62 protein-coding genes, 1 pseudogene and 1 riboswitch (2 of these 64 running past the window's edge) are annotated in these 56,543 nt (G+C 49.4%); of the genes and pseudogenes, 8 read left to right on the top strand and 55 right to left on the bottom strand.

Annotation, left to right across the window (positions count from 1 at the left end):
* From V8F51_RS18200 to V8F51_RS18190, 3 genes are all read right to left on the bottom strand, one after another.
* A protein-coding gene (locus V8F51_RS18200) for a Glu/Leu/Phe/Val family dehydrogenase (protein ID WP_337101763.1) crosses the window boundary here: on the bottom strand, nt 1-1,094 show its 5' portion. Its footprint begins 157 nt before the window's first position; only the first 1,094 of its 1,251 coding nucleotides appear in the window; it begins with the start codon at nt 1,092-1,094; the stop codon falls past the left edge of the window.
* 156 nt (nt 1,095-1,250) lie between these two features.
* Nucleotides 1,251-1,871, bottom strand: coding sequence for a genetic competence negative regulator (locus V8F51_RS18195; protein WP_337101761.1), 621 nt, complete (start codon nt 1,869-1,871; stop codon nt 1,251-1,253).
* Nucleotides 1,872-2,080: 209 nt separating this feature from the next.
* Nucleotides 2,081-2,404, bottom strand: coding sequence for a hypothetical protein (locus tag V8F51_RS18190; RefSeq protein WP_337101759.1), 324 nt, complete (start codon nt 2,402-2,404; stop codon nt 2,081-2,083).
* Nucleotides 2,405-2,586: 182 nt separating this feature from the next.
* On the opposite strand from V8F51_RS18190, the gene V8F51_RS18185 reads away from it, so the two are divergent.
* Nucleotides 2,587-3,456, top strand: a complete 870-nt coding sequence (locus V8F51_RS18185; protein WP_337101757.1) for a polysaccharide deacetylase family protein — start codon at nt 2,587-2,589, stop codon at nt 3,454-3,456.
* Here V8F51_RS18185 and V8F51_RS18180 read toward each other — a convergent pair.
* Together V8F51_RS18180 and V8F51_RS18175 are read right to left on the bottom strand one after the other, a co-directional pair.
* Nucleotides 3,440-3,679 (bottom strand): hypothetical protein, encoded by a 240-nt coding sequence (locus tag V8F51_RS18180; protein ID WP_337101755.1) that lies wholly within the window; start codon nt 3,677-3,679, stop codon nt 3,440-3,442. The two genes, V8F51_RS18185 and V8F51_RS18180, sit on opposite strands and share 17 nt — an antisense overlap.
* Nucleotides 3,676-4,269 (bottom strand): CPBP family intramembrane glutamic endopeptidase, encoded by a 594-nt coding sequence (locus V8F51_RS18175; RefSeq protein ID WP_337101754.1) that lies wholly within the window; start codon nt 4,267-4,269, stop codon nt 3,676-3,678. The genes V8F51_RS18180 and V8F51_RS18175 overlap by 4 nt, the downstream gene beginning before the upstream one ends.
* 112 nt (nt 4,270-4,381) lie before the next feature.
* Between V8F51_RS18175 and V8F51_RS18170 the strand changes: the two genes are divergently transcribed.
* Complete coding sequence (locus V8F51_RS18170; RefSeq protein ID WP_337101752.1) at nt 4,382-5,299, top strand: hypothetical protein; 918 nt, start codon at nt 4,382-4,384, stop codon at nt 5,297-5,299.
* 6 nt (nt 5,300-5,305) lie between these two features.
* On the opposite strand, the gene V8F51_RS18165 is transcribed toward V8F51_RS18170, so the two are convergent.
* Nucleotides 5,306-5,632: a rhodanese-like domain-containing protein gene (locus V8F51_RS18165; RefSeq protein WP_337101750.1), complete on the bottom strand. Its 327-nt coding sequence runs from the start codon at nt 5,630-5,632 to the stop codon at nt 5,306-5,308.
* Nucleotides 5,633-5,951: 319 nt separating this feature from the next.
* Here V8F51_RS18165 and serA point away from each other — a divergent pair, with 319 nt between their 5' ends.
* The gene (gene serA, locus V8F51_RS18160; protein WP_337101749.1) at nt 5,952-7,544 is read left to right on the top strand and encodes a phosphoglycerate dehydrogenase; all 1,593 of its coding nucleotides are present in this window, start codon (nt 5,952-5,954) and stop codon (nt 7,542-7,544) included.
* Nucleotides 7,545-7,684: 140 nt separating this feature from the next.
* Here the strand turns inward: serA and V8F51_RS18155 are convergent, their stop codons facing one another.
* From V8F51_RS18155 to ald, 33 genes are all read right to left on the bottom strand, one after another.
* Nucleotides 7,685-9,124, bottom strand: a complete 1,440-nt coding sequence (locus V8F51_RS18155) for an ATP-binding protein (RefSeq protein ID WP_337101782.1) — start codon at nt 9,122-9,124, stop codon at nt 7,685-7,687.
* Between the two features lie 27 nt (nt 9,125-9,151).
* Nucleotides 9,152-9,868, bottom strand: a complete 717-nt coding sequence (locus tag V8F51_RS18150) for a response regulator transcription factor (RefSeq protein WP_307201672.1) — start codon at nt 9,866-9,868, stop codon at nt 9,152-9,154.
* A 27-nt stretch (nt 9,869-9,895) separates the two neighbouring features.
* Nucleotides 9,896-11,155, bottom strand: a complete 1,260-nt coding sequence (gene ccsA, locus V8F51_RS18145) for a cytochrome c biogenesis protein CcsA (RefSeq protein WP_337101747.1) — start codon at nt 11,153-11,155, stop codon at nt 9,896-9,898.
* The gene (gene resB, locus V8F51_RS18140) at nt 11,152-12,822 is read right to left on the bottom strand and encodes a cytochrome c biogenesis protein ResB (RefSeq protein ID WP_337101745.1); all 1,671 of its coding nucleotides are present in this window, start codon (nt 12,820-12,822) and stop codon (nt 11,152-11,154) included. Before resB ends, ccsA begins: the two co-directional genes overlap by 4 nt.
* An 11-nt stretch (nt 12,823-12,833) precedes the next feature.
* Complete coding sequence (locus V8F51_RS18135) at nt 12,834-13,364, bottom strand: redoxin domain-containing protein (RefSeq protein WP_337101743.1); 531 nt, start codon at nt 13,362-13,364, stop codon at nt 12,834-12,836.
* Nucleotides 13,365-13,460: 96 nt separating this feature from the next.
* Nucleotides 13,461-14,204 (bottom strand): pseudouridine synthase, encoded by a 744-nt coding sequence (locus V8F51_RS18130; protein WP_337101781.1) that lies wholly within the window; start codon nt 14,202-14,204, stop codon nt 13,461-13,463.
* Nucleotides 14,205-14,258: 54 nt separating this feature from the next.
* Nucleotides 14,259-14,762, bottom strand: coding sequence for a spore maturation protein (locus V8F51_RS18125; RefSeq protein WP_442956453.1), 504 nt, complete (start codon nt 14,760-14,762; stop codon nt 14,259-14,261).
* A 25-nt stretch (nt 14,763-14,787) separates the two neighbouring features.
* Nucleotides 14,788-15,462, bottom strand: a complete 675-nt coding sequence (locus tag V8F51_RS18120; protein ID WP_337101741.1) for a nucleoside recognition domain-containing protein — start codon at nt 15,460-15,462, stop codon at nt 14,788-14,790.
* Nucleotides 15,463-15,503: 41 nt separating this feature from the next.
* Nucleotides 15,504-16,586 (bottom strand): D-alanyl-D-alanine carboxypeptidase family protein, encoded by a 1,083-nt coding sequence (locus V8F51_RS18115; protein WP_442956449.1) that lies wholly within the window; start codon nt 16,584-16,586, stop codon nt 15,504-15,506.
* Nucleotides 16,587-16,739: 153 nt separating this feature from the next.
* Entirely contained in the window at nt 16,740-17,225 is a 486-nt protein-coding gene (gene ytfJ / locus V8F51_RS18110) for a GerW family sporulation protein (protein ID WP_337101739.1), read from the bottom strand.
* 181 nt (nt 17,226-17,406) lie between these two features.
* Nucleotides 17,407-18,114: a DUF2953 domain-containing protein gene (locus tag V8F51_RS18105; RefSeq protein ID WP_337101737.1), complete on the bottom strand. Its 708-nt coding sequence runs from the start codon at nt 18,112-18,114 to the stop codon at nt 17,407-17,409.
* Nucleotides 18,115-18,172: 58 nt separating this feature from the next.
* Entirely contained in the window at nt 18,173-18,775 is a 603-nt protein-coding gene (scpB, locus tag V8F51_RS18100) for an SMC-Scp complex subunit ScpB (protein WP_337101736.1), read from the bottom strand.
* Nucleotides 18,744-19,523, bottom strand: a complete 780-nt coding sequence (locus V8F51_RS18095; RefSeq protein ID WP_337101735.1) for a segregation and condensation protein A — start codon at nt 19,521-19,523, stop codon at nt 18,744-18,746. The genes scpB and V8F51_RS18095 overlap by 32 nt, the downstream gene beginning before the upstream one ends.
* 33 nt (nt 19,524-19,556) lie before the next feature.
* On the bottom strand, nt 19,557-20,027 hold the full coding sequence (ribH, locus tag V8F51_RS18090) for a 6,7-dimethyl-8-ribityllumazine synthase (RefSeq protein WP_337101733.1): 471 nt from the start codon (nt 20,025-20,027) through the stop codon (nt 19,557-19,559).
* A 57-nt stretch (nt 20,028-20,084) separates the two neighbouring features.
* Entirely contained in the window at nt 20,085-21,320 is a 1,236-nt protein-coding gene (locus V8F51_RS18085; RefSeq protein ID WP_337101732.1) for a bifunctional 3,4-dihydroxy-2-butanone-4-phosphate synthase/GTP cyclohydrolase II, read from the bottom strand.
* Nucleotides 21,321-21,382: 62 nt separating this feature from the next.
* Nucleotides 21,383-22,042: a riboflavin synthase gene (ribE, locus tag V8F51_RS18080; RefSeq protein WP_337101731.1), complete on the bottom strand. Its 660-nt coding sequence runs from the start codon at nt 22,040-22,042 to the stop codon at nt 21,383-21,385.
* 39 nt (nt 22,043-22,081) lie between these two features.
* Entirely contained in the window at nt 22,082-23,194 is a 1,113-nt protein-coding gene (gene ribD / locus V8F51_RS18075; protein WP_337101779.1) for a bifunctional diaminohydroxyphosphoribosylaminopyrimidine deaminase/5-amino-6-(5-phosphoribosylamino)uracil reductase RibD, read from the bottom strand.
* Nucleotides 23,195-23,480: 286 nt separating this feature from the next.
* A riboswitch (FMN riboswitch) is annotated at nt 23,481-23,691 on the bottom strand.
* 167 nt (nt 23,692-23,858) lie between these two features.
* Nucleotides 23,859-24,290, bottom strand: a complete 432-nt coding sequence (locus V8F51_RS18070; protein ID WP_337101730.1) for a peptidylprolyl isomerase — start codon at nt 24,288-24,290, stop codon at nt 23,859-23,861.
* 55 nt (nt 24,291-24,345) lie between these two features.
* A complete protein-coding gene (gene lysA, locus V8F51_RS18065; RefSeq protein ID WP_337101728.1) occupies nt 24,346-25,677 on the bottom strand; it encodes a diaminopimelate decarboxylase in 1,332 nt (443 codons plus the stop codon).
* A gap of 128 nt (nt 25,678-25,805) precedes the next feature.
* Nucleotides 25,806-27,461, bottom strand: a complete 1,656-nt coding sequence (locus tag V8F51_RS18060) for a spore germination protein (protein ID WP_337101727.1) — start codon at nt 27,459-27,461, stop codon at nt 25,806-25,808.
* A 32-nt stretch (nt 27,462-27,493) separates the two neighbouring features.
* A complete protein-coding gene (locus V8F51_RS18055; RefSeq protein ID WP_337101726.1) occupies nt 27,494-27,922 on the bottom strand; it encodes a stage V sporulation protein AB in 429 nt (142 codons plus the stop codon).
* Entirely contained in the window at nt 27,915-28,565 is a 651-nt protein-coding gene (locus V8F51_RS18050) for a stage V sporulation protein AA (protein ID WP_337101725.1), read from the bottom strand. The genes V8F51_RS18055 and V8F51_RS18050 overlap by 8 nt, the downstream gene beginning before the upstream one ends.
* A 117-nt stretch (nt 28,566-28,682) precedes the next feature.
* Nucleotides 28,683-29,438 (bottom strand): RNA polymerase sporulation sigma factor SigF, encoded by a 756-nt coding sequence (gene sigF / locus V8F51_RS18045; RefSeq protein ID WP_337101724.1) that lies wholly within the window; start codon nt 29,436-29,438, stop codon nt 28,683-28,685.
* 19 nt (nt 29,439-29,457) lie between these two features.
* Entirely contained in the window at nt 29,458-29,904 is a 447-nt protein-coding gene (spoIIAB, locus tag V8F51_RS18040) for an anti-sigma F factor (RefSeq protein WP_337101723.1), read from the bottom strand.
* Nucleotides 29,901-30,254 (bottom strand): anti-sigma F factor antagonist, encoded by a 354-nt coding sequence (gene spoIIAA, locus V8F51_RS18035; protein WP_337101777.1) that lies wholly within the window; start codon nt 30,252-30,254, stop codon nt 29,901-29,903. The genes spoIIAB and spoIIAA overlap by 4 nt, the downstream gene beginning before the upstream one ends.
* A gap of 118 nt (nt 30,255-30,372) precedes the next feature.
* A complete protein-coding gene (locus V8F51_RS18030) occupies nt 30,373-31,584 on the bottom strand; it encodes a D-alanyl-D-alanine carboxypeptidase family protein (RefSeq protein WP_337101722.1) in 1,212 nt (403 codons plus the stop codon).
* 178 nt (nt 31,585-31,762) lie between these two features.
* On the bottom strand, nt 31,763-33,094 hold the full coding sequence (locus tag V8F51_RS18025; RefSeq protein WP_337101721.1) for a pyrimidine-nucleoside phosphorylase: 1,332 nt from the start codon (nt 33,092-33,094) through the stop codon (nt 31,763-31,765).
* A gap of 24 nt (nt 33,095-33,118) precedes the next feature.
* A complete protein-coding gene (locus V8F51_RS18020) occupies nt 33,119-33,265 on the bottom strand; it encodes an aspartyl-phosphate phosphatase Spo0E family protein (RefSeq protein ID WP_337101720.1) in 147 nt (48 codons plus the stop codon).
* Nucleotides 33,266-33,414: 149 nt separating this feature from the next.
* On the bottom strand, nt 33,415-34,239 hold the full coding sequence (locus V8F51_RS18015; RefSeq protein ID WP_337101719.1) for a purine-nucleoside phosphorylase: 825 nt from the start codon (nt 34,237-34,239) through the stop codon (nt 33,415-33,417).
* A 73-nt stretch (nt 34,240-34,312) separates the two neighbouring features.
* Entirely contained in the window at nt 34,313-35,488 is a 1,176-nt protein-coding gene (gene deoB, locus V8F51_RS18010) for a phosphopentomutase (RefSeq protein ID WP_337101718.1), read from the bottom strand.
* A gap of 22 nt (nt 35,489-35,510) precedes the next feature.
* The gene (gene xerD, locus V8F51_RS18005) at nt 35,511-36,401 is read right to left on the bottom strand and encodes a site-specific tyrosine recombinase XerD (RefSeq protein ID WP_337101717.1); all 891 of its coding nucleotides are present in this window, start codon (nt 36,399-36,401) and stop codon (nt 35,511-35,513) included.
* A gap of 112 nt (nt 36,402-36,513) precedes the next feature.
* Entirely contained in the window at nt 36,514-36,750 is a 237-nt protein-coding gene (locus V8F51_RS18000) for a DUF4227 family protein (RefSeq protein ID WP_337101716.1), read from the bottom strand.
* Between the two features lie 75 nt (nt 36,751-36,825).
* On the bottom strand, nt 36,826-37,968 hold the full coding sequence (gene ald, locus V8F51_RS17995) for an alanine dehydrogenase (protein WP_337101715.1): 1,143 nt from the start codon (nt 37,966-37,968) through the stop codon (nt 36,826-36,828).
* A gap of 552 nt (nt 37,969-38,520) precedes the next feature.
* Between ald and V8F51_RS17990 the strand changes: the two genes are divergently transcribed.
* The gene (locus V8F51_RS17990) at nt 38,521-39,405 is read left to right on the top strand and encodes a S8 family peptidase (RefSeq protein WP_337101713.1); all 885 of its coding nucleotides are present in this window, start codon (nt 38,521-38,523) and stop codon (nt 39,403-39,405) included.
* Nucleotides 39,406-39,465: 60 nt separating this feature from the next.
* Here the strand turns inward: V8F51_RS17990 and fur are convergent, their stop codons facing one another.
* The 3 genes from fur to V8F51_RS17975 form a co-directional block, all read right to left on the bottom strand.
* Nucleotides 39,466-39,927 carry a ferric iron uptake transcriptional regulator gene (fur, locus tag V8F51_RS17985; protein WP_337101711.1) on the bottom strand — a complete coding sequence of 154 codons (462 nt, stop codon included), beginning with the start codon at nt 39,925-39,927 and terminating at the stop codon, nt 39,466-39,468.
* A gap of 106 nt (nt 39,928-40,033) precedes the next feature.
* The gene (gene spoIIM / locus V8F51_RS17980) at nt 40,034-40,639 is read right to left on the bottom strand and encodes a stage II sporulation protein M (RefSeq protein ID WP_337101710.1); all 606 of its coding nucleotides are present in this window, start codon (nt 40,637-40,639) and stop codon (nt 40,034-40,036) included.
* Between the two features lie 99 nt (nt 40,640-40,738).
* Complete coding sequence (locus tag V8F51_RS17975; RefSeq protein WP_337101709.1) at nt 40,739-41,302, bottom strand: NUDIX hydrolase; 564 nt, start codon at nt 41,300-41,302, stop codon at nt 40,739-40,741.
* Between the two features lie 100 nt (nt 41,303-41,402).
* Here V8F51_RS17975 and mciZ point away from each other — a divergent pair.
* Nucleotides 41,403-41,483, top strand: a pseudogene (mciZ, locus tag V8F51_RS17970) (Z-ring formation inhibitor MciZ); the annotation flags it as partial.
* A 205-nt stretch (nt 41,484-41,688) separates the two neighbouring features.
* Here the strand turns inward: mciZ and V8F51_RS17965 are convergent.
* Entirely contained in the window at nt 41,689-42,822 is a 1,134-nt protein-coding gene (locus tag V8F51_RS17965) for a M20/M25/M40 family metallo-hydrolase (RefSeq protein ID WP_337101707.1), read from the bottom strand.
* Nucleotides 42,823-42,913: 91 nt separating this feature from the next.
* On the opposite strand from V8F51_RS17965, the gene prli42 reads away from it, so the two are divergent.
* Nucleotides 42,914-43,018 carry a stressosome-associated protein Prli42 gene (prli42, locus tag V8F51_RS17960; RefSeq protein WP_337101706.1) on the top strand — a complete coding sequence of 35 codons (105 nt, stop codon included), beginning with the start codon at nt 42,914-42,916 and terminating at the stop codon, nt 43,016-43,018.
* Here prli42 and lipB read toward each other — a convergent pair.
* The 5 genes from lipB to lpdA all read right to left on the bottom strand — a co-directional run bounded on the left by lipB (nt 42,986) and on the right by lpdA (nt 48,694).
* A complete protein-coding gene (lipB, locus tag V8F51_RS17955) occupies nt 42,986-43,714 on the bottom strand; it encodes a lipoyl(octanoyl) transferase LipB (RefSeq protein ID WP_337101705.1) in 729 nt (242 codons plus the stop codon). The two genes, prli42 and lipB, sit on opposite strands and share 33 nt — an antisense overlap.
* Nucleotides 43,715-43,732: 18 nt before the next feature.
* On the bottom strand, nt 43,733-45,091 hold the full coding sequence (locus V8F51_RS17950; protein WP_337101704.1) for a dihydrolipoamide acetyltransferase family protein: 1,359 nt from the start codon (nt 45,089-45,091) through the stop codon (nt 43,733-43,735).
* 33 nt (nt 45,092-45,124) lie between these two features.
* Nucleotides 45,125-46,108 (bottom strand): alpha-ketoacid dehydrogenase subunit beta, encoded by a 984-nt coding sequence (locus tag V8F51_RS17945; RefSeq protein ID WP_337101703.1) that lies wholly within the window; start codon nt 46,106-46,108, stop codon nt 45,125-45,127.
* Nucleotides 46,108-47,142 carry a thiamine pyrophosphate-dependent dehydrogenase E1 component subunit alpha gene (locus V8F51_RS17940; RefSeq protein WP_337101702.1) on the bottom strand — a complete coding sequence of 345 codons (1,035 nt, stop codon included), beginning with the start codon at nt 47,140-47,142 and terminating at the stop codon, nt 46,108-46,110. Before V8F51_RS17940 ends, V8F51_RS17945 begins: the two co-directional genes overlap by 1 nt.
* A 124-nt stretch (nt 47,143-47,266) precedes the next feature.
* On the bottom strand, nt 47,267-48,694 hold the full coding sequence (lpdA, locus tag V8F51_RS17935; RefSeq protein WP_337101701.1) for a dihydrolipoyl dehydrogenase: 1,428 nt from the start codon (nt 48,692-48,694) through the stop codon (nt 47,267-47,269).
* Between the two features lie 217 nt (nt 48,695-48,911).
* On the opposite strand from lpdA, the gene V8F51_RS17930 reads away from it, so the two are divergent.
* Both V8F51_RS17930 and V8F51_RS17925 read left to right on the top strand, forming a co-directional pair.
* A complete protein-coding gene (locus V8F51_RS17930) occupies nt 48,912-49,211 on the top strand; it encodes a DUF2627 family protein (RefSeq protein ID WP_337101700.1) in 300 nt (99 codons plus the stop codon).
* A 217-nt stretch (nt 49,212-49,428) separates the two neighbouring features.
* Nucleotides 49,429-49,596 carry a mechanosensitive ion channel protein MscL gene (locus tag V8F51_RS17925; RefSeq protein WP_337101699.1) on the top strand — a complete coding sequence of 56 codons (168 nt, stop codon included), beginning with the start codon at nt 49,429-49,431 and terminating at the stop codon, nt 49,594-49,596.
* Nucleotides 49,597-49,904: 308 nt separating this feature from the next.
* On the opposite strand, the gene spo0A is transcribed toward V8F51_RS17925, so the two are convergent.
* The 7 genes from spo0A to dxs all read right to left on the bottom strand — a co-directional run.
* Nucleotides 49,905-50,717 carry a sporulation transcription factor Spo0A gene (gene spo0A, locus V8F51_RS17920; RefSeq protein WP_337101698.1) on the bottom strand — a complete coding sequence of 271 codons (813 nt, stop codon included), beginning with the start codon at nt 50,715-50,717 and terminating at the stop codon, nt 49,905-49,907.
* Between the two features lie 249 nt (nt 50,718-50,966).
* The gene (gene spoIVB / locus V8F51_RS17915) at nt 50,967-52,298 is read right to left on the bottom strand and encodes a SpoIVB peptidase (protein ID WP_337101776.1); all 1,332 of its coding nucleotides are present in this window, start codon (nt 52,296-52,298) and stop codon (nt 50,967-50,969) included.
* A 121-nt stretch (nt 52,299-52,419) separates the two neighbouring features.
* The gene (gene recN, locus V8F51_RS17910) at nt 52,420-54,132 is read right to left on the bottom strand and encodes a DNA repair protein RecN (RefSeq protein ID WP_337101696.1); all 1,713 of its coding nucleotides are present in this window, start codon (nt 54,130-54,132) and stop codon (nt 52,420-52,422) included.
* A gap of 13 nt (nt 54,133-54,145) precedes the next feature.
* The gene (gene ahrC / locus V8F51_RS17905; protein ID WP_337101695.1) at nt 54,146-54,598 is read right to left on the bottom strand and encodes a transcriptional regulator AhrC/ArgR; all 453 of its coding nucleotides are present in this window, start codon (nt 54,596-54,598) and stop codon (nt 54,146-54,148) included.
* A gap of 23 nt (nt 54,599-54,621) precedes the next feature.
* The gene (locus tag V8F51_RS17900; protein ID WP_337101694.1) at nt 54,622-55,074 is read right to left on the bottom strand and encodes a hypothetical protein; all 453 of its coding nucleotides are present in this window, start codon (nt 55,072-55,074) and stop codon (nt 54,622-54,624) included.
* Nucleotides 55,075-55,279: 205 nt separating this feature from the next.
* Nucleotides 55,280-56,113, bottom strand: a complete 834-nt coding sequence (locus tag V8F51_RS17895; RefSeq protein ID WP_337101693.1) for a TlyA family RNA methyltransferase — start codon at nt 56,111-56,113, stop codon at nt 55,280-55,282.
* Nucleotides 56,114-56,121: 8 nt separating this feature from the next.
* Nucleotides 56,122-56,543, bottom strand: partial view of a 1-deoxy-D-xylulose-5-phosphate synthase gene (gene dxs, locus V8F51_RS17890; RefSeq protein WP_337101692.1) — the final stretch only. 1,477 nt of this gene lie beyond the right edge of the window; the window shows 422 of its 1,899 coding nt (coding positions 1,478-1,899); its start codon lies off the right edge, out of view; the stop codon is at nt 56,122-56,124.

The raw sequence follows: 56,543 nt of genomic DNA, 5'->3' as shown, positions 1-56,543 counted from the left end.
TCATCCCAGTAATACCCTTGATTGTTCTGTACCCACTCGAAATAAGATACGATAACGCCGCCCGAGCTAGCAAGCACGTCAGGCACAAGCAGTATCCCGCGATCGGATAAAATCCGGGTCGCCTCAAGTGTTGTAGGACCATTAGCCGCCTCAACGACGACCTTAGCCTTAATGTTCGGCGCATTATGCTCGGTAATCTGATTCTCGATGGCTGCCGGGACAAGCACGTCGCAGTCAAGCTCAAGCAATTGATCATTGGAGATCGTCTGCTGAAACAGATTAGTCACATTGCCGAAAGAATCGCGTCGATCCAGCAAATAAGGAATATCGAGTCCTTCTTCATTATACAACGCTCCGGACACATCGGAAATACCAATTACTCTCGCACCAGCTTCATGCATGAATTTGGCAAGATAACTTCCGGCATTGCCGAAGCCTTGAATGACAATTCGCGCATTCGCCAGCTTGATGTCTTTCAGTCTTAGAGCCTCATGGATCATGATAACGACACCCCGCGCTGTAGCGGTCTCACGCCCCTTCGAGCCTCCTAGGACAAGCGGCTTGCCGGTGATGAAGCCCGGCGAATCAAATTCTCGAATGCGGCTGTATTCATCCAGCATCCAAGCCATAATCTGTGAATTTGTCATCACATCAGGTGCTGGAATGTCTTTCGTAGGACCAACGATTTGGCTGACTGCTCGTACATATCCACGGCTTAAACGCTCCAACTCGCGAATAGACATGCTTCGCGGATCGCAGATAACTCCGCCTTTGCCTCCACCGTAAGGGAGATCGGCAATCCCGCATTTCAGGGTCATCCATATCGATAATGCTTTCACTTCATTCTCATTCACAGCTGGATGGAAGCGAACGCCTCCCTTAGTTGGCCCAACTGCGTCATTATGCTGTGAACGATAACCTGTGAACACTTTCGTCTTGCCGTCATCCATACGTACCGGAATTCGAACGGTCAGCACCCTCATTGGTTCTTTCATCAGCTCGATCATATCTTGCTCATAGCCTAGCCGCTGCAGCGCCTGCTCGATTACGATTTGAGTCGCTTGCAGCACATCGGTCTCATTTTTGTCATTCATATCCCATTCACCGCCCTTGTCTCTTTATAATATGAGCGCCATGCTCACAGCGTATTCCATAAGAGACGGAGTCATGCGTTGGGATAGCCCCTAGAATGCAAGAAGAGCATCATGCAAACCAGTTAGGTCGCAGATGCTCTCAACGAGGGATGGTGCTTAAAAGTTAAAATGAAGACATATTTGACGAATGGCCGACTCTGGCATAATGACCTTCCCGTATTCCTCAAGCATCGCATAAGTTACGGATGTCGCTTCCCCGTATTCTGCAAGCAAGGCAATTACGGCGTTATGCTTCGATGAATCGATCAGCGCAGGCTCTAGTGCAAGAATCCACTTCCCGTTGTACGAGTATAGCTTCCCATCTTCGGTTAGGCCGGAAGATTGGAGCTGCTTGCACACGGCAATAACATCCTCAAAGTCGCGGAATGAGTACATGACAATATCACTTTGTTCGAGCGTAACTTCCATCTCGTATATTTCATCGTCCGCATCATCTTCTTCCAACGTGTGGCCGCCATCATGAGCGTGTGCATTCATCTTGCCGCGTGTAACGATGACCACCATACCTTGAGCGGGAAGGGCGAACACTTCAACTGCCAATGGTCCGCTGGCATCGAAACCTAGTTCCGTATATGCCTGGTCCATCATTTCACTGAACAGCTCATGCACTTTAGGAATTTCGCGCCACATATCGTCCTTATGGATCCCCCGTTCCGACAAGTCGTCGAACGTCAGGAAAATCCGTATCTTGTCCTGACTCAGCCGTTCGATTTTCATGACAGGATCCTCCTCTGCAGCATCTGTTGTAACAGCGTATGAAATTATTAGTAAGATGTGATCAATTTGATCAAATCATGCTATGTAACTACTTTATCATGTATAACCATCGAATGCACTAATATTGGGCAAAAAAAGGAATCGCATAACGGCTGGCTAATGCCAATCGTTGACTGCGATTCCTTGGATCCCGAGCTATGCTGTGGCAGCTAGTGGGCAAGGGCTGACGTTTCCGCTTTTATTTTGTCCGCTTCCTTCTTGATAGCCGGATCGCTGCTTACGATCGCCTCAATTTGTTCCCAAGCGGCTTCTGACCTTCCTGCGGAAGCGTCTGTATGCTTTGGGGCGACTTTCGACGCCTCGTGCATGAATCCTTTATTCATCATTTTGGACACCGACTTGCCCATCATATTCGAGCAAGCATTCGAGATCGCGCTCGATGCCCAAGCGAATGTTCCTGGACGCTTCCGCGATACATACACCGTCGCTGCCGCACCGAGCAAACCGCCAACTATAAATCCGCTTAACTTCATCTGTGAGAACACCTCTTTCTTCGTCGTCTTTCGTATTCAGTTGTTAGTGTGACCGCCGCAGAGAGGCGTCATTCCCGATAAAAAAAGGAAATGAGACTGATTAGCAGACTTCGTGACTATGGTATACTAATGCCAAATTACAGCAAAACTCGACATAACATTGATGGAGGTTATCTTTAACGATGATTACACGACGCCTACCGGTTTTAAACGCTCTTCTGACCGCGTCACTATTCGTGACGTTAGCCGCTTGCAGTTCCAGTACGACGACGACAGAGACGGATCTAGCCTCCACAACTATACAGCAGTCCGCTTCCGCTACCACGAAAGCGTCCGAAACTCCATCTGCACAGGCAAGTGCCGTTCCTCAAACCGAGTCAACTGCTGCGCCAACCGAAGCCGTAAGCTCAAAGCAGCTCTACCGGATGACTGACGCTTACCGCTTCGTTCCGATCGATGAGGCTGCCAGCGACAAAGCCGTACTTCTTACATTCGACGACGGACCAAATAAAGAGACGATTATCGATAGTCTGCTCACTACACTGGACAAACATAAAGCCAAAGCGATCTTCTTCGTTAACGGCTATAGGGTCAAGCAAAACCCTGAGCTGCTGAAGCTCATCCAAGACCGTGGACAACCGATCGGCAACCACGCTTGGGATCATAACAATTTGAAAGAAGCCAGCGATGATGTCGTGAAGCAGCAGATTGGCGATGTACAGGATGAGGTAAAGCGATTAACAGGAACCGCCCCCCTCTTCTTCCGACCGCCTTACGGCGCTGGCAACGACATCGTTAAGCAAACAGCAAAAGACCACGGCATGTTATACATGACGTGGTCTAACGGTTCGCTTGATTGGGAGAAACCTGCACGGGATAATCCCGCGGAAGTTATCCGCAATGTGATGGAGCAGCTTCATCCGGGCGCTAATATATTAATGCATGAATTGCAATGGACTGCCGATGCTTTGGATGAGCTGTTGACGAAGCTGGAAAAGGAAGGTTATACCTTCATTGATCCAGCGACTATTTCTCCTATTCCGTATACTTAATACCATAATAGAACAAACCTGCCACCAGACCAAGAAACAAGACTACAATAAGATTATAATACCATTTCGTTACTTTCTGTGCGCTTGATGGATGTTTCTTGCGTCTCGGCGGCAATGCCGAGACGTCGGTGGATTCGAGACTGCTTGCGGACGGCTCAGACGTCCCTTCTAGGTGATAGTTTTCCTGTCTGCTCGAGCTTCCAGACCTGCTTCTCCTGCTCATGACTCCCTCCTGAATCGAATAATTAAACCCATAATCAAATCAATTACAAAATGCGCAATGATAGCGGACCAAATCGATCCGGTCTCCATATAAATCCAACCTAAGCCGTAGCTAATGGAGAATACTAAGCCTGTCGGTATCCAATGTTTCAAATAACGCACATGGATGGTCGCGAATACGATGCTTGTCCAATACGGACCGATCGCATGCTGAATGGCGCCGCGAAACAATAATTCCTCGCATACTGCTACAATAAACGAAATGAGAACAATATGCCACACCGGCCGTTTGCGAAAAATACGATCGTTAACACCGCCGTCATCCGCCGCTTCCTCTGGCACGAATCTGGAAATAAGAAGGTCAACAACGATGACCGCCGCCGCTAGTCCAACGCCCCACCATAGGAAAGTAAGCTCTCTCGGAAATTTGAATAATGCAATTATGTTTTGACGCTGAAATAATACCCATATCAAGCCGATAATAAAAGTAAGCCCTTGCGTCGCATACAAGTTAATGAGCAGCATTCTGTCGTCCAGATCGTCAACGGAAACTTTACGTACACGAATTTTGCGAATATCGAACTTTTTCATCGTTTCCCGCCCGCCAATCTGTTTCGTTCATATTTTCTTTTTCGGTCTTTTAACCTATACTGATTAGAACTTAGAGACCCACCACATTACATATACATAGAAGGAGTTTGTCATGGAAAAGAAACTATCAGCTAACGCAATGCTATACAGCATCGGATTCGTCTTCATGCTCGCATGCTCGGTTGGCGCATTTTTCTACGGAATTGAAGTTGGCGCAGATCGGACCGAATCGAGATACGAAGCGGAGAAGGCCAGCGCAGAGGCTAAAAAATCAGTCAGTCCCTATCAGCAGCAGGATTTGGTTTCTTTCTATCATACCGTATTTTTGCCTTATCGTGAATTTCAAAACGAATGGTTCAGCGCCGTTAACAAGCTTTCACAAGGAGAATCCATTGATGCCTCGTCAGCCTTCAAAGAACTTTCTAATTTAGCAAAAAACAAAGCGAGCGAAGCAAGCTCTTTCAATATGCAGAACTCCCCTTTGCTCGGCGAGGCGCAAGTGGCGTACATACGCAGCTTGAAGTCATTCGCAGACGCGGCAAGCCAAGCCGCTTCAAGCTCCAAATCTGCAAAGGGCGACGAATTGCTCCAACTAATCGCCAAAGAGAAAAACTACATAACCGCTACCGCTCAATCATTAACCGCTCAGCAAGCGTATTATGATGCTATGCTAAAGTGGTCAGCAAGCGTTAACGTCGAAATTCCTAGCGAATACAAGCTCTCAGCCAAGCTCGATCTCGCGAAGTGGGATACGCTGCCGATTACGGTCAAGAATAAGCTTATGGCCGATTCCTTGCTTAGCCGCAAGCAGATCACGACTTTTTATCCTCATGATCTGACAAGCCGGGTCGATGAATTTATTATTTCCGGTCAAGCAGCGAAGATGAAGCTCGGAACCGTGTCCCAAATCGTTGAGTTGCTGCTTGACACAGACGCTGTCCGTAGCGGAGACTTTGCTGACAGTCACGCGAAGCTATACAAGAAAACGTTGCTTCCTCAGTTGCCTTTCTTCTCTGCTAACGCCGACTAACTAATATTAATCATACTGAAAGTTTCTTAACGAGGCTATAGCCGCCATACCGCCTGTAACATTGCGGAGGTCGCTATAGCCTTGTTCTTCTAAATAACGGCATACGGCCTCGCTGCGAAAGCCATGCCCGCATACGATATACAGCTCCTTATTAGTTGGCAGTTCATCCAGTCTGTCCGGAATGGTGTTCATTGGAATTAAGGTTGTATGCTCTAAGTGGTAATAGTCCCATTCGTACGTCTCGCGTACGTCAATGATTTGCGAAGCATCTGCTTCACCGCTTTCCAAAATTGCTATTAATTGCTCAGGAGCTACATCCTGCCATTTTGTCATTATCCTATACCTCCTGTGTCGTCATTTGTTGCTCACAATGGTTGAATCATATCGAAATTTTCACAAATCAGCAAGTTTGAGCATTGCAATTGTCCACTCGCTTGCTATAAAATAGAAAAGTCCGAGTCTACTTTTAGAATTCACTTTCGTTCCAGTGCGGCAACAGCCGTTATGACTTGGAATAAGCTCCACTTCGGTCACGACTTGATGATCCAACTCTCGTCCCGATGCTGCAAGTCGAAGCCGGGACGGGGGTTTTTCTGTTCATATTAGAAAGCAAGGCATATCGCCTTGCACCAATTTAGGAGGCATACTTCTCATGTTTAAAGTGTTAGTTTCCGATCCGATCAGCGATTTGGGCATCCAGCAGCTAGTTGATGCAAATGATGTCACAGTAGACAAAAAACCTGGCCTTAGCGAGGCCGAGCTTGTTGCCATTATCGGCGAATACGACGCTCTTCTCGTTCGCAGCCAAACAAGAGTAACCGCTAAAATCATGGAAGCAGGCAAACAGCTTAAAGTCGTTGGCCGTGCTGGTGTCGGCGTCGACAACATCGACCTCGAAGCGGCTACGCAAAACGGTATTATTGTCATTAACGCTCCAGACGGCAATACGATTACGACATGCGAGCACACTTTCGCTATGATGATGGCTGTTGCACGCCATATCCCGCAAGCCTATCTGAAGACAGTTGGCGGCGAATGGGATCGCAAATCGTTCCTTGGCGTAGAGCTTCGCAACAAAACGCTTGGCGTTCTCGGCATGGGTCGTATCGGCAGCGAAGTAGCTAAACGCGCTAAAGCTTTCGGCATGGACATTCTCGGCTATGACCCGTTCATGACGGAGGAGCGTGCAGAGAAAATCGGCGTCAAGCTCGCTTCGGTTGACGAGATTGTTCGCAACGCAGACTTTATGACGGTTCATACTCCGCTTACGCCTGAGACTCGCCACATGATCGGCAAAGCGCAATTCGAAGTCATGAAACCAGGCATGCGCATCGTGAACTGCGCACGCGGCGGCATTATTGATGAGATTGCTCTCGTTGATGCAGTCAATAAAGGCGTTGTAGCGGGTGCCGCTTTCGACGTATTCGAGGTTGAGCCTCCTGCTGAAGATCATCCATTCCTTACGCATCCGAAGATCATCGTAACGCCGCATCTTGGCGCTTCTACTGTTGAAGCTCAAGAAAACGTTGCTATCGACGTTTCGGAGCAAGTGCTTCACATATTGCGTGACGAGCCGTTCATGAACGCGGTTAACATGCCTCCTATCCCAGCTAATCTGCAAAACATTTTGCAGCCGTACTACACGCTTGGCGAGAAGCTCGGAAGCTTTATCGCTCAATCGACGGAAGGCGCTGTTCAAGAAATTATCGTTAACTATGCTGGCGAGCTAGCTGAAGTTGATACGCAACCATTGACGCGCTACATCGTTCGCGGCGTTCTTGCGCATCACCTCGGTCTTGAGAACGTAAATGTGGTCAACTCGATGCATCTTGCAAAAACAAGAGACGTTAACATCGTGATCCGTAAATCGACAGCTTCCAAAGACTTCACGAACCTCGTGTCCGTGTCGCTCCGCACGAAGAAGGAAGAGCATGTCGTATCGGGTACTTTGCTAACTGGCTACGGCCCTCGCATCGTACAGATCGATAAGTTCCCAGTTGACGTTACTCCTGAAGGCAACCTGATTCTGATCTCGCACAACGACAGACCGGGTATCATCGGCCGCGTAGGCACATTGCTTGGCAACAACGATGTGAACATTGCGACGATGCAAGTGGGACGCCAGCTTGAAGGCGGATCGGCTATCATGGTCCTTCGCGTCGACAAAGCCGCTCCGAAAGAAGTGCTTCAACAGTTGACAAGTCTTCCTGAGCTGAACACAGCTAAGGAAATCAAGCTTTACTAATAGAAGTGCTGCTTTGAACAAGAAACCTCATCTCCCTTTTTGGATGATGAGGTTCTTTTTTATGCCATTGTTTCACGAACAACAAGATTAAACGATGGTTCTCAACAAAAAAAGCGCTCCGCAGGGGAACGCTTTGACAACTACTGATGATAATCGACAGGAAGCAACAGAGTGAACGATGTCCCAACGCCAACCGCGCTTTCGACCACAATACGTCCTTTATGAAGGTCGATCAAGTTTTTCACGATCGCAAGACCAAGACCGGTGCCGCTGGAAGCACCGCGTTTACGGGCTTTATCCGCCTTATAGAAGCGCTCGAATACGTACGGAACATCCTCCACCGGAATTCCTTGCCCTTCGTCACGAACCATAATTTGAATGAAAGCTTCTCCATTCACATCCGCCTGATGCCCTGCTATAGTAATAGACTTCCCAGCCGGCGTATGCCTGAGCGCGTTATCGAGCAGATTCGTTAGTACCTGCTCCAAACGATCCTCATCGGCCTCCAGCATCGTGAGCGGTTCATTCGGAATATCGAGCTGAAGCCGAACTTCTCTCTCCTTCGCATACACTTGGAACTTACGGTGAACGCGCTTCAGAACATGACACAGATCGATCTCGTGGAAGTTCATCTCCACATGACCTGCTTCCATCCGAGCGATGTCAAGGAAGTCATTGACGAGCCTGCCCATACGAAGCGACTCGTCATGGATAACCTGCACAAGCTCCTTGCCTTCCTCAGGTGAAGCGACAATATCGTCAAGCAATGCTTCGCTATAGCCTTGCAGCATCGATAACGGTGTGCGAATCTCATGCGAAATATTCGCTACGAAGTCTCTGCGCAGCTTCTCAAGCTTGTGCTCCTCGGTCACGTTCCGAATGACGGCTACTGCACCGCGTACAACGCCGTTGGATTGAAGCGGCGCCATAACGACCGACCATACATTAGTATGAACATGCACCTTCTCGCTTAAGTCATGCCCCTTCTCCATTACGGATTGGTACAATTCTCGCAGCGGCATCGGTACGCTCTCGTAGTGTGCATCGTTATTCGACAACTCGTCATCATGCCATTCGTGCTTCAGCCCCGACCATTGGTTAATGAGGAGATGACCGCTCGGATTTGTCAATATCACTTGACCTGCCGCATCGAACGTAATAACCGAATCACCCATGCTTCGCAGGATGCTGGTCAAATGGTTTTTCTCATGATTCAAGTCGTGAATCAGCTTGTCGAGCTGCTCGGTCATATGATTGAACGTATTCGCGAGCTCGCCGATCTCATCCGTCGACCGAATATCCACCCTTGTGCTGTAATTGCCTTGCGACACGGAATCCGCCGCGTTCTTAAGCTGCAATAAAGGCTGTTGGATCTTCGCCGACAGAAAGAAAGCGAAGAACGTGGACAGCAGGAAACCGATGATGGCGACGACGATGAACAAGATCTTAATATCATGGGCATCCTCATTAAACCAAATATCAATATATTGCAGCAAAAATACGCCTAATATGATGAGTACAACCGCTACGAGCAGCATGATGGTAGCCCAAAGCTTGCCGACCACGCTGTTCCATAGCATACGTGTCAATCGTTGAATCAACTTCATTTACTTCGGTACCTCAAGCTTATAGCCAACGCCCCATACGGTCGTTATCATTGCGGCCGCGTCGGGGGACACTTTGTTCAGTTTCTCGCGAAGCCGCTTCACATGAGTATCTACAGTCCGCAAGTCACCGAAAAACTCGTAGTTCCAAACATCCTTAAGCAGCTCCTCGCGCGAGAATACTTTATCCGGCGAGACGGCCAAGTAATGCAGCAACTCATATTCCTTAGGCGTTAGGCTTACTTCTTGACCTCCGGCAGTTACTCGGTGCGCGTCATGCTCAATGATCAAGTTTGGAAATACGATATTGTTGCTGGAGTTAATCTCCTTGGTCAAAAACGCAGTAGCAGACGAACGACGCAGTATGGCTTTCACACGGTAGATCACTTCACGCGGGCTGAATGGCTTAACAACATAGTCGTCAGCGCCAACCTCGAAGCCCTGTACGCGGTTCATCTCCTCGCCTTTTGCGGTCAGCATAATGACCGGCGTCGCCTTAATTTGACGAAGTCGCGAGCATACCTCGACGCCATCAATTCCCGGCAGCATTACATCGAGCAATATTAATGCGTAATCCGTATTAGATGCAAGCCGAAGCGCTGTTTCACCGTCCTCAGCTTCATCAATCGTATAGCCTTCCTTCTCCAAATACATTTTGAGCAGGCGGCGAATTCGTTCCTCATCGTCAACGACTAAAATACGGTTTGAGTAATCGGTCATACGGCATTACTCCTCTCCATTCTTGTGTTAAGTCCCTGAGTAAGAATGCAGACCGGCGATAATCAAGTTGACGCCGATCAAGGTAAACAATACAATAACAAATCCGATAACCGCTAGCCAAGCTGAACGCAATCCTTGCCAGCCTCGCGATAGACGGAAATGCAAGTAGGCGCTGTAGTAAAGCCAAGTAATAAGTGCCCATACTTCCTTCGGATCCCAGCCCCAGAAGCGGCCCCAAGCTTTCTCCGCCCATATCATGGCGAAGATGAGTGCGCCCAGCGTAAAGACCGGGAAACCGATCGCAATCGCACGATAGCTGATTTCATCCAGATCTTCAGGATCGATGCCTTCCATCGCCGGGTGAATCACTGCACCTAGACGCTTGCGGAAAGCAAGTCGGAGCAATCCGTATAAAATACTGCCCGCAATAACCGACCATACAACGGTGTTAAGCTTACGGCCCGCGTTAACGCCGTTCATCCAATAAGGAGCTTCGAACAGCGGTTTCTCTAAGCCAAGGAAGCTATCCATCTCGACGACCTGGCTGTTGTAGGGCTTCACGATCGGCGGAAGCGCATAAGCAACCTTCTCCGTTGTCGTTTGCTCAATGCCCTTGCTGTCGATTTCCGATATTTCTTGAGTGAAATGCGCTTCATAACCGGCGCCGCGGAAGCCGAATACGGCAATAATAAATCCAACGATTAAGATAAGCGAGTATAGGGTGAATTCAACCCAAAATTGATCTCTGCGAGCTTCCTTCGTCGTCTGTTTGAAATCGACGACGCGCAACAGATACATAAGGCCTGCAGCAAAACCGACTGCGAAGAATGCCTCGCCAAGCGCAGCCGTCGTCACGTGAATCTTAAGCCAGTTCGACGTAAGTGCCGGAATTAAAGGTTGTACATCGCTTGGGAATACGGCCGCATATGCAACGATGATAACCGTTAACGGCAAGGCGAACATGCCGAGCAACGGTTTGCGATAAATCGCATGAATGATCGTGTACGCAATCATAATAGCCATACCGAGGAAGGTCATAAACTCATACATGTTGCTCGTAGGAATTTGTCCGCTGCCTGCCCAGCGCGTGAAGAAGAACGCTAAGTGAGCCGCAAGTCCAAGACTGGATGTAATAAATGCGATCTTGCCCCAGCGTCGTTCATGATCGGCTGGCTTGCGATTGCTCCATTTCTTGCCGGCAACCGCAATGACATAGAACATAAAGGCAAAGCAGTAAAGAAAGAATGCGACTAAAAAAACGTCGCTGCTAAATTCGACTAAACTCACGCGTTGTTCCCTCCGTTATCGAGCGCCTTCGGATCGACGGTAATCCCGATTTTTTTGAGCGCGCCGGCTACATCCGAGCGCATGCCGTACCAGTTCTTATTCGTATGAGCGCCGAGCGACAGCTCGCCGTCATCAACGCGCAGCCATATTCTTCGGTGCTGCCAATAAGAGCCCATAAGCAGGCCGAGCATCGAGAATACTGCGCCGATCCATACGTAAGGAAGCGCTCTGTCCATCCTTACGTTCAAATAGGTGGATGCTTCCGAGAACTCGACGTTCTCCATTCCATCAACCTTGATTTCAATCTTCTCAGCCAATGCGCCATTAATGACATCCTGGGCAAACTTTACTTTGTCCTTCTGCATCGGGAAGTACATATAAGGCTCTCCCTCGGCTGCAAGACCAGGACCTTTGACCGTAAAGATGAATGCAGGCGCAATTGGATCACGCGAAAGCGTTGTCGGTTTGCCATTGCTGTCGAGCGCGAATTCCATGAAATTCGCATATAGTTCAAGCGTATAAGGACCAAGCTCATGTTTCAGTGCCGAGTCTTTCATCGGCAAGTCGAACGGTCCGTACGATTCGCCTGTCTGCTTGTTAATCAGCACCGGATGAACGGCATTAAGCCGCGGCGTCATATCGAAGTCGAACTGATACAGCTTAAGACCTTTGTACTTAAGCGGATCATTGACGATAATATCATGGCGCTTAACTTCCGTAAGCTCCGGCTGCTTCAGCGGATCGTCGCAATTGCTTGTACATGTGTACAATACCGCTTGCGTCTTGAACAGCTTTGCGCGCGCCGTCCCTTTCAGGGTCTCAGGCAGCTCGTCATCATTATAAAACTCAATGACGAACTTCTCGTTCTTAACGTAATAGTTCGTTCCGCTAATTTGAACCGTATCACCATCTGGTATCGTTATATACGAATCCATTTGGAAGCCGGGAAGGCTGCGAGCTAGTATTGCAAGCAAGAACAGGATCAAGCCGATGTGATTAATATAAGGACCCCAGCGGCTGAAACGGTTTTTCTCAGCAAGCAATGAGCTGCCGTCGCGATGGATGCGATACCCCTTGCGTTTCAACTGCGCGCCGAATTGCTCCGCCCATTGCTCTGAATCGCCTTCAATGGTCTGCTTGTACACCGTCTTTTGACGGTTAATAAATAGCAGATGCTTGCGAATCTGTTGTTTGTTAAGCGCCCGATAAAGCGGCAGCACGCGGTCAAGACTGCAAATAACGAGCGACGTTCCAATCATGACAAGCAGGCCGATAAACCACCACGATTCGTATGTATGGGACAATCCGAGCAAATAATAAATTTTGCCTGTTAGGCCATACGTCTCCTCATAATAATCGGCAGGCTCGAAGTTATTAATGAAAGTATTCTCCTGCGGGTAGATCGTTCCCAGCATTGCTGTTACGAATGTAATGATAATTAAGTAAATCGCGATTTTGACAGAAGAGAAGAAGTTCCACACCCGGTCAATGACATTCGGATTGCTCTTCTGCGAACGGCGCGCGACGCCGTCATATCGCATCTCAAGCGGCGTTTCGGTATCTTCGGCTTCGGATGGCAAAAGCGGCTTGCCGCAGCTTTCGCATAATACCGTGCCTACCGAGTTTTGATGGCCGCATTCGCATTTTGTGTTCTCTACGACTAACACAGCTTATCCTCCTAGAGCTGAAGCAAACGTTCAATCCGATCGTCAATCTCTTGCTCCGTCATGCCGCCTACTTTTATCTCCATTATTTTGCCGTCCGGTCCAATGAAGAAGGTCGTCGGGTAGGACCGCAGCCCGTAGCTGCGTTCCGTCTTGCGGCTAACGTCGCGCAGAATCGGATAGTTCAAATCGAATTGGCGAACAAAGTTGTTCACGGTCAAAGTGTCTTCGCTTAAATTGATGGCCAGAATAACGAGGCCATGGTCTTTCCACTTGGCGTATTGCCGCTCGAACTCTGGCATTTCTTTCACGCACGGCGGACAGAAAGTGCCCCAAAAGTTAACGACAACCGCTTTTCCCTTATAATCCGACAAGGCTGTCGTACCGCCGTCCAGATTGGCCAATGTGAATGAAGGCGGCTCGATACCTGCCTTTAGAGGACCTTCCGAATCTGACGCGAACAACGTCGATCCTATCGCATAACCGCCTATAATAAGTACGGCAGCCAATATGATGATTTGGACCGTTTTGCGAGATTTTCCCATTAGCTTGCCTCACCACCTGCTTCTATCTCTGCTGAATGAATGACTACTTTAGTACCATTATAACGAAAAGTCGACGGCAATAACTGCCGCCGTCGTTTACTTTTTATGAACTTTATGTGTCTTGCGAGCCTCAGCGAGCAGGCTGTCAATCTCTTTGGGAGTTAGATGTCTGTATTTGCCGCGGCCAAGATCCTGCAGATAAAGATCGCCGAATTTAATACGTTTCAGACGGACGACTTTATGGCCGACTGCCTCGAACATTCTGCGAACCTGACGGTTGCGGCCCTCGTATATCGTAATCGATATTTTGGCTTCATTGTTTTCCGTATCGACGTCATGATATTCAACCTCAGCGGGCGCCGTCATACCGTCCTCTAACATGATGCCCTTCTGAAGCTTCTCAAGCGCGCTGCCATGCGGTACGCCTTTGACCGTCGCATGGTACGTCTTCGGGACGTGATGGCTCGGATGCGTCAGCATATTGGCGAACTCACCGTCGTTCGTAAGCAGAAGCAATCCTTCTGTATCGTAGTCCAAACGTCCGACAGGGTATACCCTCTCTTTAATACCGGGCAGGAAGTCACCGACGACCTTGCGGCCTTGCGGATCCTTGGCGCTCGATATGACGCCCTTCGACTTATTAAGCATGACGTAAATTTTCTTCTCGCCTTTGATCGGCTTGCCGTTCACCGTAATGGCATCAACGGCTGGATCGGCTTTGACGCCAAGCGTCGTTACTTTCTCGCCGTTCACCTCGACCATGCCGGCCATTATCATTTCCTCGCATTTGCGACGGGATGCGACACCCGCTTGCGCTAATATTTTCTGTAAACGTTCCAATGCTTTCACCTCATCCTCCATCATACCGATTAGGAGAACAAAGTACAAGCTGTGTTATCCGAATATGTACAAGCAAATGAATATCGCCGCCAAAAAACCGACCAAATCGGAGAAAAGTCCTACTTTTAACGCATATTTCGTTCGCCGGATGCCGATAGCTCCGAAGTAGACGGTCAGCACATACAGCGTTGTATCCGTGCTCCCTTGAATTGTAGATGCGATTCTTCCAATCATCGAATCAGGTCCATAGGTCTGGATAAGGTCAGCGGTGAACGCAAGCGATCCCGCCCCCGTAAGGGGACGCAAGATGCCTAGCGGAAGCACCTCGCTTGGGATACCGAACCAGTCGAATAGTGGCCTTACGGCAGACAACATCAGCTCCATCGCGCCTGATGCGCGGAACATGCTGATCGCAACCATCATTCCGACAAGATGCGGGATAATATTAATAGCTGTGCCGAAGCCGTCTTTTGCGCCTTCGACGAACGTTTCATAGACAGGTATCTTGCGTCTTAACGCCGCATAGAGAGGGATGAATACGATGATGGCAGGAATCATCCATGCGGATAGATTGGTGAATAATTCATACAAGCGTCTCACCCCCGCCAGCAGAAGGTTTTGACAATGATTGATTTTGATTTTGAGGCTGCTTATTCAAGTTTAACTGTGGTGGGGTCATAGGAGGGGACTTTCTTCTATACCATCGGTCGGCAACAATTGCCGCTGACGTGGCAACGAATGTTGCAGCTAACGTCGTGCCGATAATTTCAGCAGGATTAGCCGAACCATAATTCATTCGAATCGCAATAAGTGTCGTCGGGACGATTGTAATGCTGGACGTATTAAGCGCAAGCAACGTACACATCGCAGGCGTTGCCGTTGAAGGATCGGGATTCAGCTTCTGAAGCTCCTGCATAGCCTTAATTCCCATTGGCGTTGCCGCATTGCCAAGACCGAATAAATTCGCGCTTAGATTGCTCATAATGTATCCAATTGCCGGATGGTTATGAGGAATGTCCGGGAACAGCTTGCGTACGAGAGGTCCAAGCATTCGAGCCATTGTCTTAAGCAAGCCTGCATCCTCTGCTATTCGCATCATCCCAAGCCAGAATACCATAATGCTTATGAGGCCGAAGCTTACGGTCACGCCTGACTTTGCCCCTTCGAAAGCTGCCTGCGTTACCGCGTCCATGTTGCCGTTTATCGCGGCTACCGCTACGCTAGCCGCGATAAAGAATAACCATATCCAATTCACCATATAAACCGTCTCCCCTCGGTTTTATGCTTTCTAAAAAACAATTACTTATTAGCGCTATCCCTCAATCGATTGCTTCCCGCATCATAAACAGGGGTTGAACCGATCTTCTCTCCTTTTAGAAACCATTGAAGCGCCCCGCGTTCGCCAAGCGTATAACTCGTTGAGTTTGGCGCAATTAGAACCAGGCTTGTATGAATGGAATCCTGCTCGTCCAGCTCAAGCGGATAACTGAATCCTTGGCCAAGCGCATAGGGGTAACCGGCTATCGTCTGCCCCTTGCCGGCAAGCTTCTGAAGCGGATAGTTTGCGAAGCCCCAGTCAAGCATCTGTTTGTGGTCATTCCAATCATCGCTGTCATTAATGGTTACTGCGGCAAGCTGCTGGCCATTCCTAGTAGCTGAGCTAACGAGGCAGCGAAGCGACTTTTTGGTATAACCTGTTTTGACACCGTCGGCACCTTCGTACATGGCTAGCATTTTATTTTTGTTCGGCCAGGTGTAGTCCCATTTCTCGTGCGGATTAGGTACTTTCTTCTCTCTAGTGCCTACAATACGGGCAAATGTTTTATTTTTGAGCGCATAAGCAGTCAATACGGCAAGATCATTAGCTGATGAATAATGCCCCTCTTCATCAAGACCGTGCGGATTTTTGAATTGCGAATGTTTCAAATTAAGAAACCGCGCCTTCTCGTTCATCAGGTGGACGAAGCCCTCTTCTGAACCTCCCACATGCTCGGCGATCGCGGTTGCCGCATCATTGCCGGAGCGAAGCATAAGGCCATACAGCATGTTTTCAAGCGTCATTTCTTCGCCTAATTGGAGGTAGATGGATGATCCTTCCTTGCCAACGGCCCTCTTTGGTGTCTTCACCTTATCGTCGAGCTTACCGTGGTCGATGGCCACGATTGCAGTCATGATCTTCGTCAAGCTTGCAATTCTCATCGATTGATCGCCATTGGTGCTATATAGGACTCTGCCAGAGCTGACATCGATTAACGCGGCCGCTCTTGCATTCGTTCCGATCGGCTTTGGTGTCGCATCTGCTGTCTGTTGAATCGCCAGCGTCATTACTCCTAATAAGAGCATGGAAGCTATGGCGATTCTATACCGCTTAAACCCATTCATTCCAATGATGCTCCTCTCGCTGCAATAGTCTGTCGTTCATTATATGCCTGTACATATTCGTGTAGACGAGCTTGTCGCAACTAAAATGAAAAAATGAAAAACTGCCCTTGCGGGCAGCTTTACAATTTGGATTGCCACTCTCAAGCGATTAACTTACAAGAGGTGATCATTTGCGTCCAGACTGCCCGTAATAACGGTAGATGCTGGATCGACATAATTGGATTGCTGCATAGGCTGCTTAATCATCGACTGCACTTTATCGAACACATGAGGCGCAGCGTCAATGACACGCTCCATTAGATGCGTTTGATTATCCAGCGGCACGATCTTCACGCCATGGGTACCTACAACAAGGAAGGCAATAGGCGTAATCGACACACCTCCGCCGCTGCCGCCGCCGAACGGAAGCGACACGGACGCATTATGCGCGTCGTTTTGCGATCCGCTCGTATGGTCGGATCCATCGAGCCGGATATCGCTGCCGCCCGCAACGAAACCGAAGCCAACCTTGGAGATCGGCATAATAATGCTGCCGTCCGGGGTTTGTACAGGATCGCCGACGATCGTGTTGACGTCGACCATTTCCTTGATGTTTTCCATTGCGGTTTGCATTAATCCTTGAATTGGATGCTCAGCCATTGTAACTCCTCCTCAAAAGTTTTGTGAAAAGACGCTTCATTGCAGAGTCATCACAGCAAAACTTGCTCCGAAAGCATACTTTCATTGCGATATGAATAAGAACTTGCCTACGCTTCTTGTATTGTGCGCAGTACATGCCTGGACTATGTATGAGCTGAGCCTCCAGCAAAGTTGTTCTAAACTACACCTTGAACAGCTGTTTTTGCCACGTCCAATGACTCCCTCCGCCGCCTTCCTGTCGCCTTCTCTTCCGCATTCGGAAGAACAACTTCATGCCTGCCAGTACTGCGTTGCCAAAGCTCATCTTGGCGCTGCATGACCAATCCGTCGAAAAGTAAGGTCGCTGATAAATCGGCGTCACGGTCATCTTTGGATCGGCCTGAAGCTTGACCATCTGAGAGAGAACACCGATTAGACTGGTCTTAACCGACCATACGAAACCCGTCGTCATTGCTGTCCACATCGCATCACCTGTTCCAACGGAAGTGTTCCAGGTCCATTCTGTCATCTTTACCTTCGTCAACGTCTGCCTTGCCCAGCCGGTCAAGTTCCGTGTCATCTCCAGGATGTTCTTGAAACGATCCATCGTACGGGCAACATCGTCGGCATTGATCTCTTCATTGAATTGCTTCCAAGTGTTAATCCCCGTGTTCGTAGACGACACCTGCTCCTTTAATTGGATAGAAGCGCCCAAATACTTAATAACCGGCACTTTCAAGCGGTAACGATATAAGCCGAACAACGCTTTGATTGCAATTTCGGCGTCGTCATTATTTCCCGATTTCGCAAAATGTCCGCTAACTTTAACGGGTGATGCGATTACAATCGAAAAAATGAACAAAAAAAAGAGACCGGCCGCCGTCATCCAACCAAAAGGATAAAGGGGCATTATGCTTCCTCCATTTCCCTACTTATGGTTGAATATAGTATGACCCGGCGGTCAAATCTCATTCTTTTATTTCATCAATCGTCATCTGCCTGCCGTCTAGGCGCTCGAACAGCAACTGCGTCGTTTCTTCAAGCGCATCGTCGACACTGACATGTCCCGGTTCAGGCAATTCCTTGATTGATGGCAAGCCGAAGTATTCTAAAAATAATTTCGTCGTTCCGTATAATATAGGTCTTCCAATCGCTTCGGCTCTTCCTACCTCTTCGATCAAATCCTTTGACACAAGGGAGCTGATCGCCCGATCGGTCTTCACACCGCGAATCTCTTCGATATCGATTCTTGTAATCGGCTGGCGGTAAGCGACGATCGATAACGTCTCCAAAGCAGCTTGCGATAATTGCGAACGTGATGGCGAATAAGCCATTCGCTCAAAGTAAGGCGCATGCTCGGGATGCGTAGTCAGTCGGTAAGAGCTGGCTACTTCAGCTATCTGAACGCCTCGCATCTCACGTTCCAAATCCCGCTGCAAGTCGTAGACCAGATCGGAGGACAAATCCGAGTCGATCTCCAAAATATCGGCGAGCTGCTTCTTCGTTAAGCCTTCATCTCCGGCCATGAACAGAAGGCCCTCAATAATCGACTTCAATTTCGGATAATCCATCTTGCGAAGATTCTCCTCTCCAATGTATGACGATGTCGTCGAACAGCTGATGCTGGAAGCAGCGAATATGCTTCATCTTCATTAGCTCCAGTATCGCTAGAAAGGTGACAACTACTTCGTGCTTGTCCATATTCTCACGTATAAGCTTCGAGAATCGGACCGTTTCGTATTGCTTCAGCACCTCGACAATATCCCGAATCCGATCCTTAACCGATATTTCATCGCGCTGGATCGTTGAGATGACGTTCCTTCTTGCTGCCCTGCGCAGTGCTTTCTGGAAGGCGGCAACAAGATCGGACACGTGCAAGCCTTCAACGGGATTGACCTTCTCTTCCTTCATATAAGGGGTCAAGTCATCCGGCTCTCGCGAATAGACGAGGCTGCGTTCGAATTCCTTCTCCCGCAGCTGCTCGGCTATTTGCTTAAACTTACGATATTCAACGAGCTTCTGAATGAGCTCATCACGAGGATCAAGGCCGTCATCCTGCCACTCGTCATATTCCTCCTCGAACACCGGAGGCTTAGGCAGCAGTTGCTTGCTTTTTATCGCCAGAAGGGTTGCAGCCATGACCAGAAACTCGCTCGTAACCTCAAGCTCCAGCTCCTTCATCGCATGCAGATACTCCATATATTGATCCGTAATCTCGCTGATCGACACTTCATGGATATCAATCTCTGCTTTGTCGATCAGATGGAGCAACAGGTCAAGAGGCCCTTCAAAAGAATCCAGCTTGTAAAGCACCGACACTCGTATTTCCTCCCGCGTTGCCGCCTGGGGGTATTATCCCTGCAGCTGTTTCGTCAAATTAGCCATTTCGATCGCGCTGGCAGCCGCTTCATAGCCTTTGTTGCCGGCTTTCGTGCCTGCACGCTCAATCGCTTGCTCGATCGAATCGACCGTCAGAACGCCGAAGATCGTTGGCACGCCTGTTTTGAGCGCGATTGCCGCAACGCCTTTGGCTGCTTCATTGCACACAAAGTCAAAGTGAGGCGTTGATCCGCGAATAACGGCGCCAAGCGTAATTACCGCATCATACTTGCCGCTTTCAGCCATCTTTTGAGCGATCAGCGGAATTTCGAATGCGCCAGGCACCCATGCGATTTCAACATCATCCTCAGCTGCGCCGTGGCGTTTGAATGCATCAAGCGCGCCTCCAAGCAATTTGCTGGAAATAAATTCGTTGAACCGTCCGACAACAACCCCATATTTTAAACCTTCCGATACTAAATGTCCTTCATATATACGTGCCATTTTACCATCTTCCTCTCATCCTGAGTAGTTATTATATTTTTTTGCTGCTGACTGCTATTACGACTCCTGCTCTTCGAACTTGAGCATATGGCCTAGCTTCGTTTTCTTCGTTCGCAAATATTTACTATTGGTTTGATTAGCTTCCATCTGAATAGGAACGCGTTCGACGACCTCGATGCCGTAGCCTTCAAGTCCTTTGATCTTACGCGGATTGTTCGTCAGCAGCTTCAGCTTGGAGATGCCAAGATCCTTCAGTATTTGCGCGCCTATACCATAATCTCGCAAATCGGCAGGAAAGCCAAGCTTTATATTCGCATCGACCGTATCGAGCCCTTCTTCTTGTAGCGCATAAGCTTTCAGCTTATTAATGAGGCCGATGCCTCTGCCTTCTTGACGCATATAAAGCAGCACGCCGCTTCCTGCCTCGTCGATCTGACGCAGCGCCGCGTCAAGCTGAGGTCCGCAATCGCAACGATGAGAGTGGAACACATCGCCAGTTAAGCACTCCGAATGTACTCGGACTAGAACGGGCTGCGTTGTATCGAGATCGCCTTTCACAAGAGCAACATGCTCCTTGCTATCCATGATGTTCGTATAGGCGATAGCGCGGAAGATACCGAAATCGGTTGGCATTTTCACGTCAACGATTCGTTCAACAAGCTTCTCCTTCTCATTCCGATATCGAATGAGCTCTTGAATCGTAATCAGCTTAAGCCCATGTTTCTCTTTGAAGACCGTCAAGTCCGGCAGCCGAGCCATCGTACCGTCTTCGTTGATGACTTCGCAGATGACTCCGGCAGGCTTCGAGCCGCACAATACCGCCAAATCAATGGCTGCCTCGGTATGGCCGGCTCTGCGGAGAACGCCGCCCGGCTTCGCGATGAGCGGGAAAATATGTCCGGGACGGCGGAAGTCCTCCGCCTTCGCCGTCGGATCGATAAGCGCTCTGACAGAGAGTGAGCGTTCATAGGCCGAGATGCCCGTCGTCGTCGAAGCGTGGTCGACAGACACAGTGAAAGCCGTTCCGTGGTAATCGGTGTTATGTGTTACCATCGGCGGCAGCTCCAATTCCTCAGCCCGCTCCGGTGTAATCGGAACGCACACCAAGCCGCGCGCTTCCGTAATCATGAAGTTAATGACCTCCGGCGTCGCCATATCGGCCAAGGCGATTAAGTCGCCTTCATTCTCACGATCCTCGTCATCAACAACGATGATTGCTTTGCCCAGCTTCAAATCCTCCAGTGCTGCTTCTATTGTATCGAACGGATTCGAATTTGCATTACTGTTTGTCATCCTGCTTCCCTCCCCGGTGGTATCAATCTATAAGAACAATCTTATTTTGTATAATTCATCTGTCACAGAAAACCGTTCTCCATTAGAAACGCCGTCGACAGCTTTGACTTCGGCGCCTCGCTCTCCGGCTGCTTGAAGTGCAGCAGGTGATCGACGTATTTGCCAATGACATCACATTCGATGTTAACCGATTCTCCCGGCTTCTTGTTCAGCAGTGCCGTTTCACCGAGCGTATGCGGAATGATCGATACCGCGAATGTCTGGGCCGATGTGTCTACGACTGTTAAGCTAATGCCGTCAATCGTAATCGAGCCTTTCGGAATCACGTATCGCAGCGATGACGGATCATCCAGCTTAATACGAAATACGACCGCATTCGCATCGGTTTCACGCCCTATGATTTTGCCAGTGCCATCGATATGACCTTGCACGATATGACCGCCGAAGCGCGCTCCGGCTTGCATCGCACGCTCTAGGTTGACCGACTCTCCGGAACGCAGCGCATGCAGCGTAGAGCGTCTGAACGTCTCAGGCATAACATCGGCAGCGAAAGAGCCGCCGTCGTAATCGGTAACGGTCAAGCATACACCGTTAACCGAAATGCTGTCTCCAATTTGCACACCCTCTAGAACGCGTGTTGCACCAATGGATAACCGCATCGCTTCGCCTTGCTTCTTAACACCTTTCAGCTTGCCTACCTCTTCTATTAGTCCAGTGAACATCGTAGCCCTCCCCTCTATTCCACCTGAGCTGAGCGTTCCTTAACCCAATGAACTTGGATATACGGGATAGCCGGATACACAAATGTCCTCTCCCGCCATCTCTACGGATACGCGCTCCAGTTCAATCGCATCCGCCATTTTCTCAAAGCCTTCGAACGTGAACGTTCCAGGCGAAGCAGCTCCGCCAATAATCTTAGCCGCATAATACAAAATAATTTTATCGATGAGACCCGCTTCCAACATCGCGCCGTTCAGTGCACCGCCGCCCTCCAGCAGGATCGATCCAATCTCCAGCTCGCCGAGCTTCTTCATCGCTTCGCGAAGATCGACTTTACTGCCTTCGCCGCATGCAACGACCTCGACGCCTGCAACCGCTAGCGCTTGTCGCTTGGCAGCATCCGCTTGCTCCGTAGTCAGGACGATCGTTCGTACCGATCGATCCGTAACGACCTTCGCTTCAAGCGGAAGACGCAGGGAAGAATCGACGATAATACGAGTCGGGTGAATCGCAGGTACAGAAGCGCGTGTCGTCAATGAAGGATCGTCAGCCAATACCGTTCCGATACCGACCATAATCGCCTCATGCTGATGGCGGAGCGTATGTACCTGCTCGCGTGCAACAGCTCCCGTTACCCAGCGGCTATCGCCTGTCTTCGAAGCGATCTTGCCATCCAGCGTGCTCGCCGTCTTAAGAGTGACGAACGGCAGTTTCGACGTGATGTATTTATTAAACTTCTCATTCATAAGCTGTGATTCAGCTTCAAGCAAACCTACCGTTACTTCAATTCCCGCTTCGCGGAGCCGAGAGATGCCTCTGCCTGCAACCTGCGGATTCGGATCTCCGCTTGCAACAACGACTCTTGCTGCCTTCGCATCGATAATGCGTTCACAGCATGGCGGCGTCTTGCCGAAGTGGCTGCATGGCTCCAGCGTTACGTAAACCGTAGCGCCTTCGGCTTCTTCGCCGGCCATTTGGAGAGCGTGTACTTCCGCATGGCCCGTACCCCGCTTCAGATGCGTGCCGATGCCGATTATTCGTCCTTCCTTGACGACGACACAGCCGACAACCGGATTAATACCCGTCTGACCTGATGCTTTGGCCGCCATTGTAAGCGCGAGGCGCATATAATATTCATCATTCAATACGTCCATGAACGCAAAAACACCCCCATCGGCATACTTATCGCCTCGGGGGTGATGATAGATGAATGAAGATAGCCATTGCGACAATACCGTTTCACGAGCGAAAAGATTCAAACAACATCAATTACAAACCCCGCCAATAAAACGATGAAATGTAATAGTTTGCTGATATCCCGTTCGAAATAAACCGCTTATGCAGCGGTTCACGGTCATTACTAACGCTAATGAAACAAACCTATCTAGCTTGTGAAAGATAGCACAAACTAATAAGCATGAATGACGTAGCTGTCGCAAGCATCTCCTTCTCCCATCCAGACTATACTGTCGGTCCCGGAATTACACCAGGTCCACCGCTTCGTATCAAATGCTAATGCGTTATCGCGTTAACCATTCGATATGAACCGGGTCACGGACTAACGAGCTGCGACAGGCCTGCGGTTGTCCGCTCCTGCCCTCGCCGCTCGATCACCGCCGGTTGGGAATTTCACCCTGCCCCGAAGGAAAGCTGCATAAAATAATTTATGATTAGTGAATAGTGAAGTTCTTTATACACTGAAAAAATATTACCACTAGCTTGATAAAAAAGCAAGATATCCGTCTAATTTGCTTGGAAATAAAACCGCCGTACCTCTCATTCAATGAGAAATACGGCGGAACTTCTAACAGGCGATTATTAAGAAGCCGATACTTCGACTTTCTCCATTTTGTCTCCGCCTTTAAGCGCGTCAACAAACTCCATGCCTTTCGTTACTTTGCCGAATACCGTGTGACCGCCGTCAAGATGCGGCTGCGGCTGGTAGCAGATGTAGAACTGACTGCCGCCTGTATTACGGCCGGCATGGGCCATAGCGAGCGTACCGCGCTCATGCTTGTTCGGATTGATCTCACAGTTGATATTGTAGCCTGGGCCGCCTGCGCCAGTACCGTTAGGGCATCCGCCTTGTGCGACGAAACCAGGGATAACGCGGTGGAATGTAAGACCGTTATAGAACCCGTCGTTTGCAAGCTTCTCGAAGTTTGCTACTGTATTGGGAGCATCTTGGTCGAACAAATCCAAGTGGACTTCTCCGCCGCTTGCTAGTGTGATTTTTGCTTGTTTAGCCATTGCTGCATCTACCTCTCTTTTTCAACAGAATACTATAACGTTACCAATTTCAAGCTTATTTCGCAAGCGCTGATTTTTGCAGTCTTGCCGGAATCACGTCATTGCATACAATATTTTCGAGAGATTCGCGCTTAACGGCAAGGTCAGCCTCGCCGTCTTTCACGAATACGACTGCCGGACGACGGATACGGTTGTAGTTGCTTGCCATCGCATAGTTGTATGCGCCTGTGCAGAATACAGCCAGCAGATCGCCGCTCTCTGCCTTAGGAAGCTCTAGATCCCAGATCAGCATGTCGCCGCTCTCGCAGCATTTGCCTGCAATCGAAACCGTCTCTTCTTTCGCATCGTTAGCGCGGTTCGCCAAGATCGCTTCGTATTGTGATTGGTACAGCGCTGGGCGAGGGTTGTCCGTCATACCGCCGTCTACAGCGATATATTTGCGAACGCCTGGAATGTGCTTGCTCGTGCCTACCGTGTACAACGTCGTGCCTGCGTCGCCTACCATGCTGCGGCCCGGCTCTACCCAGATCTCAGGCAGCGGGAATTCCGCTTCGGTGAACTTTGCTTTGATAGCGCCTGTAATTGCACCTACGTATTCGCTGATCGGCAGCGGTGTATCGCCTTCCACGTAACGGATGCCGAAGCCGCCGCCAAGGTTGATAACTTTGAACGTAAGTCCAAGCTCGGAGCGAATCGCAACAGCAAAGTCTGCTACTTTGTCCACTGCCATGCGGAAGCCTTCAACTTCGAAGATTTGCGAACCGATGTGGGAATGAACGCCCAGCACCTCAAGGTTCGGCAAAGTGATTGCTTGCTCAATCGCTTGCTTCGCAGCGCCGTTGCCAAGGTCGAAGCCGAACTTCGAATCTTGTTGGCCTGTCGAGATGTAATCATGCGTATGCGCTTCAACGCCAGGCGTAATGCGAAGCAAAACGTTTACGGTTTTGCCTTTGTCAGCTGCCAGTGCGTTTAGAGTGTGCAATTCGATAAAGTTGTCGACTACGAAGCAGCCGATACCCGCGTCAAGCGCCATGTTGATTTCTTCATGCGTCTTGTTGTTGCCGTGGAAATGAATGCGTTCCACTGGGAAGCCTGCTTGCAAAGCCGTATACAGCTCGCCGTCAGATACGACGTCAAGCGACAATCCCTCTTGCTCTGCGATAGCGCACATTGCCATAACACTGAACGCTTTGCTCGCATAAGCAACTTGAAACTTCAAGCCGGAGGCTTTGAACGCTTCAACATATTCCTTAGCGCGTTGACGAACGAGTGCTTCGTCCACGATATAAAGCGGTGTGCCGAATTTATTAGCAAGATCGGTTACGTCGCAACCGCCAATTTCCAGATGACCATTCGTGTTAATATTGCTAGTTCCATGCAAGTACATAGTTTCCCCTCGACTTTCTCTATCTGCAAGCAGATAGACGGTTAATTTGCATCTATAGCAACAGTATATCGCAAACTAACCGCCGCCGAAATGGATAATTTCACATTTCATTTGCATTCTTTGCGAAACTACTTTGTCTTCGGCATCTTGTCCAATTGTTGCGGGCGCAATATATTCGGACGTGTCCGGTTATAGAGTACCGGCTGCCGAACGATGATACTCCATAGCGCTTTCAGGTCAAACGGTATAAAAGGCCACATGTATGGACGATTAAACGAACGCTCAAGCGTCAGCATCATCATAATCGCCGTAGTCGCAATGACGAAACCCGGCACGCTGAACGCAGCGACCGCTATAATCAACACCAGCCTTACGATCCGATTGGCAAGACCAAGCTCATAGCTCGGTGTCGCGAACATGCCGATGGCGGCAACCGCCATATACAGAATGACCTCATTAACGAAAAGGCCGGTCTGTACCGCAATGTCGCCGATGAGAATAGCCGCTACCAAAGACATCGCTGTTGCAAGCGAGGTCGGGGTATGGACAGATGCCATCCTCATGAGATCGACGCCGATCTCCGCAAGCAGGAACTGGACGATGAGCGGAAGCTGGCCTGTTTTGTTCGGACCGATAAATTCTAGCGCAGCAGGCTTAATTTCAGGATGCATAACGAACAGCAGCCACATCGGCAGCAGGAACAAGGAAGCGAATATGCCTATGAACCGAACCCACCGCAAATAAGTTCCGATGAACGGCGTCTGACGATTCTCTTCCGCATGCTGCATGAGATCGGAATAGGTCGTTGGAAGTGTCATAACACTTGGCGAAGTGTCAACGAAGACGGCTACTGCGCCTTCTAACAAATGAGCCGATACTGTATCGGGACGCTCCGAATATCGAACGAGCGGGAACGGGTTCCAGCCGCGCTTAACGGTCGCCTCCTCAAGCTGCTTGTCCGCCAGCGGCAGACCGTCCAGCTTCACCATCGAAAATTTATCTTTAATTGACTTCACGAGCTTCGGATCGGCCAAATCGGCAATATAGGCGATACACACATCTGTTTTCGTCCGCTCGCCAAGCTGTAAAATCTCATATCGCAATTGAGGGTCGCGCAATCTTCTTCGAACGAGCGATACATTCGTCATTAGCGTTTCGACAAAGCCGTCTCTCGCTCCGCGTACAACCTTCTCCAGCGACGGCTCCTCCGGACCCCGCGATGGAAAACTCTTCGCATCGATGATTAGCGCCGCAGGCTCATCATCGATGAACAGCGCAGTTGCGCCTGACATGACGCAGGTTAACATCTCGTTCCAATCCGGCTGCTTGACGACCTGTGCGGCAGGCACATACAAATTCAGAAAGGCGTAGAGCGCATCGCCCGACAAGTCATCGGGATGCAAATAGGTCAGTCTCTTCAGCACTTCAGTTAAAAGCGTATCCTTAACGAGTCCATTCATGAACAGAATCGCCGTTTTGCGTTCTCCGAACGTCATCTCGCGCACGACGACGTCGAAGCTTGTTTTATACCCAATCTCATTCTCGAGACGCGACAGAATATCATCCAGCTTGCGCGGAATCGGATTTTCCTTTTTCTTATCATTCGAACCCGCTGAAACCTCATGGATCCGATTGCCCATCTGAGAATTAACGGATTGCTCATCTGATTCGCCTGCCTGATGAGACTCCTCCTGCTTCTGCTCATCGGGCATTGATGCAATAAGCTGCTCCACTCCTACTCCCTCTTGCTCGCTTCCTGGATGCTCGGAACGGGTATCCGACATACTGCCTCACCTCTTCTACTGTAATGTTAGATTTACCACTGAAATATAAGCCAATCGAACAATGAGCCTAAAGTTTTGCCAAGCACCATTGCCATGACGAGAGCGACCATATAGTCCGATAAGTTCATTCTTTTGGCTAGAATCGGCAAAACATTCATCACCTCTGTCAACGCCGCGGCAAGCATGCCGACGAACAGCCCGTCAAATAAACCGGCGCCGCTCTGCAAGAGCAGCGGATGCCAGCCAAGCTCCCAATCCATGAAGTCTGCGAACGTCCAGTACATCGAACCGCTAATAACCGCAGTCTCGAATAGAATAGACAGGCGATACGCGTTCGCAAGCTGAGCAAGACGAGGGATGAGATCAATGACGATCAACAAAGCTACGAGTCCGCTGCCGACTGCCAGCCCTCCAGCCAGCCCCAGCAGCGCGATAAACACATTCGCCAGGACGTCAGCCATCACTTCCGCCCCGCGTCTGATTATAATCTGACTTCTTGCGCATCTCATCGGCAATGACGTAGGCGTTCACATTTTCCTGATACATATAGAGCTCGACTTCCAGCGGATTCGGTTCCTCATTGAACCTCTTGCGGAATAAATGGTTGAAGAATAGAACCATCCCCAGCCCAATACCGAGCGAGTACGGAATTTGGAACCAAAGCGGATGCTCGATCTGCTTGCCGCTGATCAGCTCGACAATGCGAGTATGTACCTCCTTCATGCTGACATCAGTGTGGAAATTCATTATGGCAAGTCCTGCACCGAAGAAAAGCAGCAGCCATGATAGGATGAGCACGAAGATACGCGGCTTCACCGGCTTCTCGGCGATCATGACGAGAACCTGAGGATCACCATAGGCTTCCACCGACAACCCGGGAGCTGCTTCTCGGATCGCCTTGACGATCTGGAGAAGGTCGATGACGACCCGATTGCCATCCGCCTTCTTATGCTCGTAGAGAATGAGCTGCTTAAGCGACTGCTCCGTCTCTGCATCCGCTGCCAGCAGCCGAGCCGCTTGACCTAGCGTGACACGCTGCTCCGGGCGCATATAAATTCGTTTCTTGAGACGCAGATAGAGGAGCGAAGGCTTATTTGCTTCCATCTGTCATCTTCCCTTCCCGCTAATTCCATGGTTTATGTTTCAAATATAGTATGAGAAAAGGCCGTTTCGGATACTCATGCTTAAACAGGTAATAAACGGAAAAAAGACCAGTCCGCCCTATTGGGCGATCTGGTCTCGAATGGACTGCAATATTTTTTTCTCCAGGCGCGATACTTGCACTTGCGATATGCCAAGCCGGCTCGCGACCTCGGATTGCGTCTTGTCACGGTAATAGCGCAAGTAGACGATGAGCCGTTCACGCTCGCTTAGTCCTTCAATCGCCTCTACGAGCGCCAGCTTATCGAACCATCGCTCCTGCGATTCGTCAGCGATCTGATCCATGAGCGTAATCGGATCGCCGTCATTCTCGAACACCGTTTCGTGTATCGAGGTGGGAGGCTTATTCGCCTCTTGGGCGAACACAACCTCCTCTGGCGTGATGCCGAGCCGTTCCGCCACTTCACTGATCGTTGGCAGACGGCCAAGCGTCTTGGACAGCTCATCCTTCATCTTCCGTACTTTGTTCGCTGTTTCCTTAAGCGATCTGCTCACCTTGAGCGTCCCGTCATCCCGCAGAAACCGCTGAATCTCGCCGATAATCATCGGCACGGCGTAAGTAGAGAACTTAACATCATAAGACAAATCGAACTTGTCTACCGACTTCAGCAAGCCGATGCAGCCGATCTGGAACAGATCCTCAGGTTCATATCCCCGATTAATAAACCGCTGCACAACCGACCACACAAGCCTTATATTGCAGTTAACCAGCGTATCTCTTGCAACTGTATCGCCCGACTGGCTTAATGCGATGAGCCGTTTAACCTCTGCATCATCCAAGTATGGCTGGGCCGTATGTTTCAAATCAGCTTCCATGAGGTTCAACCCCTATGCCCTAGTTGTAGAGCGCTTTTTTCGATTCGATTCGTTTCAGCATCACAACGCGGGTTCCGCCGCCTGCCGTACTTGCAACCTCGAAGCGATCCATAAAGTTTTCCATAATTGTGAATCCCATACCTGAGCGCTCAAGTTCCGGCTTGGATGTATACAACGGCTGTCTTGCCAGCTCCAAATCCTCTATTCCACGGCCGTTATCCGTTACGGTAATTGATACGGAGTCGCCTTCGATCGTTGCCTCGATCGTTACCTGACAGGACGGATCGCTCTCGTATCCGTGAATAATCGCATTGGTTACCGCCTCAGAGACAGCTGTCTTCAGATCGTTCAATTCATCGAGCGTCGGGTCGAGCTGTGATACGAATGCTGCAACCGCGATCCGCGCGAAAGCTTCATTCTCCGACTTCGCACTAAAGGAAAGCGTCATTTCATTTGTTCCGGTCATGACACCACCTCCAAACTCGTAATGGCGGTACGTTCATTGTCGTGCATCGTTATTATTTTGAATATGCCCGACAACTCGAACAGCCGCTGCACATTCGGGTTGACGTCGCATACGACCATCTTGCCGCCTCGGCTCTTCACTTGCTTGTACCTGCCTAAGATGACGCCAAGACCAGAGCTGTCCATGAATAGCAGCTCCTTCAAGCTCAGAATAACGTGATCCGTTGTCCCGCGGGCAATCGCTTCCTCCATCTTAAATCTCACGACGTCAGCCGTATGATGGTCAAGCTCGCCTCGAAGACGTACGATCAGCATATTTCGGTAATGCTCCAACTCTGCTTGCAGACTCATTAAGCTGCTCATCTCCTTCATTTCGAGATAGAACAAGCAATTCTCCAAGAAGGCAGCCTTCTCCTGCATGCCGACAAAACTAGAAGCATACCCCTATGAGCTGACAAAAACCGCACCGCTAACCGAACAAACCGTTGAACGAACGTCTGAACATTTTCCAGAAGCCTGCCTTGCCAACATCCTCCGGCGACTGGATTGGGAATTCCTTAAGCACCTGATCGCCCTGATACACAACAAGCTTGCCAATCGACTGGCCTTTCTGAATTGGAGCTTTAAGCGGCCCGTTCACGATCAGCTCGGAGCGAATATCGTTCGTCGCTGCGCCTTTCTTCAGCAACACGCTGTAAGGATGGGTTGCGACAAGCGGCAGCTCTTTCTGAGCGCCTTTCTCGATACGCACCTTCCCGATGCTGTCGCCCTCTTTGACGAGATTGTGATTCATATATTGCGCGAAGCCGTAATCGAACATTTGCGACACTTCGGCATTTCTTGTTTTCGTAGTCGGTTCACCCATTACAACAGCAATAATTCGCAAATTATCACGCTTAGCCGTTGCCGACAGGCAATATTTCGCTTCGCTCGTAAAGCCGGTCTTTAGCCCGTCAGCTCCGCTATAGAAGCGGACAAGCTTATTCGTGTTGACTAGCCAGAAAGGCTTCTCTGACGACTTGCGCAAGTAATCTTGATAGAGTCCTGTATACTTCGTAACCTCGGAATGCTTAAGGAGCTCCATCGACATGATCGCTATATCATGCGCAGACGAATAGTGATTCGCGACCGGAAGACCGTTCGGATTAGCGAAATTCGTGTCCTTAAGACCGAGCTGCTGCGCTCTCTCATTCATCATGGCGACGAATTGCTGCTCGGTTCCTGCCAGCTTCTCAGCCATAGCTACCGATGCATCGTTTCCAGAAGCAAGAGCGATACCTTTAATCATCTCTTCGACCGACATTTCTTCGCCAGGCTCAAGGAAAATTTGCGATCCGCCCATAGACGCCGCATATTCACTCGTTTGCACTTTGTCGGTTAACTTAATTTTACCGCTATCAAGCGCCTCCATAATGAGCAGCATCGTCATAATCTTAGTAATGCTGGCCGGCGGAAGCTTGTCGTGACTATTTTTCTCGAAAATAACAGTGCCGCTCTCCGCATCCATCATGATCGCCGAGCGCGCTGATGGCGCTAGATCTACCTGCGGCGCTTGCCCAGCGGATTCCGATGCAGCAACCTGCTCAGGCGCAGGAGCCGGCTCTTCGGCAAATACAGCCCCCGGCAGCGCGAGCGAAATGACAAGAACGAATATAAGCAATTTACCAGCTTTGTTTTTCAACGCTTATTCCTCCTAAATATTTGACAGCGAATGCGGCCATTTTCGGCTATATTTTCCTCTACATTGTTGACTGAATCTTTGTAAATTATTCCAATCGTTGCGCCGTTTGCTCATAAAAAATAGAGCTGCACCTGAAAGTCTTCTCGACCTTCTGATACAGCTCCGCTTAATTGTTTAATTATGCATAACGTTCGACTCCTGTAGACGTTACGACCGATAACAATAACTTGCGTTCTTCAGGCAGCTTATCCGTAATCGAATATGCATCCCGGACTCTAGCCGCAACTTCGTTCACAGCATCATTATTCTCGCGAACATGCAGGACCGCAAGCGTGTCTCCAGCTTGCACAGGGTCGCCGACCTTCAGTCGAAGCGTCAATCCAACCGCGTAATCGATCTCCGCTTCCTTCGTCGCTCTGCCAGCGCCTAGCAGCATTGCCGCCAGACCCAGCTGTTCGGCTTCAATCGCGCTGATATAACCGGCAGCTCCGGCTTTGACTTCGACACTATAAGGGGCGCTTGGCAGGCGCGAGAGATCGTCTGCTATGCTTTCGTCCCCGCCCTGTGCAGCTACGAACTGCTTAAACTTCGCTAACGCAGCTCCATTATACAGCTGGGCGCGAAGCATCTCCTTAGCCGATTCCACATCGCCTGCTTTCCCGCCAAGAACGACCATATGAGCGCCTAATGTCAGGCATAGTTCAGTCAAGTCGGTAGGACCGCGGCCTTTCAACGTCTCGATCGACTCAGCAACTTCTAGCGCATTGCCGATCGCATATCCGAGAGGCTGGTCCATATCGCTTATAATAGCAGCCGTATGACGGCCAACCTCCGTCCCAATCTCCACCATCGCTTGCGCAAGCTGCTCCGAGTGCTCCAGCGTCTTCATGAATGCCCCGCTGCCTGTCTTCACATCAAGTACGATCGCATCAGCGCCCGCTGCAATCTTCTTGCTCATAACCGAGCTGGCAATGAGCGGAATGGATTCGACAGTGCCTGTTACGTCTCTGAGCGCATACAGCTTCTTATCGGCAGGAGCCAAGTTGCCGCTCTGCCCAATGACCGACAGTCCGATATCGTTCACTTGTGTCATGAACCTCTCGCGCGACAGCTCTGTTCGGAAACCCTCGATTGACTCCAGCTTATCAATCGTGCCGCCAGTATGCCCAAGACCTTTGCCGGACATCTTGGCGACCGGAATGCCGACTGAAGCGACAAGCGGCGCAATAATTAAGGTCGTCTTATCGCCAACGCCTCCTGTACTATGCTTGTCAACCTTCACGCCGCTAATGGGGCCGAGATCAACCTGATCGCCCGAATTCGCCATCGCGAGCGTAAGCGAAGCCGTCTCACGAGGCGTCATTCCTCTAAAGAAAACAGCCATCGCCCAAGCGGACATCTGATAATCTGGAACATCCCCTCGGCAATAGCCGTCAATCAAATAAGTTAGTTCAGAAGCGGTAAGCTCTCCGCCGTCCCGCTTCTTATGGATAATATCTACTGCGCGCATAATTGCCTCCTCATTCTCTGCGCATTAATTCGCTCTCGAAAGCGCGGCTTGCTCCCTCTGCACGCGAATTATTATTTCGTCCAACCGCTCACTGAGCGTTATGACTTCACGGTGCAGGAAGGATTGCCTTAATAGCGCAGTTTCCACCATTTTGCTCCGCAATTGCTCCATTTGTAAGAGTAATTGCCTATTCTTATCCATCTCGTTCTCACTCCATCATTCAATGTTCATGGACATTATACGACGATTAAGCGAGCGAACACTGTCATATTAAGTCGATGTAAATGTGACAGTTGTGTTACATTTTTATTTCACATTTATTACATTTTCTCGATAAGCGCTGTTACAAGTCCTAAAAACTGGTTCTTCACACGTTCCGTCGTTTCCATAACTTCCTCGTGTGACAGCGGCTGGTCCAATATTCCTGCAGCCATGTTACTGATACATGAAATACCGACTGTTTCGATGCCTGAATGGCGGGCTGCAATAACCTCCGCGACTGTCGACATTCCGACAGCATCTGCACCAATGATTCGCAGCATACGAATTTCGGCAGGCGTTTCATACGTCGGACCAAGCAAGCCGGCATATACGCCTTCACGCAGCGTCATCCCTTGCTCTGCCGCAATTTCTCTTGCGATTGCGCGCAGTCGTTTGCTATACGCTTCTGACATATCCGGAAAACGAACGCCAAGCTCATTGTCATTTGGACCGATAAGCGGGTTTTTGCCCGTTAAGTTAATATGATCGGAGATGAGCATGAGATTGCCTGGATCGTAAGCCAGATTCACGCCGCCGGCAGCATTCGTTACGAGCAATGATTTGACACCAAGCGCCTTCATGACACGAACCGGGAATGCCGTTAACTCCGGACCGTAACCCTCATACATATGGAAGCGGCCGCGCATAAGGAGAACGGTTCTGCCGGATAGCGCTCCAATTAACAACTCTCCTGCATGCCCTTCAACCGTCGAGATCGGAAAATGGGGAATATCGTGATAATCAATCGTCACCGGGTTTTCCAAATGATCGCCAAGAACACCTAATCCTGATCCCATGATAAGACCGATTTCCGGCTTAAGTGTCGTTCTGCTTTCAATAAATTCCGCTGCTTCTTTAATATGCGCCGACGTCAATGCGTTCATCGTCTGTTCTCCCCATTCTATTGGTTTATATATGCTTTTGTTTCGTATAGATATAAATAGCCACTTGTTTTCTTTACAGCAAATGCAAGAAACTCTTACCGTTAAGCGGTGCTTCAACACCGAAATTATCGGCGATCGTCGCGCCAAGATCGGAGAAGGTTGTTCTCGTCTCCAACCTTGCCGTCTTAGTGAATGACGGACTATAAAGCATAATCGGTACATATTCGCGCGTGTGATCGGTTCCCGCATGAACCGGATCATTGCCATGATCAGCAGTTACAATTAGTAAATCTCGCTCTCCTAGCTGCTTTTCGAGCTCAGGAACGGCAAGATCGAATTCCTCAAGCGCCTTCCCATAACCAATCGGATCACGGCGGTGTCCGTATAACGAATCGAAATCAACCAAATTCGTGAATAACAAGCCTTTGAACGAATTGCCAAGCTGATCAATCGTCTTCGCAATGCCGTCCGCATTGCTCTTCGTTGGCGACGTGGCCGTAATGCCTTCCCCGTCGAAAATATCGTTGATTTTGCCGATTGCAATCGTGTCGTAACCGCCAGCCTTAAGCGTGTCCAATACCGTCGCTTGCGGCGGCTTGACCGCATAGTCATGCCTGTTCGGCGTGCGCGTGAACGCTCCCGGCTTCCCGATGTACGGCCTCGCGATCACTCGGCCTACGGTATGTCGCTCGTCCATCGTCAGCTCTCTGGCGATCTCGCATGCGCGGTACAGCTCCTCCAGCGGAATGATTTCTTCATGCGCCGCAATTTGGAAAACGCTGTCCGCAGAGGTGTAGACGATCCAAGCGCCGCTTCTCATCTGTTCCTCGCCCAGCTCGTCCAATATTTCAGTGCCGCTTGCCGGCTTGTTGCCGATAACCTTGCGGCCGGTGCGCTGCTCGAAGCTATCGATCAGCTCTGGCGGGAACCCCTCGGGAAACGTCTGAAACGGCACTTCGATTTTAAGCCCCATTAATTCCCAATGACCTGTCATCGTATCTTTGCCAACGGATACTTCCGCCATCTTGCCGTAATAAGCAGCAGGCGATTCTTTCGACTCCGACCATGCACCGATTGGCGCGATTCGATCAAGGCCCCATCTGCGCATATTCGGCAATTGTAATTCCGGCGATTGCTCCACGATATGCCCAAGGGTATGTGCGCCGGAATCTCCGAAGCTTGGCGCATCCGGGAGCTCGCCGATCCCTACGCTATCTAATACTATTACTGCAATACGATCAAATCTCATCGATGTTATCCTCCTATGTAGTCTACGCTCTTGGATGTGCGCTCTTATAGACGTCCTTGATCCGCGTTGTTGGCTGCTTCACATATTTAAGCGTTGTCGCCAGATCGGCATGACCCAGCAGCTCTTGCACGGAACGCACGTCCGCGCCATGCTCGAGCAGATGCGCAGCGACGGAATGGCGAAGCGTATGAGGCGTAATGTCATCTGATATGCCCGCTTCCTTCGCATATTTCTTGATCGTCTTCCAGAATCCCTGCCTCGTCATTCTTGTGCCCAAATGGTTCAGAAATAAGGCAGACTCATTCTCGTTATTTCTCAAAAGCGGCTTCCTGCCGTTCTCCAAATAAGCGATCAACGCTTCTGCAGCTATGCGCCCAAAAGGGACAATACGTTCCTTCCCGCCAGCATCTATACAGCGAGCGGCTGAAAGCTGCATATGTAAATGCTCGACATCAAGCGCAACGAGCTCAGAAACGCGAATGCCTGTCGCATAAAGAAGTTCCAGCATCGCTTTGTCCCGCTTCCCGGCTGGCTTATCCGGCTGAGGCGAATCGAGCAACACGGCAGTCATCGATTCGGACAACAATTTCGGAGCCTTCTTCTCTTGCTTTGGCGCTTCCAGATAGATAGAAGGATTATGAATAATGACGCCTTCCTTGTTCAAATAATGAAAAAAAGCTTTCAACGAAACGATATGTCTCGTAATCGTCGCCGCCTTCCTTCCCTGCTCCTTAAGATGGAGCATATAACGTGCAAAGTGATGCCTCTGCAGCTGGGACGGCTCGTCAATACCCTGTTCCTCAGCATAAGCGGCGAACGCAAGCAAATCTCTCTCATAGGACGAGAGAGTATTGGCAGACAATCTACGTTCGACTTCCAGGTGCTCCAAGTACTTGTTCAGATAAGCCCTCATTCTAATTCCTTTCCATGCTGCTTCTCACCTACAAATATTCCACATTCGCAACGGCAAATCCTGCTTCCGTTCTATTTCTGTGCAGCGTGCACAATGCCTTGCACGGTTCGCCCTACTCGCCATACCAATAAAACCAACGTAATCTGTCCGCCAAATGACCGCCCTCGGGCGACTCCGGATCTGTCAATAATACCTTCAGCGCCTCTCCCTTCGGTTCTCGATAGGGATGAACGGGAGATATCGCATCGACCAAAAATCGATACCCTCCCGTAACTACTAATAATGCCGCAGTAAAAACGACAATGAAGAACAGCTTGCTTGCCCACTTCCTTATCGATAAAACCATCATCATCAGCCTCCGCTTCACGTGCTTCACGGTTGTCCGCTCGCTACACCTTATGAGGAGGCTGATGCGAATATTCGTTTACGGCTCCAGGTTTTCATAGGCAACGCTGTTCAGCCATTTGTCCAGTGCGGTATAAGGCAATCCTGTCGCAGCCGCAACCGGCTCATACGTTACATTGCCCGCATGCGTGTTAACACCCTTCTGGAGCGGTACACTTCGGCGAACTGCATCCAAACCGTTGTTAGCCAAATCAAGCGCATACGAGATCGTGGCGTTCGTCAGCGCGAAGGTCGATGTGCGCGGCACGGCTCCCGGTATATTCGCAACTGCATAATGAACGACGCCATGTTTCATATAGATCGGATCTTTATGCGTTGTCGGACGATCGACGGTCTCAATCGATCCGCCCTGATCAACGGCTACATCGACGATGACTGAGCCTTTCCGCATCATTTGGACCATCTGATCCGTTACTAATTGCGGAGCTCTTGCCCCGGGAATAAGAACAGCGCCGATAAGCAGATCGGCATGGCTGACTGCTTCCGCGATATTAAGGGGGCTTGACATCAATGTTCGGAGCCGACCGCCGAACACATCGTCCAAGTAACGCATGCGATCTGCGCTCTTCTCCAATATAACGACATTCGCTCCCATCCCCAGCGCAATCTTCGCAGCATTCGTGCCCACGATTCCGCCTCCGATAATAACGACCTCCGCAGGCGGCACGCCAGGAACGCCCCCAAGAAGCACGCCGCGTCCGCCATTGAACGCTTCTAGAAACTGCGCTCCTACCTGCACGGACATACGACCCGCAACCTCACTCATCGGTGTTAGAAGCGGCAGACTGCCGTTTGGAAGCTGAATCGTCTCATAGGCTATTGCCGTTACGCCGCGTTCGACCAGCGCTTTAGTCAAGTCCGCCGCAGCGGCCAAATGCAAATAAGTAAATAAGAGCAGCCCCTCTCGGAAATATCCGAACTCCTCTGCAAGCGGCTCCTTTACCTTCATAATCATATCTGCTTTACCCCAAACCTCCGCAGCGGTAGAGACTATATTCGCCCCCTCCCGCATATAGTCGCTATCCTCGAATCCGCTGCCGCTGCCTGCACCTTCTTCAATCAGCACCTCGTGGCCAGCCGCCTTCAACATAGTAACGCCAGCCGGCGTCAGCGCAACCCGATATTCACTCTGCTTAATCTCCTTCGGCACGCCGATTAACATGATTATCCCTCCCGAGACCATCTAAAACGCTCTTATTATGATGTATGAACGAACAAGCCAACTTGATCGTCCATACGCGATACGTTTTCCAGCAAAGCCTAAAAATATGTGTCCTATCGACAGTCACCCATACGTAAACGGCTCATTTCCCATACACTGAACTAGCTTAATGCTGACTAGGGAGGCTCAATTTCATTGCCAAAGCTGGAATCCATGATCCGACGCTGTGCCGCCATCAAGCCTTCGAAACGAACGGCGCGACAAATCATTACTTTGCGGTCAAGAAAATCATATAATCGCTGCCTGAAAATGATGAAAGAGAGCGGCATTACTCCATTTAAGGCGGTATCAAGAAGCTTACTGATTGGTTTCCATGCTCTGAAAGGAGCTTCGCCGTCTGCTATATCCAGCCATCCGGAAGTTAGGAAAGCCGAGAAGGATCTAAAAATCAAAATACATGCCGCTGTTCCTTACAAGGCGCCTTTCAAAGTTCCACACAAAACTCCGTCCAATCCAAACAAGTCCCGATCTTTCAAGCGTTCGCTCCCATTAATGATGCCTACATCAAAGCCGACGGCAAAAGCTTCCTTAATAACTTGGAACATAAGTCGCGTAAAAGCGCCTCAAGCATGGGTTACCTCAAAAGGCAGTCCGATGAAGGTCGCTGTCATTGATACCGGCATTGCGAATCATCCGGATCTCCGGATTGCCGGCGGGGTTAATACGATTAACGGCGGCTCGTATAGTGACGATAATGGTCACGGGACCCATGTAGCTGGCATTATAGCCGCGTTAGGGACTAATGACAATATCATTGGCGTTGCTCCGGAGGTTGAATTATATGCGGTCAAAGCGCTGGACGCAAACGGAGAAGGATACGTCTCGGACATTGTCGAGGGAATTGATTGGTGTATCAGCAGGCAAATGAATGTGATTAACATGAGTCTCGGTATTACGGGTTCGGAGAGCAGCGGCGTTCTGCATGACGCAGTTCGAAGAGCAGTGAGGCAAGGCATCGTAATCGTAGCTTCTGCGGGAAATTCGGGAGAATCAAGCAAACAAATTGATGAACCTGCTTCATATGAAGAAGTAATCGCGGTTGCCGCTTCAACGAAAGCTAATCAGATTGCAAACTTCAGCAGCAGAGGTCCAGGCATTGCCATTACTGCACCGGGACAACAAATATTGTCGACATGGCCGGGCAACTCCTACAAGAAGTTGTCGGGCACAAGCATGTCTTCCCCCCATGTCGCGGGAGGCGCTGCCTTATTGCTTAGCCGCAGAACTTCTCTAAGTCCGGCAGCCGTATCTGCCGGGCTGCGCAGGAAAGCGATCAAACTGGATAATTACAGCGTCCTTGCCCAAGGCTCTGGATTAATGCAATTGGATCAGATCTTCGATATCATTTCTTCCGTCAACGTTATAAAGAAAAGATAGCGGCCCCATAGAAATGCCAAAACGGCTTTGCCGTCCAGTTATGCTGGGCAGCCAAGCCGTTTATGATTGAATTGGGTTGTCGTTTTTTGCTTTGCAGCGGTGGCACACGCCTTGAAAGTCAAGACGATGATCAATGACAAAAAATCCGTATTCCGCTTCCAGCTTCTCTTCGAGAGGCAAAAGCCAGTCTTCTTTAATTTCGTCCATTGATCCGCACTGCACACAAATGAGGTGATGGTGATGATGCTTGCTGCTGTCGGTCCGAAGATCGTATCTAGCAACGCCGTCGCCAAAGTTCAACTTCTCGACGACATGCATCTCACTTAGAAGCTCGAGCGTCCGATAAACGGTTGCTAATCCGATTTCCGGTGCTTTATCCTTTACGAGCATAAACACATCTTCCGCGCTTAAATGATCATCTTCATTCTCAAGCAATACGCGGACGGTTGCTTCCCGTTGCGGGGTTAATTTGTAGCCCTGGGACTGCAACTGTTGTTTGATTTTCTCAATCCGGGCTTCCATGATTTCCCCCCTACCACATGTCTGCGCCTATATCAGGAAACTTTCCTTTCATTATAGGGGCTAACATGCAATAAAGTCAAACATTTTGCTGTCGTATGCTGGCAGCTTAAGACGTTAGCAAAGGAGAAGCCCATCCGATAATTGTTGGTGAAACGTAAGCTTCGAAAAGCGACGCTCCAGCTAAGACGATGACCATAAGCAGCGTTGTAGAAGTGAAGCCGGCAAGTTCAGGAGCCAGCGTCCCTTTTTGCTGGAGCAGCCTGTTTTTCACCACATAAATGGAGAACGTCAGAGCGGCGACGCTTGTAACGATCATTGCCGGTATCGCAATAATATTTTGCGGCGCAATCGATACGAGTGAGAACCAAACCCCTTTCCAAGCATACTGGTTAATAAGCGTGCCAATCGAGAAGCCGACTAGCGCACCCTTCAAGAAATTCAGGGCAAGCACACCAGGTATCCCGACAACGGTTATGCCAAGCAGCCAGAGCAGCAGCATCCATTTGCCATGGAAAACGAACCTCTCCCAGAATGAATCCGTTTCGTCGACACCGATTCCTGCTCCCATCAATCTCACGTATTGATCTACATCTTGAGCCAAATCCTGCTGTTGCTCGAATGTCAACGCATTAACCATAAGCGCCCCGAATATAGCCCCTACAACAAACAGTACCGCCACGAACACATACAGCGACAAATTGTTCTTCACCATCGGTTACATTCACCACCAAACTCAATCTATACCGCTCATTAAGTAGAAAAGCGTGTCCAATTTTAGTTTATGAGTGATCTTCCAATGGTATGACGAGCTCTAGATGCGTCCAGTTAATTGATATAGCTTCCATGCGTATACGGCAAGTATCGTTTTGGCATCGCTAATGCGTCCCTCGGCTATGTAGGCATCAGCTTGCTCCATCGTGATGGCCTCGACATTCAAATCCTCATCCTCATCCGGGCTTTGAACGCCTTCCTCCACCTGTTCAGCGAAGTATATATACAACTTCTCATCCGCAAAGCCTGGAGATGTATAGAAGGCACTCAGCAGCTTCAGCTCCTTCGCTCTATACCCTGTTTCCTCCTCCAGCTCTCTCGCTGCCGCCGTCAATGGATCTTCTCCCGGATCCAGCTTGCCTGCAGGAATTTCGATTTGAAATTTTTCAAGCGGTTTTCTGAACTGATCTACGACAAGCAGCTTACCGTCCAGCAACGCCATAACAGCGGCAGCACCTGGATGCTTCACAATTTCTCTTGTCGCTGTTCGTCCCTCAGGCAATGCTACCGTATCCACTTGCAGCGAAATCATTTTCCCTTGGAAAATGGATTCCGTACTAATTGTCTCCTCGCGCCAAAGCTCGCTTGATTGCTTCTTATCCATATGAACAGCAGCTCCTTCTAAGGTTTATTCACTAGATGGCATAGGTTGTCCATCTGTCGCATACCTATCATTATATCAAATTACGAGAGGTGCGATATCCATGAAACAATATGTCGCTTCGAATCAGCTTCGATTGGTCGGCAAGGCTTGGGAAATTCGTCACCAGCTGCGCAAGCTTAGTGCTGCTGCGGGATCGGGTGCCAATTACAAGCTGTTGTCCGACCTCACAGGAGGAACCGCCAAGCGTCGCCATCCTACCGATCTGCATGCAGTATCAGATCAATAGTTGCTTCTGCCAGTACATTTGCTAAATAAAACAATAAGCCCTCCTGCGGTAACAGCTGCTTAAGCTGACATCCTACAGGAGGGCTACTTTATCGTATGGATTATCTGCTAACGGCAGCTTGTTTCATTATTTCGACGACCAGCTTGGTAACTTTGACAAGATCATCCGCTTTAATTTGTTCCTTCGTCGTATGAATATGCTCGTAGCCCACAGCAAGGTTGACAGTCGGAACACCTAGTCCATTGAAAATGTTCGCGTCGCTGCCGCCGCCAGAGTGGAAAGTGCGAGGCGTGCCGCCGATTGCGACAATCGCTTGCTTTGCAAGCTGAACGACAGGATCCTCATCATCGTATTGATAAGCGGGGTAGATAATCTCACTTACAAGCTCGCCTCGTGCGCCGTACTCAGTTGCGGCGCTTTCCACTGCCTTGCGCATCGCTTCGATCTGCGCATCCAGCTTATGCTGTACGATGCTTCTCGCCTCGGCATCAATCTTCACATAGTCGCAGACAATATTCGTTGCGCCTCCGCCTTCGAACCTGCCGATATTCGCCGTCGTTTCGTTATCAATACGACCAAGCGGCATTCTAGCAATTGCTTTGGCTGCAACTTGAATCGCGCTAATGCCGTCTTCGGGATTAACGCCGGCATGGGCCGATTTACCGTACATCTTAATGCTTACCTTCGCTTGCGTAGGAGCAGCTACGGCAATATCGCCAACCTTTCCATTCGAATCAAGCGCGTAACCGTATTTCGCGATAAGCTTCGATGCATCAAGCGCGCGTGCGCCAAGAAGACCTGATTCTTCCCCGACCGTAATAACGAATTGGATCGGACCATGGGGAATCGACTGCTCCTGCAACACGCGTATGGCTTCGAATAACGCCGCAATTCCCGCTTTGTCATCGCTTCCGAGTATCGTAGTCCCGTCACTGCGGATATAGCCATCTTCGTCCAATTGAGGCTTAATGCCGTTGCCAGGCGTTACCGTATCCATATGACATGTGAAAAATATAGGCGCAATTTCCGTTAACCCATCCGTTGCGGCAAGCTTGGCAAACAGATTGTTAGCACCATGGCCAGTCTTCGCAGCAGCGTCGTCTTCATCAACGGACAAGCCAAGTGAGGTAAACTTATGCTTTAACACTTTGCTTATCTCCTGCTCGTGCTTCGTTTCGCTATCGATCTGCACCAGCTCCATAAATTCATTCACTAATCGATCTTTTGCAATCATTTACGTTTCCTCCATTCATCAAATTCGTATACAATAGAGATAGAGACAGGCAATACGCAATTTCAAACCTATTATTCTAGAAAGGGGCTGCATGCGCATGGGCAACCGTAAAGTCATTCGTATCGTCGCCATAATTCTTGTATCCGCCATGCTTTTATCGACGTTAGTCGCCGGACTCGGCTCTTTGCTTTACTAATTCCGGCACGTCGAACTTGAATTGCTTTGCGAAGAATGGCAGCAACTCTGCAGCTGCTCCCTCCACCGACAGGTCGCGTCCGGTCAGATCATTAAACGATGTGACGCCGTACTCACCAATGCCGCATGGGACGATGCCGTTGAAGCCTTCGAACGCAATGCCTTCCTTGATATTAAGCGCAAAGCCGTGACTCGTTACGAACCCGCGGCGATTGCGCGCTTTGTTGAACTTCACTCCGATGGCGGCGATCTTCTCGTCGCCAACCCATACTCCTGTATATTCCGGTTTTCTGCCCGCTTCTATACCGTACACGCAAAGCCAATCGATTATCGCCTGCTCCAAGCTACGCAAATACGCATGCAGATCCAGCCCTACCGCATCGAGATAAAGAAGTGGATAGCCAACGAGCTGTCCTGGACCATGGTAGGTAATATCTCCGCCGCGGTCGATCTCGTATAAGGAAATACCGCGTTCCTTAAGCTCTGATTCATTCAGAAGCAAGTGCTCAGGATTGCGGTCCGATCCGATCGTATAGGTCGGTGGATGCTGAAGAAGGAGCAGCGTCTCTGGACGCTCCTCCCGGTCGATTTGTTTGACGTATGCTTTCTGAAGCTCCCACGCTTCCGCGTAGTCCAGCATAGGTATATATTGGGCTTCCAACCTTTCTGAGCGTTCTTCATTGTCCGCAGCAGCCATGTTGGTATTCCCCTTTTCCTAATACAATTTGCTATCTAATGTGAAGCTTTCGAGATTGTCTTTTACCCGTTGCAGGAAACGTCCGCAAATAACGCCATCCAAGATCCGATGATCAAGCGACAAGCACAAGTTAGCCATGGAACGTACGGCAATCATGTCATTAATAACGACAGGGCGCTTCACGATCGATTCGAACGTTAGAATAGCAGCCTGCGGATAGTTAATAATCGGATATGACAATATGGATCCGAATGAACCTGTGTTGTTGACCGTGAACGTTCCAGCCTGCATATCAGAAAGCGTTAGCTTCCCTTCGCGTGTTTTGCGGGCGAGCTCTTCGATCTCCTTCGCAAGTCCTGCGACATTTTTGTGATCGGCATTCTTAATGACAGGCGTCATAACCGAATCTTCCGTGCCGACAGCAAGCGAGATGTTAATATCGCGCTTCACGATGATTTTGTCCACAGCCCAAACGGAGTTCATGATCGGGAAGTCCTTGATCGCATTCACGACCGCTTTAAGCAGGAAGGCAAGATAAGTCAGGTTCACGCCTTCGCGCTTCATGAACTCATCCTTCAGCTTGTTGCGGAGCAGCACGAGATTGGTAACATCTACCTCGATCATTGTCCATGCATGTGGAATTTCACTTACGCTTTGGCGCATATTACGTGCGATCGTACTGCGAATCGGCGTGACGTCTATGAAGGTTTCGCCGCGACTTGGCGAATTCGAGCCCTCAACCTCAATCTTCGGCAATCTTGGCGATTCGGACAAATGAATACCTGACGACCGAACCTGAGCTTTCGGATCCATGCTTGCGGAAGAGACCGGAGTCGCGTGCCCTCCCCCGCCTGCTTTGCCTGCAGCACCAGACGCGACGAAGGCAAGCACGTCCTTGCGTGTAATTCTTCCGCCTAGACCAGTGCCCGGCACATCAGACAATCGAATGTTGTGCTCGGCAGCCAACTGCTGCACAGCAGGAGAGAATCTGCCTCTCATCGGAGCGTCAGCATCAGCAATAGACGCTCCAGACGTCACTGACAACGCAGCGCTGCCATTAGCGGTTGCCGCAGCGTTCGACGATGCTCCGCTAGAAGCTGAAGCGTCCGCATCTCCAGCTTCGCCTTCAACCTCCATTAGCGCGATCGGCGTACCGACAGGAACGGTCTCTCCGTTCCCAACTAATATTTTCATAAGCGTGCCTGATACTGTGGAAGGCAGCTCGGCGTTCACTTTATCCGTCAAAATCTCGCAGATCGGCTCATAAACATCTACCCAATCACCAGGCTGCTTCAACCATTTGTCGATTGTGGCCGATACGAGTGATTCCGCAAGCTGCGGAACGACGACTTCGATCATCGTTTTCAATCTTCTCATCCCCTAACTGACAAGCACATGCGTGCCATGCAATTAATACAACGCCAAGTTACGCATAGCTTCTTTCACTTTATCTTTATTAAGCATGAAGAACTTCTCACCCGGCGGATTGATCGGCATAGCCGGCACATCCGGTCCGCATAGACGCATGATCGGCGCATCTAGCTCGAAGAGCAGCTCTTCCGCAATGATAGCCGACACTTCTGCGCCAACACCGCCTGTTTTGTTGTCCTCATGTACAATCAGCACCTTGCCGGTCTTGCGAACCGCCTCCAGCACCGCTTCCTTATCAAGCGGTTGGATCGTTCGCAGATCAAGTATATGAGTGCTAATGCCTTCGTCAGCAAGTTCGGCTGCTGCCTGCTCAATGAAGTGAAGCGGCATGCTGTAGGAAATAACCGTAATATCATCGCCCTCGCGTAATACGTTAGCTTTCCCGATTGGTACAATATAATCGGTGTCAGGCACTTCACCAGTGACAAGTTTATAGCACTTCTTATGCTCGAAGAACAGAACCGGATCCGGGTCGCGAACAGCAGCTTTCAGTAAGCCCTTCGCATCATAAGCTCGGTATGGCGCTACAATCTTAAGTCCCGGCGTTCCGAAAAATACCGATTCCGGACATTGTGAATGATATAATCCGCCGAAGATACCTCCGCCGATCGGAGCGCGTATCACGAGCGGACAGCTCCAGTCGTTATTAGAACGATAACGGATTTTGGCCGCTTCGCTTATGATTTGGTTGGTAGCAGGGAACATGAAGTCCGAGTATTGCATCTCGGCAATCGGCTTCATGCCATACATAGCAGCACCGATTGCAACTCCGGCAATGGCTGACTCGGCTAGCGGAGTATCGAGTGCTCGCAGCTCGCCGAACTGTTCCATAAGCCCTTTGGTTGTCGTGAAGACGCCGCCCTTAAGACCAACGTCTTCGCCTAATACGAAAACGTCATCGTCGCGCTCCATTTCTTCTTTCATGGCAAGCCGGATCGCATCGATATATTCAATTACAGCCATTATGGAGTCCCTCCTTGCTCTGCATCGCCAGCATAGACGTGAAGCAAGGTCGATTCAGGAGTTGGGAATGGCGCTTTGTCGCCGTAAGCCGTCGCTTCATCCAGCACTTTGCGAATGCGAAGCTGCAGCTCCTCGTCTTGCTCCTCCGACCAAATGCCGCTATCGATCAAATATTGCTTGTATTTCGGAATGCCGTCTTTCGCACGGTTCATGTCAACCTCTTCCTTCGTCCGATAGGCCAGATCGTTATCCGACGTCGAATGCGGGGAGAGACGATACATTAATGCTTCTATAAGAGTCGGCCCTTCACCTGTAACAGCGCGTTCACGCGCTTCCTTCACGACGCGGAACACCTCAAGCGCGTCATTGCCATCCACCTGCAAGCCTTTGAAGCCATAACCGATGGCACGATCCGCAACCTTGCCTGCAAGCTGCTTGTGAAGCGGTACGGAAATCGCATATTGGTTATTCTCGCACATGAGGATGACAGGCAGCTTATGTACACCTGCGAAGTTGCAGCCTTCATGGAAATCGCCTTGATTACTTGAACCCTCTCCGAAGGTCACGAAGCTGACAAACGGTTTCTTCTTCATCTTAGCCGCGAGCGCAATGCCTACTGCATGGGGAACCTGAGTCGTAACCGGACTGGAACCTGTCACAATACGCAGCTTCTTCGACCCGAAATGCCCCGGCATCTGCCGACCGCCGCTGTTCGGATCCTCGGCCTTTGCGAATACCGACAATAACAGCTCTCTCAGCGTCATGCCAACAGCTAGAACGAAGCCATAATCACGATAGTAAGGTAAGTAATAATCATTATCTCGGTCCAGCGCATAAGCCGCAGCTACTTGCGCAACCTCTTGGCCGATACCAGATACGTGAAAATTGATTTTTCCTGCTCGCTGAAGCAGCAGCATTCGTTCATCGAACTTGCGTGCTGTCAGCATTGTTGAATACATTTCAATTGCTTGCTCGTTGCTGAGCCCTAACTCCAAATGACGTGCATTTTGCCCTGTAGAAGCGAATTGGGTCATGAGGGTATTCCTCCCTTTACCAACTATTAAAACCTGGTCCTAAGACTTGATAATATTTATTATAACCGCATTTCCGTCAAAAAGAAAACCGTTATTGCATGAGCTTATCTGCCTTTAAGCTGGATTAATAAGCAATAGCCCGCCCATCAACGGCTAACATCGCTTCGCCAAGCGCTTCGGCTAATGTCGGATGCGGGTGGATCATCTGTCCTACTTCCCAAGGTGAGGCGTTCAGTAAGCCCGCTAACGTAGCCTCGGAGATCAGATCCGTCGCATGTGGACCAATCATGTGAACACCGAGAATATCATTTGTTTTATTATCGGCTATGACCTTGACGAAACCTTCTGCTTCTCCTAGAACCAGTGCTTTACCGATCGCCTGGAACGGAATTTTGCCCGTCTTGATCTCATGTCCCAGCGCCCGAGCCCGATCTTCCGTAAATCCGTACGAAGCGATCTCGGGACGCGAGTAGATGCATCTTGGAATGAGATGATGATCAAGCGCCTCGGGTTTGCCGCCATTAATATGTTCTGCCGCTATTAACCCCTCATGTGCTGCGGCATGCGCTAACTGCACGCCGCCGATTACGTCGCCGATTGCATAAATATGCGGCTCGCTTGTTTGTCCGAATGCATTCACGGCAATTGCACCGTTTTTGGTTTGAATATCCGTATTCTCAAGGCCGATGCCTTCGATATTCGACTGCCTGCCAACCGATAAGAGCAGCTTCTCAGCTGTTAACAATACGTTGCCATCCTCAGTAGCGGCTGAAATCGAAACCTCGCCGTCCTTCTGTTCATACGTATCGGTATTTAATTGAATGCCTGTAAGCACTCGCACACCGCGACGACGCAATATCTTTGTCAACTCTGCGGATACATCAACATCTTCGCCTGGTACTAGACGCGCACCTGCTTCCGCGAGCGTTACTTGCACACCGAAGTCTTGCAGCATGGATGCCCATTCGACGCCGATAACGCCTCCGCCGACAATAATAATCGACTTAGGCAGCTTGTCCATAACGAGTGCTTCGTCGCTTGTTAGTATGTATTCCCCGTCTGGCTCTAATCCCGGCAAAGTGCGCGGCCTTGAGCCAGTTGCAATAATCAAATTTGTAGAGACGACCGATTCCATCTCTCCGTCAGGAAGCTCTACAGCGAGCGATCCGCTTCTTGGCGAGAATATCGAAGGGCCGATAACGCGGCCTTTTCCCTCAATAATCTGAATGCCATTTTTTTTCATTAGGCTTCGAAGACCTTTGTGGAGCTGTTCAACCGTCTGCTCTTTGCGGAGCTGAACGTTGCTGAAGTTAAGACCTATTGCTCCTTCGGTTACGTCTACACCGTATTTCCCCGCCTCTAGAAGTGTCGCATATACCTCCGCGCTGCGCAGCAGCGACTTGCTTGGGATACATCCTTTATGAAGACAAGTACCTCCAAGCTTATCCATCTCAACGATTGCCACGGACTTGCCTAATTGCGCGGCACGAATCGCAGCAGTATATCCTCCGGGTCCACCGCCTAAAACCGCTACATCCACTTGTATTGCCATTTCGTTCCCTCCATTACTCCTATAAATAATATATGCATGTCCTAACCTGAAATTCGTTGTCGGCCTATCTCACGTGAAATCTAACGCAAACCATTCACTTCTATTGTACCTGTTTTCAAAATCTTTTACATCGTCCAATTATGAATTAGACAGCAACTTGCGAAAAAGGTATGATAGTAACAACTGTCTATTATGATCTTCAAGGAGATTCTACGCAATGAAATTATTAATTTCCCGCATTATTGCCATTGTCTTACTCGTTATACCAGGCTTGCTGGCCTGCTTCGGATTTCTTCGTATGAAAAACGAATTATTCGATTATTTCTCCCAATTCGGCAACGATGCCATTACGCCTGACTTCCACTGGCTTTCATTCCTGCTTGGATTCGTCATGTTCGGTATCGGTGTCGGCTTCATCGGCGGGTGGACCTTTTTCCGCGATCGAAAGCGGAATTATGTCGCAACAAGGTTCAAACCGAAGCGACCACGCCCGCCTAAGCCGTCTGCTAACAAATAAAGATGTTTTCTTTGAACGATGCAGCGGGCTGCAGGAAAAGTAATCTTTCCTGCAGCCTGCTGCTTTTTTTGTAGACAATTTATGAATGATTAACAGCAAAAGTTTACACCCTTCTAACGAATTGGCGCAAATCTTACAATTTCGATCATCTTTTTTTATCTTTATATAATAGTCGAGTTCTATACTGGTCACATAACTTACGAATGAGGTGATCCTTATGATGAAAATTGTATTCGATGTAGCGGTAGACGGCAAAGTAAAAGAAACGATTCAGCCCCACGACCTGCGACTCAAAGACATTCATAATTTTGTTCAAGCGCAGTCAACATCGCTTATTGAGAAATACGGCAGCAATGTGTATTTGAACCGCAGAGTCATCTATTAATTTGAACATGTCAAATGATGAATTCGCATATTCACTCCTACTTCAAACGCTGCTCCATCCAAAATCCTCAGTCACAATTTCAATTCGTCCTCATTTCCAACTACTCAAACCATCATTCATCGAAGCGAATAAGAAGACCTAGACGAAAGTATTGACGAGTGCTGCTCCGCAAGGAAAGCACAAGTCAATTCTAACTCGAATAGGTCTTCTTTTTTTGCGGCAAATAAAAAACACTGCTTCTCTACTGGCTGCGAAGAACCAATAGAGAAACTGTGCTTGATTAGAAATGACTATTCTACTGCTTGTAATTAAGATACTTTGTGCTCAATCCGCAGCTTGTCCGCAACCATCGCGATGAACTCCGATTTCGTCGGCTTCGACTTGCTGATATTAATGGTGTATCCAAACAGATGGCTGATGCTGTCAATGTTGCCGCGTGTCCATGCAACCTCGATCGCATGTCGGATTGCCCTTTCGACGCGGGATGGCGTCGTCTTAAATTTCTCAGCGATTGCCGGATACAGCGTTTTCGTAATTGCGCCAAGAATTTCGATGTTGTTATACACCATCGTAATCGCTTCACGCAAGTATTGATATCCTTTGATGTGCGCAGGAACGCCAATCTCGTGAATGATGCTCGTAATATTAGCATCGAGATTTTTGCCTTTGGCAATGGGAACTACATTCGATTTGATCGATGATGAGCTTGTTGCATAGCTGCCGTTCGTTGTGAACGTCGGATTCCCGACAAGCTGACGAATACGGTTAGCAAGCACATCCATATCGAATGGCTTCAAAATATAATACGAAGCACCAAGCTGAACCGCTTTTTGAGTAATGTTTTCTTGTCCAAAAGCCGTCAGCATAATTATTTTTGGCATTGGGGACAGGTTCATTTCTTTCAAACGCTCTAGTACGCCAAGACCGTCCAAATGCGGCATAATAATATCCAGTATGAGCACATCGGGAATCTTTCTCGTTTCTTCGAGATGTCTCAACACTTCTTCTCCGTTATAAGCAACTCCGCTCACACTCATATCACTTTGTTCGGATATGTATTCCGATAACAAGTTAGTAAATTCTCGGTTGTCATCTGCCAACAATATTTCGATCTTATGCAAGGTCTGGTCCTCCCTTAAATGATATTCATGATTACCTTCCCAAGTTGTCTGCTTTAAAGTTTTCGACATATGGAGGTGAATTCCTTCTGTCGAAAATTATTTTTCTTTATTTTTTATCCTTATTTCGTTATAATAAATAATTTATTACATTCGTCGAGCATTTTCGTATTCGTTCGACAAATATCGGTATTTTTTGAAATGAAGAAGGTCTGCTGTCATCATTGATCACAGCAGACCTTTGATTTGCTATTAGGCGGCTTCTCCAAGCCAGCTAGTATCCTTAGAACGCAATAACACTCCCGCATCCTGCAGCATCCATTCAATAAAGCAGCCGTAACCCGAAGAAGGATCATTCACGAATACATGTGTAACTGCTCCAACAAGCTTACCATTCTGAATAATCGGACTGCCTGACATGCCCTGCACAATGCCGCCTGTCTTATTGAGCAGCCGCTTATCCGTAATCTTAATGACCATGCCTTTGGTTGCCGGGCCAGATTGCTTGGATACGTGCGTAATTTCGATATTGAAGCGTTCTACCTTCTGACCATTCAGGACCGTCAATATTTGGGCTGGGCCTTCGTTGACATCTTCGGCAAACGCTACAGGCACCGATCTTTCGCTGTAGCTATGGGTAGGCGTTTCATTCATTTTGCCGAAAATGCCAAATGGCGTATTTCGCTCAATGCTGCCTAATATTTTGCCTTCCTTCACGAAATGAGCAAGCTTCGAACCAGGCTCGCCATTTTGACTCTTATTAATGGATGTTACGCTCGACTGAAGGATTTGACCTTCGCCAACTTCAATCGGAGTTTGGGTATCCATATCGGTAATAACATGCCCGAGCGCTCCATATACCCCCTGATCAGGGGCATAGAACGTCAACGTCCCCACACCTGCTGCTGAGTCGCGAATGTACAGGCCAAGACGCCACACCTTATCCTCGGCATCATAAGCCGGATTTAAAGATGTTTGGCTTAACTGTCCACCGCGCTTATAGACGACGTTAAGCGGCTTGTTATCCGTCCCTGCACGATCTGTCAGCTCGGCAACCTTGTGTACTTCATTGATCGGTACGCCATTGATCTTAACGATCAAGTCACCTAACCTTAGTCCCGCGGCTTCGCCAGGAGATTGCTTCATTCCATCCTTGCCTTCAACCTGATGATGTCCAACAACAAGTATTCCAGCTGATTTCACCTTAACGCCAATCGTTTGGCCTCCAGGTATGACACGCAAATCCGGCACTACATTAACCTTTACGGTTTTGAACGGGATTTTACCAAATAATTTCATCTTCACTTGCGTTTGACCGCTTTGATGCGGTTGAAGCGACATTGGTTCATTAAGATTGACTGACAAGGACTTGCTTGTTGATCCGTTAATCTGGAGCATCTGAGGGTCGACGGTTACTTCTGCATGTACCGGAACTCCATATTGCAATCGTTTCATCTGGCCTGCGAACATCCGAAGCTCATTCGGAACGGCGGCATAACGCTGAAACGGGGCAGAGAGCCCAAGCATGCAAACGAAGAAAACGAGAAGTAGGCCAAACCATCGCTTCCGTTGATTGGAGTTCAATGATTTCACGCTCCCTGTGATTCCATCGCATGACGAAAAGGTAAGTCGCCAATGGCGTACCTTTAAGTTACCCTGCCCCGATTGTTTTATGTCCGCAAAAACATTCCCTTATTGGCTTCCATTACGCCCCTTTCTGACGATGCGCCAAATCAAGCATTTCTTGTGCATGATGCCTGGTTTTTTCCGTTACTTCCACTCCGCCCAGCATTCGTGCAAGCTCATCTATGCGCTCTCTCTCCAGCAACGCAGATACTGAAGTAGACGTACGTTCGCCAATCACTTGCTTCCGGATCTCATAATGATGATCTGCCATACATGCTACTTGGGGCAAATGAGTAATCGAGAATACTTGGCATTTCCCCGATAGCTGAGACAGCTTCTCGGCAATTGCTTGCGCTGCGCGGCCGCTAACCCCTGTATCCACCTCGTCAAAGATGAGCACGGGCACTTGATCGATCTCCGCGAAAATAGTTTTTAAGGCAAGCATAATTCTAGACATCTCTCCGCCTGAAGCGATCTTGCTAAGCGGCTTAAGCGGTTCACCCGGATTCGTGGAGAGCATGAACATGGCTTCATCCATGCCGTTCGCATGTAGTCGAATGATGCCTTCTCCCTTCGACTCGTCCTTACATGGCTCGATCTTCACGCGGAATAAGGCATTCGGCATCTGCAACTGCTTAAGCTCAGTCTCGATTGCTTCTGCAAGTTTCATCGAGGCATGCTCACGCAGCTTCGAAAGCTCCTTGGCATTGTCCAATGCTTGCGCATACAGCTTCGCTTCTTGAACGCGCAAATTCTCCATTAGTTCATCTCTATTCTCGATCTTATCGCGTTCGGCAGTCGTCTTCTCGAGATACAACAATATTTCAGGGATGCTCTCCCCGTATTTCCGCTTCAATCCGTTAATTAAATCCAAACGGTCCTCGATATGTGATAGCTGATCCGGATCGGATTCAATGCCGTCTCGATAATCCCTCAGTTGGAATGCCGCATCCTCCGCTTGATAAAAGGCCGATTGCAATTGCTCAAGCAACGGACTAAGCTTGGCTGCATCATACGTTTGAATATCGATTAACTTCGCAACTGCCTTACTTACCGCATCAAGCCCCTTGCCGCCATACAGAAGCGTATAGGCTTCTGATACCGCATCCATGCGTTTGCCAGCATACATCAGCTTACGTCGCTGCTCCGACAACAGCTCATCCTCGCCAATCTTCAACTGTGCGTTAGTGATCTCCTCGATCTGGAATCGATAAAGATCAAGCATCTGCACATTATGCCGAGCTGAGCTCTCGATATCCTTTAATGCATGTCTTGCCTGTTGAAGCTGAGTGTAGACCTCGCGGTATTGCAGCTTACGTTCAATTAGCAGATCGCCGGCGAACATATCAAGCCACTCCAAATGCTGTTCGGTTCTTAAGAGTGATTGATGTTCATGCTGTCCATGAATGTTGACAAGACACTCGCCGATCTCACGCAGCATCGTCATCGTCACTAACTGGCCATTCACTCTGCTGCTGCTCTTACCTTGCGATGTGAGTTCGCGCCTGATGACAAGCATCTCCTCCGAAGAAGCATTCACACCTTGCTTCTCTAACACGCGCCATACCGGATGACTGGAAGACAAGTCGAACATCGCCTCCATCTCGGCCTTGTCACAGCCGTATCGAACCATGTCTGCGGAGCCCCGTCCGCCGACGACCAGACTGAGCGCATCAATTAGAATCGATTTCCCTGCTCCAGTCTCGCCCGTCAACACATGAAATCCATGATGAAACGTAACGTGTACCTCTTCAATAACCGCTAAATTCCGAATAGACAACTCGCGCAGCATGGCTGATTCCTCCTTAGTTCAATAAGGCGAGAAGCTGTTCAACAAGCTCCCCGCTTTGCGTCTTCGTCCGACATATAATTAAGATTGTATCGTCTCCGCATATTGTACCCATTACCTCCGGCCACTCCATGTTGTCGAGAAGCGCGCCGATTGCATTCGCAGTACCCGGCAGACATTTCATAACAACTAGATTGTCCGTAAAATCAATATGTACGAAATGATCAAGCAGAGCCCGCTTAAGCTTATGAACCGGATTCTGACGCTGCAGCTCTTGAGGCAGCGAATACTTATACTTCCCTTCGCCGGCCGGCACCTTAATAAGCATAAGCTCCTTCATATCGCGAGAAACCGTAGCTTGTGTAACATGCAGCCCCGATAAGCGCAGCGCTTCAACTAACTCATCCTGCGTCTCAATAACTTGGTTCGTAACTAGATCCTTAATCTTGAACTGGCGAATACCTTTCATAAAAACCTCCGAAGCCCACTGGGCTAAATATGAAAATGAATCTTGCGTATTATTCTTTCCTTCGCGTCCACAAACAACACGCCTGAGCATTGAGGCAGCAAGAGCGCATAGACGAGCAGCCGATCACGAACACCGCTGCCTGTCCAATCCATCGGCATCCGTTCACGAGCCGACTTCACAATATAGGTCTTGTTGTCCATTTCCGCAACATAATCAATATATAACCGGCTTCCGAGCTCTTGACCGTCCAATTCAACGGCAATAGGAATCAAATGCTTGCCTGACACAACCTCATACCCGAACCGCTCCAGCAACAAAATATTCTCATCATTGGGAGACAGCGTCCCGCCCTTGCCGAGCTTGAGTCTGCTTACACTTGACGGGGCATGAAGCCACCTATAGAAAGCTCGGAACAACCAGATAAGCAGCAAGCTGCCTGCTAAGAGCATGATGAACCAATCACCGTATTGCGACATTAGCAGCCCTCCATTGCTATAAATACCGACCATAACATAATGGTTCGTTATAAGAGGGCCATATTCCTGTCTTAGCCTTAAATACGTTTCAAACAAAAGCGAACGCTTGTTTGGTGTCTTTAGTTTATCAAACCATACATCGGATTGTAAAGAAAAAAAGATGCCCCAGCAGAACTGATCTGCTTGGCATCCTTCCTGAATGCTTTTATTTTTTGCCGCTGGAGAATGTTGAATTCGCTTGTGCAACAAGACCCTCCACGTCAAGCGACGCCGGCACAACAGCCCCAGACTCGCCGCTCCAGAGCCAATAAGCAAGAAATTCGATATTTCCTTCGCCGCCCGTAATCGGTGAGAAAGTAATGTTCTGCAGTGTATATCCGAGTTCTGCCGCCATGTTTAATACGTTATGAATGACTTCCTTATGAACGCCGGGCTCGCGAACAACACCGGACTTGCCGACTTTCTCCCTGCCTGCTTCGAACTGCGGCTTAATTAAGGCGACAATTCCAGCACCAGGGGACAGAAGCGTCGCTAGCGTTGGCAATATAAGCTTAAGCGATATAAAGGAAACATCTATGGTTGCGAAGGATGGCTGCGGTCCAACCAAGTCTGCCGGTTGCATATACCGGAAGTTTGTTCTTTCCATGACCCCTACTCGCTCATCTTGCCGCAGCGACCAATCTAACTGATTGTAACCTACATCAATCGCGTACACGTAAGATACTCCATTCTGGAGTGCGCAATCCGTGAACCCTCCGGTAGAAGCACCTATATCGAGCATAACCCGGCCGTTCAACTCAATTTCGAACGCTTTGATCGCTTTCTCGAGCTTCAAGCCCCCGCGACTTACATAAGGATGAATAGCGCCTTTCACCTTAATGTCTGCATCGCGGGCCACTTTCATGCCGCTCTTATCAATTGGCTCGTCGTTAACGAGTACGAGCCCGGCCATCAACGCTGCTTTGGCCTTCTCCCTGCTTTCAAAAAAACCGCGCTCCACGAGCAGGACATCTATACGTTCTTTCGCTATCGTTGTCATCGTTCTCCTTAATGCTTTCCTGTTACACGCTTGATGCGACGCGGCATCATTTCTTTGAACTCCGTAGCAACGCGCTCAGCCGTAAGTCCAACTTCCTCACGCTGCTCCTTAATGGAACCATGCTCAATAAAACGGTCAGGCACACCGATAATTCGGATTGGCAAGCCATACTTGCTATTCAGTGAATAGAATTCAAGCACAGCGCTGCCTAGTCCGCCCATCTCTGAGCCTTCCTCCAGCACGATCATTTGCTTGCCTTCGGCAGCAAGATTCAATAACATCTGCTCGTCGAGAGGCTTAATGAAGCGAGCATTCACAATCTGTATGTTATGGCCTTCGCGCTTCAACAATTCAGCAGCTTCTTCAGCTACTTGAATCATCGGTCCAAGCGCTATAATGACACCTGAATCGCCTTCTCTAACCGTCTCCC

Origin of the sequence: Paenibacillus sp. YIM B09110 (assembly GCF_037167145.1) — a bacterium.
Classification (GTDB): domain Bacteria; phylum Bacillota; class Bacilli; order Paenibacillales; family Paenibacillaceae; genus Pristimantibacillus.
Note: the sequence above shows the minus strand (reverse complement) of the source record. Positions and strands in the feature narration are given on the sequence as shown.

Coding starts and splice junctions, on each gene's coding strand:
- V8F51_RS18195 (WP_337101761.1), bottom strand. CDS start 1,871: ATGAAAATCGAACGGCTGAGTCAGGACAAGATACGGATTTTCCTGACG.
- V8F51_RS18190 (WP_337101759.1), bottom strand. CDS start 2,404: ATGAAGTTAAGCGGATTTATAGTTGGCGGTTTGCTCGGTGCGGCAGCG.
- V8F51_RS18185 (WP_337101757.1), top strand. CDS start 2,587: ATGATTACACGACGCCTACCGGTTTTAAACGCTCTTCTGACCGCGTCA.
- V8F51_RS18180 (WP_337101755.1), bottom strand. CDS start 3,679: ATGAGCAGGAGAAGCAGGTCTGGAAGCTCGAGCAGACAGGAAAACTAT.
- V8F51_RS18175 (WP_337101754.1), bottom strand. CDS start 4,269: ATGAAAAAGTTCGATATTCGCAAAATTCGTGTACGTAAAGTTTCCGTT.
- V8F51_RS18170 (WP_337101752.1), top strand. CDS start 4,382: ATGGAAAAGAAACTATCAGCTAACGCAATGCTATACAGCATCGGATTC.
- V8F51_RS18165 (WP_337101750.1), bottom strand. CDS start 5,632: ATGACAAAATGGCAGGATGTAGCTCCTGAGCAATTAATAGCAATTTTG.
- serA (WP_337101749.1), top strand. CDS start 5,952: ATGTTTAAAGTGTTAGTTTCCGATCCGATCAGCGATTTGGGCATCCAG.
- V8F51_RS18155 (WP_337101782.1), bottom strand. CDS start 9,124: ATGCTATGGAACAGCGTGGTCGGCAAGCTTTGGGCTACCATCATGCTG.
- V8F51_RS18150 (WP_307201672.1), bottom strand. CDS start 9,868: ATGACCGATTACTCAAACCGTATTTTAGTCGTTGACGATGAGGAACGA.
- V8F51_RS18135 (WP_337101743.1), bottom strand. CDS start 13,364: ATGGGAAAATCTCGCAAAACGGTCCAAATCATCATATTGGCTGCCGTA.
- V8F51_RS18125 (WP_442956453.1), bottom strand. CDS start 14,762: ATGATTCCTGCCATCATCGTATTCATCCCTCTCTATGCGGCGTTAAGA.
- V8F51_RS18120 (WP_337101741.1), bottom strand. CDS start 15,462: ATGGTGAATTGGATATGGTTATTCTTTATCGCGGCTAGCGTAGCGGTA.
- V8F51_RS18115 (WP_442956449.1), bottom strand. CDS start 16,586: ATGAATGGGTTTAAGCGGTATAGAATCGCCATAGCTTCCATGCTCTTA.
- ytfJ (WP_337101739.1), bottom strand. CDS start 17,225: ATGGCTGAGCATCCAATTCAAGGATTAATGCAAACCGCAATGGAAAAC.
- V8F51_RS18105 (WP_337101737.1), bottom strand. CDS start 18,114: ATGCCCCTTTATCCTTTTGGTTGGATGACGGCGGCCGGTCTCTTTTTT.
- scpB (WP_337101736.1), bottom strand. CDS start 18,775: ATGGATTATCCGAAATTGAAGTCGATTATTGAGGGCCTTCTGTTCATG.
- ribH (WP_337101733.1), bottom strand. CDS start 20,027: ATGGCACGTATATATGAAGGACATTTAGTATCGGAAGGTTTAAAATAT.
- V8F51_RS18085 (WP_337101732.1), bottom strand. CDS start 21,320: ATGACAAACAGTAATGCAAATTCGAATCCGTTCGATACAATAGAAGCA.
- ribE (WP_337101731.1), bottom strand. CDS start 22,042: ATGTTCACTGGACTAATAGAAGAGGTAGGCAAGCTGAAAGGTGTTAAG.
- ribD (WP_337101779.1), bottom strand. CDS start 23,194: ATGGACGTATTGAATGATGAATATTATATGCGCCTCGCGCTTACAATG.
- V8F51_RS18070 (WP_337101730.1), bottom strand. CDS start 24,290: ATGGCTAAACAAGCAAAAATCACACTAGCAAGCGGCGGAGAAGTCCAC.
- lysA (WP_337101728.1), bottom strand. CDS start 25,677: ATGTACTTGCATGGAACTAGCAATATTAACACGAATGGTCATCTGGAA.
- V8F51_RS18060 (WP_337101727.1), bottom strand. CDS start 27,461: ATGTCGGATACCCGTTCCGAGCATCCAGGAAGCGAGCAAGAGGGAGTA.
- V8F51_RS18055 (WP_337101726.1), bottom strand. CDS start 27,922: ATGGCTGACGTCCTGGCGAATGTGTTTATCGCGCTGCTGGGGCTGGCT.
- V8F51_RS18050 (WP_337101725.1), bottom strand. CDS start 28,565: ATGGAAGCAAATAAGCCTTCGCTCCTCTATCTGCGTCTCAAGAAACGA.
- sigF (WP_337101724.1), bottom strand. CDS start 29,438: ATGGAAGCTGATTTGAAACATACGGCCCAGCCATACTTGGATGATGCA.
- spoIIAB (WP_337101723.1), bottom strand. CDS start 29,904: ATGACCGGAACAAATGAAATGACGCTTTCCTTTAGTGCGAAGTCGGAG.
- spoIIAA (WP_337101777.1), bottom strand. CDS start 30,254: ATGAGTCTGCAAGCAGAGTTGGAGCATTACCGAAATATGCTGATCGTA.
- V8F51_RS18025 (WP_337101721.1), bottom strand. CDS start 33,094: ATGCGCGCAGTAGATATTATCCATAAGAAGCGGGACGGCGGAGAGCTT.
- V8F51_RS18020 (WP_337101720.1), bottom strand. CDS start 33,265: ATGGAGCAATTGCGGAGCAAAATGGTGGAAACTGCGCTATTAAGGCAA.
- V8F51_RS18015 (WP_337101719.1), bottom strand. CDS start 34,239: ATGAACGCATTGACGTCGGCGCATATTAAAGAAGCAGCGGAATTTATT.
- deoB (WP_337101718.1), bottom strand. CDS start 35,488: ATGAGATTTGATCGTATTGCAGTAATAGTATTAGATAGCGTAGGGATC.
- xerD (WP_337101717.1), bottom strand. CDS start 36,401: ATGAGGGCTTATCTGAACAAGTACTTGGAGCACCTGGAAGTCGAACGT.
- V8F51_RS18000 (WP_337101716.1), bottom strand. CDS start 36,750: ATGATGGTTTTATCGATAAGGAAGTGGGCAAGCAAGCTGTTCTTCATT.
- ald (WP_337101715.1), bottom strand. CDS start 37,968: ATGTTAATCGGCGTGCCGAAGGAGATTAAGCAGAGTGAATATCGGGTT.
- V8F51_RS17990 (WP_337101713.1), top strand. CDS start 38,521: ATGATGCCTACATCAAAGCCGACGGCAAAAGCTTCCTTAATAACTTGG.
- fur (WP_337101711.1), bottom strand. CDS start 39,927: ATGGAAGCCCGGATTGAGAAAATCAAACAACAGTTGCAGTCCCAGGGC.
- spoIIM (WP_337101710.1), bottom strand. CDS start 40,639: ATGGTGAAGAACAATTTGTCGCTGTATGTGTTCGTGGCGGTACTGTTT.
- V8F51_RS17975 (WP_337101709.1), bottom strand. CDS start 41,302: ATGGATAAGAAGCAATCAAGCGAGCTTTGGCGCGAGGAGACAATTAGT.
- V8F51_RS17965 (WP_337101707.1), bottom strand. CDS start 42,822: ATGATTGCAAAAGATCGATTAGTGAATGAATTTATGGAGCTGGTGCAG.
- prli42 (WP_337101706.1), top strand. CDS start 42,914: ATGCGCATGGGCAACCGTAAAGTCATTCGTATCGTCGCCATAATTCTT.
- lipB (WP_337101705.1), bottom strand. CDS start 43,714: ATGGCTGCTGCGGACAATGAAGAACGCTCAGAAAGGTTGGAAGCCCAA.
- V8F51_RS17950 (WP_337101704.1), bottom strand. CDS start 45,091: ATGAGAAGATTGAAAACGATGATCGAAGTCGTCGTTCCGCAGCTTGCG.
- V8F51_RS17945 (WP_337101703.1), bottom strand. CDS start 46,108: ATGGCTGTAATTGAATATATCGATGCGATCCGGCTTGCCATGAAAGAA.
- V8F51_RS17940 (WP_337101702.1), bottom strand. CDS start 47,142: ATGACCCAATTCGCTTCTACAGGGCAAAATGCACGTCATTTGGAGTTA.
- lpdA (WP_337101701.1), bottom strand. CDS start 48,694: ATGGCAATACAAGTGGATGTAGCGGTTTTAGGCGGTGGACCCGGAGGA.
- V8F51_RS17930 (WP_337101700.1), top strand. CDS start 48,912: ATGAAATTATTAATTTCCCGCATTATTGCCATTGTCTTACTCGTTATA.
- V8F51_RS17925 (WP_337101699.1), top strand. CDS start 49,429: ATGATGAAAATTGTATTCGATGTAGCGGTAGACGGCAAAGTAAAAGAA.
- recN (WP_337101696.1), bottom strand. CDS start 54,132: ATGCTGCGCGAGTTGTCTATTCGGAATTTAGCGGTTATTGAAGAGGTA.
- ahrC (WP_337101695.1), bottom strand. CDS start 54,598: ATGAAAGGTATTCGCCAGTTCAAGATTAAGGATCTAGTTACGAACCAA.
- V8F51_RS17900 (WP_337101694.1), bottom strand. CDS start 55,074: ATGTCGCAATACGGTGATTGGTTCATCATGCTCTTAGCAGGCAGCTTG.
- V8F51_RS17895 (WP_337101693.1), bottom strand. CDS start 56,113: ATGACAACGATAGCGAAAGAACGTATAGATGTCCTGCTCGTGGAGCGC.